55 protein-coding genes (2 of these 55 only partly in view) are annotated in these 56,414 nt (G+C 71.7%); 36 read left to right on the plus strand and 19 right to left on the minus strand.

Annotated features, from left to right (window positions below; genetic code table 11):
• Nucleotides 1–215: the 5' end (the start) of a hypothetical protein gene (locus tag ACWCXB_RS18925; RefSeq protein WP_450724207.1), read on the minus strand. 469 nt of this gene lie to the left of the window's left edge; 215 of the gene's 684 nt are visible here — the first part of the coding sequence; its start codon is at nt 213–215; its stop codon lies beyond the left edge, outside the window.
• 119 nt (nt 216–334) lie between these two features.
• Complete coding sequence (locus ACWCXB_RS18930; protein ID WP_450724209.1) at nt 335–1,675, minus strand: DUF2252 domain-containing protein; 1,341 nt, start codon at nt 1,673–1,675, stop codon at nt 335–337.
• A gap of 219 nt (nt 1,676–1,894) precedes the next feature.
• Here ACWCXB_RS18930 and dnaE point away from each other — a divergent pair, with 219 nt between their 5' ends.
• Nucleotides 1,895–5,434, plus strand: coding sequence for a DNA polymerase III subunit alpha (gene dnaE / locus ACWCXB_RS18935; protein ID WP_450724211.1), 3,540 nt, complete (start codon nt 1,895–1,897; stop codon nt 5,432–5,434).
• A 114-nt stretch (nt 5,435–5,548) separates the two neighbouring features.
• On the opposite strand, the gene ACWCXB_RS18940 is transcribed toward dnaE, so the two are convergent.
• Entirely contained in the window at nt 5,549–5,725 is a 177-nt protein-coding gene (locus tag ACWCXB_RS18940; RefSeq protein ID WP_450724213.1) for a hypothetical protein, read from the minus strand.
• Nucleotides 5,726–5,947: 222 nt separating this feature from the next.
• On the opposite strand from ACWCXB_RS18940, the gene ACWCXB_RS18945 reads away from it, so the two are divergent.
• The 4 genes from ACWCXB_RS18945 to ACWCXB_RS18960 all read left to right on the plus strand — a co-directional run bounded on the left by ACWCXB_RS18945 (nt 5,948) and on the right by ACWCXB_RS18960 (nt 10,021).
• Nucleotides 5,948–7,210 carry an NYN domain-containing protein gene (locus tag ACWCXB_RS18945; RefSeq protein WP_450724215.1) on the plus strand — a complete coding sequence of 421 codons (1,263 nt, stop codon included), beginning with the start codon at nt 5,948–5,950 and terminating at the stop codon, nt 7,208–7,210.
• Between the two features lie 37 nt (nt 7,211–7,247).
• Nucleotides 7,248–8,222, plus strand: coding sequence for an ABC transporter ATP-binding protein (locus tag ACWCXB_RS18950; RefSeq protein WP_450724333.1), 975 nt, complete (start codon nt 7,248–7,250; stop codon nt 8,220–8,222).
• Between the two features lie 283 nt (nt 8,223–8,505).
• Nucleotides 8,506–9,342: an ABC transporter permease gene (locus ACWCXB_RS18955; protein WP_450724217.1), complete on the plus strand. Its 837-nt coding sequence runs from the start codon at nt 8,506–8,508 to the stop codon at nt 9,340–9,342.
• Nucleotides 9,343–9,391: 49 nt separating this feature from the next.
• On the plus strand, nt 9,392–10,021 hold the full coding sequence (locus tag ACWCXB_RS18960) for a DUF2567 domain-containing protein (RefSeq protein WP_450724219.1): 630 nt from the start codon (nt 9,392–9,394) through the stop codon (nt 10,019–10,021).
• A gap of 861 nt (nt 10,022–10,882) precedes the next feature.
• Here the strand turns inward: ACWCXB_RS18960 and ybaK are convergent.
• The 4 genes from ybaK to ACWCXB_RS18980 all read right to left on the minus strand — a co-directional run bounded on the left by ybaK (nt 10,883) and on the right by ACWCXB_RS18980 (nt 15,083).
• Complete coding sequence (gene ybaK / locus ACWCXB_RS18965; protein ID WP_450724221.1) at nt 10,883–11,386, minus strand: Cys-tRNA(Pro) deacylase; 504 nt, start codon at nt 11,384–11,386, stop codon at nt 10,883–10,885.
• Nucleotides 11,387–11,421: 35 nt separating this feature from the next.
• Entirely contained in the window at nt 11,422–12,162 is a 741-nt protein-coding gene (locus ACWCXB_RS18970) for an LON peptidase substrate-binding domain-containing protein (protein WP_450724223.1), read from the minus strand.
• A gap of 5 nt (nt 12,163–12,167) precedes the next feature.
• Nucleotides 12,168–13,292 (minus strand): hypothetical protein, encoded by a 1,125-nt coding sequence (locus ACWCXB_RS18975; RefSeq protein WP_450724225.1) that lies wholly within the window; start codon nt 13,290–13,292, stop codon nt 12,168–12,170.
• 183 nt (nt 13,293–13,475) lie between these two features.
• Nucleotides 13,476–15,083, minus strand: coding sequence for an oxidoreductase (locus ACWCXB_RS18980; protein WP_450724227.1), 1,608 nt, complete (start codon nt 15,081–15,083; stop codon nt 13,476–13,478).
• Nucleotides 15,084–15,243: 160 nt separating this feature from the next.
• Between ACWCXB_RS18980 and hisD the strand changes: the two genes are divergently transcribed.
• The 10 genes from hisD to ACWCXB_RS19030 all read left to right on the plus strand — a co-directional run bounded on the left by hisD (nt 15,244) and on the right by ACWCXB_RS19030 (nt 22,683).
• Entirely contained in the window at nt 15,244–16,611 is a 1,368-nt protein-coding gene (hisD, locus tag ACWCXB_RS18985) for a histidinol dehydrogenase (RefSeq protein ID WP_450724335.1), read from the plus strand.
• Entirely contained in the window at nt 16,608–17,726 is a 1,119-nt protein-coding gene (locus ACWCXB_RS18990) for a histidinol-phosphate transaminase (RefSeq protein ID WP_450724229.1), read from the plus strand. The genes hisD and ACWCXB_RS18990 overlap by 4 nt, the downstream gene beginning before the upstream one ends.
• On the plus strand, nt 17,723–18,316 hold the full coding sequence (hisB, locus tag ACWCXB_RS18995) for an imidazoleglycerol-phosphate dehydratase HisB (protein WP_351570561.1): 594 nt from the start codon (nt 17,723–17,725) through the stop codon (nt 18,314–18,316). Before ACWCXB_RS18990 ends, hisB begins: the two co-directional genes overlap by 4 nt.
• A gap of 2 nt (nt 18,317–18,318) precedes the next feature.
• The gene (locus tag ACWCXB_RS19000; protein ID WP_450724231.1) at nt 18,319–18,483 is read left to right on the plus strand and encodes a hypothetical protein; all 165 of its coding nucleotides are present in this window, start codon (nt 18,319–18,321) and stop codon (nt 18,481–18,483) included.
• The gene (gene hisH / locus ACWCXB_RS19005) at nt 18,480–19,121 is read left to right on the plus strand and encodes an imidazole glycerol phosphate synthase subunit HisH (RefSeq protein WP_450724233.1); all 642 of its coding nucleotides are present in this window, start codon (nt 18,480–18,482) and stop codon (nt 19,119–19,121) included. Before ACWCXB_RS19000 ends, hisH begins: the two co-directional genes overlap by 4 nt.
• Nucleotides 19,122–19,123: 2 nt before the next feature.
• Nucleotides 19,124–19,852 (plus strand): bifunctional 1-(5-phosphoribosyl)-5-((5-phosphoribosylamino)methylideneamino)imidazole-4-carboxamide isomerase/phosphoribosylanthranilate isomerase PriA, encoded by a 729-nt coding sequence (gene priA / locus ACWCXB_RS19010; protein ID WP_450724235.1) that lies wholly within the window; start codon nt 19,124–19,126, stop codon nt 19,850–19,852.
• Entirely contained in the window at nt 19,849–20,247 is a 399-nt protein-coding gene (locus ACWCXB_RS19015) for a Rid family hydrolase (protein WP_450724237.1), read from the plus strand. Before priA ends, ACWCXB_RS19015 begins: the two co-directional genes overlap by 4 nt.
• Nucleotides 20,244–21,014, plus strand: coding sequence for an imidazole glycerol phosphate synthase subunit HisF (gene hisF, locus ACWCXB_RS19020; protein WP_450724239.1), 771 nt, complete (start codon nt 20,244–20,246; stop codon nt 21,012–21,014). The genes ACWCXB_RS19015 and hisF overlap by 4 nt, the downstream gene beginning before the upstream one ends.
• 57 nt (nt 21,015–21,071) lie before the next feature.
• Nucleotides 21,072–21,350: a hypothetical protein gene (locus tag ACWCXB_RS19025; protein WP_450724241.1), complete on the plus strand. Its 279-nt coding sequence runs from the start codon at nt 21,072–21,074 to the stop codon at nt 21,348–21,350.
• 100 nt (nt 21,351–21,450) lie between these two features.
• Nucleotides 21,451–22,683 carry a serine hydrolase domain-containing protein gene (locus tag ACWCXB_RS19030; RefSeq protein WP_450724243.1) on the plus strand — a complete coding sequence of 411 codons (1,233 nt, stop codon included), beginning with the start codon at nt 21,451–21,453 and terminating at the stop codon, nt 22,681–22,683.
• 27 nt (nt 22,684–22,710) lie between these two features.
• On the opposite strand, the gene ACWCXB_RS19035 is transcribed toward ACWCXB_RS19030, so the two are convergent.
• A complete protein-coding gene (locus ACWCXB_RS19035; protein ID WP_450724245.1) occupies nt 22,711–23,343 on the minus strand; it encodes a TIGR03085 family metal-binding protein in 633 nt (210 codons plus the stop codon).
• Between the two features lie 84 nt (nt 23,344–23,427).
• Between ACWCXB_RS19035 and hisI the strand changes: the two genes are divergently transcribed.
• The 11 genes from hisI to lgt all read left to right on the plus strand — a co-directional run bounded on the left by hisI (nt 23,428) and on the right by lgt (nt 32,392).
• Complete coding sequence (hisI, locus tag ACWCXB_RS19040) at nt 23,428–23,805, plus strand: phosphoribosyl-AMP cyclohydrolase (protein ID WP_450724247.1); 378 nt, start codon at nt 23,428–23,430, stop codon at nt 23,803–23,805.
• An 11-nt stretch (nt 23,806–23,816) separates the two neighbouring features.
• Entirely contained in the window at nt 23,817–25,307 is a 1,491-nt protein-coding gene (locus tag ACWCXB_RS19045) for an anthranilate synthase component I (protein ID WP_450724249.1), read from the plus strand.
• A gap of 14 nt (nt 25,308–25,321) precedes the next feature.
• Entirely contained in the window at nt 25,322–25,969 is a 648-nt protein-coding gene (locus ACWCXB_RS19050) for a TIGR02234 family membrane protein (RefSeq protein WP_450724251.1), read from the plus strand.
• A 93-nt stretch (nt 25,970–26,062) separates the two neighbouring features.
• Complete coding sequence (locus ACWCXB_RS19055) at nt 26,063–26,338, plus strand: HGxxPAAW family protein (RefSeq protein WP_450724253.1); 276 nt, start codon at nt 26,063–26,065, stop codon at nt 26,336–26,338.
• A gap of 109 nt (nt 26,339–26,447) precedes the next feature.
• Nucleotides 26,448–26,999: a DUF2752 domain-containing protein gene (locus ACWCXB_RS19060; RefSeq protein ID WP_450724337.1), complete on the plus strand. Its 552-nt coding sequence runs from the start codon at nt 26,448–26,450 to the stop codon at nt 26,997–26,999.
• A 127-nt stretch (nt 27,000–27,126) separates the two neighbouring features.
• A complete protein-coding gene (trpC, locus tag ACWCXB_RS19065; protein WP_450724255.1) occupies nt 27,127–27,936 on the plus strand; it encodes an indole-3-glycerol phosphate synthase TrpC in 810 nt (269 codons plus the stop codon).
• Between the two features lie 10 nt (nt 27,937–27,946).
• Nucleotides 27,947–28,165, plus strand: coding sequence for a tryptophan biosynthesis modulator TrpM (gene trpM / locus ACWCXB_RS19070; protein ID WP_450724257.1), 219 nt, complete (start codon nt 27,947–27,949; stop codon nt 28,163–28,165).
• 66 nt (nt 28,166–28,231) lie between these two features.
• Nucleotides 28,232–29,524: a tryptophan synthase subunit beta gene (gene trpB / locus ACWCXB_RS19075; RefSeq protein ID WP_450724259.1), complete on the plus strand. Its 1,293-nt coding sequence runs from the start codon at nt 28,232–28,234 to the stop codon at nt 29,522–29,524.
• Between the two features lie 14 nt (nt 29,525–29,538).
• The gene (gene trpA / locus ACWCXB_RS19080; RefSeq protein ID WP_450724339.1) at nt 29,539–30,348 is read left to right on the plus strand and encodes a tryptophan synthase subunit alpha; all 810 of its coding nucleotides are present in this window, start codon (nt 29,539–29,541) and stop codon (nt 30,346–30,348) included.
• A gap of 135 nt (nt 30,349–30,483) precedes the next feature.
• On the plus strand, nt 30,484–31,314 hold the full coding sequence (locus ACWCXB_RS19085) for a DsbA family protein (RefSeq protein ID WP_450724261.1): 831 nt from the start codon (nt 30,484–30,486) through the stop codon (nt 31,312–31,314).
• Nucleotides 31,315–31,417: 103 nt separating this feature from the next.
• Nucleotides 31,418–32,392, plus strand: a complete 975-nt coding sequence (lgt, locus tag ACWCXB_RS19090; protein WP_450724263.1) for a prolipoprotein diacylglyceryl transferase — start codon at nt 31,418–31,420, stop codon at nt 32,390–32,392.
• A gap of 107 nt (nt 32,393–32,499) precedes the next feature.
• On the opposite strand, the gene ACWCXB_RS19095 is transcribed toward lgt, so the two are convergent.
• The 7 genes from ACWCXB_RS19095 to ACWCXB_RS19125 form a co-directional block, all read right to left on the minus strand.
• Nucleotides 32,500–33,336 carry an HpcH/HpaI aldolase/citrate lyase family protein gene (locus tag ACWCXB_RS19095; protein WP_450724265.1) on the minus strand — a complete coding sequence of 279 codons (837 nt, stop codon included), beginning with the start codon at nt 33,334–33,336 and terminating at the stop codon, nt 32,500–32,502.
• Nucleotides 33,333–34,583 (minus strand): CaiB/BaiF CoA transferase family protein, encoded by a 1,251-nt coding sequence (locus tag ACWCXB_RS19100; protein WP_450724267.1) that lies wholly within the window; start codon nt 34,581–34,583, stop codon nt 33,333–33,335. The genes ACWCXB_RS19095 and ACWCXB_RS19100 overlap by 4 nt, the downstream gene beginning before the upstream one ends.
• A gap of 39 nt (nt 34,584–34,622) precedes the next feature.
• Entirely contained in the window at nt 34,623–35,537 is a 915-nt protein-coding gene (gene rbsK, locus ACWCXB_RS19105; protein ID WP_450724269.1) for a ribokinase, read from the minus strand.
• Nucleotides 35,534–36,949: an ADP-ribosylglycohydrolase family protein gene (locus ACWCXB_RS19110; RefSeq protein ID WP_450724271.1), complete on the minus strand. Its 1,416-nt coding sequence runs from the start codon at nt 36,947–36,949 to the stop codon at nt 35,534–35,536. Before ACWCXB_RS19110 ends, rbsK begins: the two co-directional genes overlap by 4 nt.
• Nucleotides 36,946–38,139, minus strand: a complete 1,194-nt coding sequence (locus tag ACWCXB_RS19115) for an ADP-ribosylglycohydrolase family protein (RefSeq protein WP_450724273.1) — start codon at nt 38,137–38,139, stop codon at nt 36,946–36,948. The genes ACWCXB_RS19110 and ACWCXB_RS19115 overlap by 4 nt, the downstream gene beginning before the upstream one ends.
• A gap of 73 nt (nt 38,140–38,212) precedes the next feature.
• A complete protein-coding gene (locus ACWCXB_RS19120; RefSeq protein ID WP_450724275.1) occupies nt 38,213–39,595 on the minus strand; it encodes an ADP-ribosylglycohydrolase family protein in 1,383 nt (460 codons plus the stop codon).
• A complete protein-coding gene (locus tag ACWCXB_RS19125; RefSeq protein WP_450724277.1) occupies nt 39,577–40,587 on the minus strand; it encodes an ADP-ribosylglycohydrolase family protein in 1,011 nt (336 codons plus the stop codon). Before ACWCXB_RS19125 ends, ACWCXB_RS19120 begins: the two co-directional genes overlap by 19 nt.
• Nucleotides 40,588–40,807: 220 nt before the next feature.
• On the opposite strand from ACWCXB_RS19125, the gene ACWCXB_RS19130 reads away from it, so the two are divergent.
• From ACWCXB_RS19130 to ACWCXB_RS19140, 3 genes are all read left to right on the plus strand, one after another.
• Complete coding sequence (locus ACWCXB_RS19130) at nt 40,808–41,536, plus strand: VIT1/CCC1 transporter family protein (protein WP_450724279.1); 729 nt, start codon at nt 40,808–40,810, stop codon at nt 41,534–41,536.
• A gap of 404 nt (nt 41,537–41,940) precedes the next feature.
• Nucleotides 41,941–46,500 (plus strand): glutamate synthase large subunit, encoded by a 4,560-nt coding sequence (gene gltB / locus ACWCXB_RS19135; RefSeq protein WP_450724281.1) that lies wholly within the window; start codon nt 41,941–41,943, stop codon nt 46,498–46,500.
• Complete coding sequence (locus tag ACWCXB_RS19140; RefSeq protein WP_450724283.1) at nt 46,493–47,953, plus strand: glutamate synthase subunit beta; 1,461 nt, start codon at nt 46,493–46,495, stop codon at nt 47,951–47,953. The genes gltB and ACWCXB_RS19140 overlap by 8 nt, the downstream gene beginning before the upstream one ends.
• A 111-nt stretch (nt 47,954–48,064) precedes the next feature.
• On the opposite strand, the gene ACWCXB_RS19145 is transcribed toward ACWCXB_RS19140, so the two are convergent.
• A complete protein-coding gene (locus tag ACWCXB_RS19145) occupies nt 48,065–48,979 on the minus strand; it encodes a rhomboid family intramembrane serine protease (RefSeq protein WP_450724285.1) in 915 nt (304 codons plus the stop codon).
• Nucleotides 48,980–49,210: 231 nt separating this feature from the next.
• On the opposite strand from ACWCXB_RS19145, the gene ACWCXB_RS19150 reads away from it, so the two are divergent.
• A complete protein-coding gene (locus tag ACWCXB_RS19150) occupies nt 49,211–49,933 on the plus strand; it encodes a vWA domain-containing protein (RefSeq protein ID WP_450724287.1) in 723 nt (240 codons plus the stop codon).
• 89 nt (nt 49,934–50,022) lie between these two features.
• Here ACWCXB_RS19150 and ACWCXB_RS19155 read toward each other — a convergent pair whose 3' ends face one another.
• A complete protein-coding gene (locus ACWCXB_RS19155) occupies nt 50,023–50,409 on the minus strand; it encodes a VOC family protein (protein ID WP_450724289.1) in 387 nt (128 codons plus the stop codon).
• Nucleotides 50,410–50,473: 64 nt separating this feature from the next.
• Here ACWCXB_RS19155 and ACWCXB_RS19160 point away from each other — a divergent pair, with 64 nt between their 5' ends.
• Entirely contained in the window at nt 50,474–51,010 is a 537-nt protein-coding gene (locus tag ACWCXB_RS19160; protein WP_450724291.1) for a pyridoxamine 5'-phosphate oxidase family protein, read from the plus strand.
• Nucleotide 51,011: 1 nt separating this feature from the next.
• Here the strand turns inward: ACWCXB_RS19160 and ACWCXB_RS19165 are convergent, their stop codons facing one another.
• Nucleotides 51,012–52,022, minus strand: coding sequence for an acyl-CoA dehydrogenase family protein (locus ACWCXB_RS19165; RefSeq protein ID WP_450724293.1), 1,011 nt, complete (start codon nt 52,020–52,022; stop codon nt 51,012–51,014).
• Nucleotides 52,022–53,167, minus strand: coding sequence for an acyl-CoA dehydrogenase family protein (locus ACWCXB_RS19170; protein WP_450724295.1), 1,146 nt, complete (start codon nt 53,165–53,167; stop codon nt 52,022–52,024). The genes ACWCXB_RS19165 and ACWCXB_RS19170 overlap by 1 nt, the downstream gene beginning before the upstream one ends.
• 62 nt (nt 53,168–53,229) lie before the next feature.
• On the opposite strand from ACWCXB_RS19170, the gene ACWCXB_RS19175 reads away from it, so the two are divergent.
• The 5 genes from ACWCXB_RS19175 to ACWCXB_RS19195 all read left to right on the plus strand — a co-directional run.
• On the plus strand, nt 53,230–54,018 hold the full coding sequence (locus tag ACWCXB_RS19175; protein WP_450724297.1) for an SDR family oxidoreductase: 789 nt from the start codon (nt 53,230–53,232) through the stop codon (nt 54,016–54,018).
• A gap of 37 nt (nt 54,019–54,055) precedes the next feature.
• The gene (locus tag ACWCXB_RS19180) at nt 54,056–54,673 is read left to right on the plus strand and encodes a TetR/AcrR family transcriptional regulator (protein WP_450724299.1); all 618 of its coding nucleotides are present in this window, start codon (nt 54,056–54,058) and stop codon (nt 54,671–54,673) included.
• A 16-nt stretch (nt 54,674–54,689) separates the two neighbouring features.
• Complete coding sequence (locus ACWCXB_RS19185) at nt 54,690–55,847, plus strand: acetyl-CoA C-acetyltransferase (protein ID WP_450724301.1); 1,158 nt, start codon at nt 54,690–54,692, stop codon at nt 55,845–55,847.
• A 195-nt stretch (nt 55,848–56,042) separates the two neighbouring features.
• Complete coding sequence (locus ACWCXB_RS19190) at nt 56,043–56,246, plus strand: cold-shock protein (protein WP_020871138.1); 204 nt, start codon at nt 56,043–56,045, stop codon at nt 56,244–56,246.
• 91 nt (nt 56,247–56,337) lie between these two features.
• Nucleotides 56,338–56,414, plus strand: the 5' portion of a protein-coding gene (locus ACWCXB_RS19195; RefSeq protein ID WP_450724303.1) for a DEAD/DEAH box helicase. Its footprint extends 1,537 nt past the window's final position; only the first 77 of its 1,614 coding nucleotides appear in the window; it begins with the start codon at nt 56,338–56,340; its stop codon lies beyond the right edge, outside the window.

The raw sequence follows: 56,414 nt of genomic DNA on the forward strand, positions 1-56,414 counted from the left end.
AGCGGGACGAGCACGGCGGCGATCGGCCCGTAACCGCGCTCGCGGCCCGCCAGGGCGTACGCGATCAGGAACACCCCGGCGGCGACGGCACCGACGGTGATCAAGGGCAGTGACACACGGGAGAGCAGCACGTGGGAAGCCACGGACAGCGTCACGACGAGTGCCGTGAAGATGGCTGCCCGCAGCCCCCTGAGCCGTCTGTCGCCTATGTGCAAAGGGTCCTGCCTGCCGGATGTCTTCTGTTGCCGGTCCGGGGGGCGCCCCCGGAAAACGCAGCGTCGCTGAAGGAGTGTGCCATGGGCCGCTGTAAGCGGCCCCTAAGGATCCGGCGGGCCTACCGCAGGCCGGGGATCCTTCCGTTCCGGAAGAGGTCCACGAAGATCTGGTGGTCGGCCCGCGCCCGTGCGCCGTAGCTGTGGGCGAAGTCCACCAGCAGCTCCCCGAAGCCGTCCTCGTCCGCCGCGATCGCCGCGTCGATGGCCCGCTCCGTGGAGAACGGCACCAGCGAGTGGCCGCTCTCGTCGTCCGCCGCCGCGTGCATCGTGGCCGTCGCCCGGCCGAGGTCCGCCACGGTCGCCGCGATCTCCGCCGGGTCGTCGATGTCCGACCAGTCCAGGTCCACCGCGTACGGCGAGACCTCCGCGACCAGCTGGCCTACCCGGCGTCCGCCCTCTTCGATCTCCGTCCAGCCCAGCCACGGGTCGGCGTGGTCCTGGAGGGCGCGCTGCGAGATCACCGTGCGGTGGCCCTCGTGCTGGAAGTAGCCCCGGACCCGTTCGTCGCTGAGGTGCCGGGAGACCGCCGGGGTCTGGGCCTGCTTCATGTAGATCACGACATCGTTCTCGAGGGCGTCGCTGTTGCCCTCCAGCAGGATGTTGTACGAGGGCAGACCGGCCGACCCGATGCCGACGCCGCGCCGCCCGACGACGTCCTTCACCCGGTACGAGTCGGGGCGCGACAGGCTCGACTCGGGCAGGGTCTCCAGATAGCCGTCGAAGGCGGCCAGCACCTTGTACCGCGTCGCGGCGTCCAGGTCGATCGCGCCGCCCCCCTCCGTGAAGCGACGCTCGTAGTCACGGATCTCCGTCATCGAGTTCAGCAGCCCGACGCGGGTGAGTGCCCGGGCGCTGCGCAGCGCCTCCAGCAGCGGGCCCCCGGCCGTGTCCAGGGTGAAGGGCGGCACCTCGTCGTTCTTGGCACCGGTCGCGAGCGCGTGGATGCGCTCGCGGTAGGCGGCGGCGTAGACCTGTACCAGCTCGGTGATCTGCTCGTCGCTGAGCGCCTTCGTGTAGCCGATCAGGGCCAGTGAGGCGGACAGCCGCTTGACGTCCCAGGTGAAGGGGCCGACGTACGCCTCGTCGAAGTCGTTGACGTTGAAGATCAGCCGGCCGTTCGAGTCCATGTACGTGCCGAAGTTCTCGGCGTGGAGGTCGCCGTGGATCCACACCCGGCTCGTGCGCTCGTCCAGGTACGGGCCGCCGTTCTGCTCGCGCTCCAGGTCGGCGTAGAAGAGGCATGCCGTGCCCCGGTAGAAGGCGAAGGCGGAGGCCGCCATCTTGCGGAACTTCACCCGGAACGCGGCCGGGTCGGCGGCCAGGAGCTCGCCGAAGGCGGTGTCGAAGACGGCGAGGATCTCCTCGCCGCGCTCGCCTGCCGTGGGCTGGTGGACCGACATCGCTGGGTGCCTCCCGGGTACAAGCGGTACATGACAAAAGGGGCAGGTGTTCCGCCCCGCTCAACGCACGACGGTAGTCCTGAGTGCCCGACGATTGTCGGTGCGGAGGCATAGACTTCCACGCTGTCCACCCAGACTGTCCGCAGCCTGTCGCCAGCCCCCAGAGCGGGGGTCCGGGGGTCGTTCCCCCGGAAGATCACAGCCCGGAGGCCTTCCGCCGTGACCAAGCCGCCCTTTACGCACCTCCACGTCCACACCCAGTACTCCCTGCTGGACGGTGCCGCGCGGCTCAAGGACATGTTCAACGCCTGCAACGAGATGGGCATGACGCACATCGCCATGTCCGACCACGGCAACCTCCACGGTGCGTACGACTTCTTCCATTCCGCGAAGAAAGCCGGAATCACCCCGATCATCGGCATCGAGGCGTATGTCGCCCCGGAGTCCCGGCGGAACAAGCGGAAGATCCAGTGGGGCCAGCCGCACCAGAAGAGGGACGACGTCTCCGGTTCGGGTGGTTACACCCACAAGACGATCTGGGCGGCGAACCAGACGGGTCTGCACAACCTCTTCCGGCTCTCCTCGGACGCGTACGCCGAGGGCTGGCTGCAGAAGTGGCCCCGTATGGACAAGGAGACCATCTCCCAGTGGTCCGAGGGCCTGATCGCCTCCACCGGCTGCCCCTCGGGCGAGCTCCAGACCCGGCTGCGCCTCGGCCAGTTCGACGAGGCCCTGAAGTCCGCCGCCGAGTACCAGGACATCTTCGGCAAGGACCGGTACTTCCTGGAGCTGATGGACCACGGCATCGAGATCGAGCGCCGCGTCCGCGACGGCCTCCTCGAGATCGGCAAGAAGCTCGGCATCCCGCCGCTCGTCACCAACGACTCGCACTACACGTACGCCCACGAGGCGGGCGCCCACGACGCGCTGCTCTGCATCCAGACCGGCAAGAACCTCTCGGACCCGGACCGCTTCAAGTTCGACGGCACTGGCTACTACCTGAAGTCGACCGACGAGATGTACGCGATCGACTCGTCCGAAGCCTGGCAGGAAGGCTGCCGCAACACGCTGCTGGTCGCCGAGCAGGTCGACACCACCGGCATGTTCGAGGCGAAGAACCTCATGCCGAAGTTCGACATCCCCGAGGGCTACACCGAGATCACCTGGTTCCAGGAGGAGGTCCGGCGCGGCATGGAGCGCCGCTTCCCCGGCGGCATCCCCGACGACCGCCAGAAGCAGGCCGAGTACGAGATGGACGTCATCATCCAGATGGGGTTCCCGGGGTACTTCCTGGTCGTCGCCGACTTCATCATGTGGGCGAAGAAGAACGGTATCGCCGTCGGCCCCGGCCGTGGCTCCGCGGCCGGCTCGATCGTGGCGTACGCGATGGGCATCACCGACCTCGACCCCATCCCGCACGGTCTGATCTTCGAGCGCTTCCTCAACCCCGAGCGCGTCTCCATGCCCGATGTCGACATCGACTTCGACGAGCGTCGGCGCGTCGAAGTGATCAGGTACGTGACGGAGAAGTACGGCGCCGACAAGGTCGCCATGATCGGTACGTACGGCACCATCAAGGCCAAGAACGCGATCAAGGACTCCGCCCGGGTGCTGGGCTACCCGTACGCGATGGGCGACCGGCTCACGAAGGCGATGCCCGCCGACGTCCTCGGCAAGGGCATTCCGCTCTCCGGCATCCTCGACCCCAGCCACCCGCGCTACAGCGAGGCCGGCGAGATCCGCGGGATGTACGAGAACGAGCCGGACGTGAAGAAGGTCATCGACACCGCGCGCGGCGTCGAGGGCCTGGTCCGGCAGATGGGTGTGCACGCCGCAGGCGTGATCATGTCCAGCGAGACCATCACCGAGCACGTCCCCGTCTGGGTCAGGCACACCGACGGCGTCACCATCACACAGTGGGACTACCCGAGCTGTGAGTCGCTCGGCCTGCTCAAGATGGACTTCCTGGGCCTGCGCAACCTCACGATCATGGACGACGCCGTCAAGATGGTGAAGGCCAACAAGGGGATCGACATCGATCTCCTCAGCCTCCCGCTCGACGACCCGAAGACCTTCGAACTGCTCCAGCGCGGCGACACCCTCGGCGTCTTCCAGTTCGACGGCGGTCCCATGCGGTCCCTGCTGCGGCTGATGAAGCCCGACAACTTCGAGGACATCTCCGCCGTCTCGGCCCTCTACCGGCCGGGCCCGATGGGCATGAACTCGCACACGAACTACGCGCTGCGCAAGAACAAGCAGCAGGAGATCACTCCGATCCACCCGGAGCTCGAAGAGCCGCTGCGCGAGGTCCTGGACGTCACCTACGGCCTGATCGTCTACCAGGAGCAGGTGCAGAAGGCCGCCCAGATCATCGCCGGGTACTCGCTCGGCGAGGCCGACATCCTCCGCCGCGTCATGGGCAAGAAGAAGCCCGACGAGCTGGCGAAGAACTTCGTCCTCTTCCAGGAGGGCGCCCGGAAGAAGGGCTACAGCGACGAGGCCATCCAGGCCCTGTGGGACGTGCTGGTCCCCTTCGCCGGATACGCCTTCAACAAGGCCCACTCCGCTGCGTACGGCCTGGTCTCGTACTGGACGGCGTATCTCAAGGCCAACCACCCCGCCGAGTACATGGCGGGGCTGCTCACCTCGGTCAAGGACGACAAGGACAAGTCCGCGGTCTATCTGAACGAGTGCCGCCGCATGGGCATCAAGGTCCTGCCGCCCAATGTGAACGAGTCCGAGTCGAACTTCGCAGCCCAGGGCGACGATGTCATCCTCTTCGGCCTGACGGCCGTCCGGAACGTCGGACAGAACGTCGTCGAGTCGATCATCAGGTGCCGCAAGTCCAAGGGGAAGTACAGCTCCTTCCCGGACTTCCTCGACAAGGTCGAGGCGGTCGTCTGCAACAAGCGCACGATCGAGTCGCTCATCAAGGCCGGCGCCTTCGACGAGATGGGCCACACCCGCAAGGGCCTGGTCGCCCAGCACGAGCCCATGATCGACAACGTGGTGGCGGTCAAGCGCAAGGAGGCCGAGGGGCAGTTCGACCTCTTCGGCGGCATGGGAGACGAGGAGAGCGACGAGCCGGGTTTCGGCCTCGACGTCGAGTTCTCCGACGTCGAGTGGGAGAAGTCCTATCTGCTCGCGCAGGAGCGCGAGATGCTCGGCCTCTACGTCTCCGACCACCCGCTCTTCGGCATCGAGCACGTCCTGTCCGACAAGACGGACGCGGCGATCTCCCAGCTCACGGGCGGGGAGCACGCGGACGGGGCGGTCGTCACCATCGGCGGCATCATCTCGGGCCTGCAGCGGAAGATGACCAAGCAGGGCAATGCGTGGGCCATCGCGACCGTCGAGGACCTGGCCGGTTCCATCGAGTGCATGTTCTTCCCGGCGACGTACCAGCTGGTGTCCACACAGCTCGTCGAGGACACGGTCGTCTTCGTCAAGGGACGGCTCGACAAACGCGAGGACGTGCCGCGGCTCGTCGCGATGGAGCTGATGGTCCCCGACCTGTCGTCGGCCGGCACCAACGCGCCCGTGGTGATCACCATCCCGACGGTGAAGGTCACCCCGCCCATGGTCAGCCGGCTCGGCGAGATCCTCGGCCACCACAAGGGCAACACGGAGGTGCGGATCAAGCTCCAGGGCGCCCGCAAGACCACCGTGCTCCGCCTCGACCGGCACCGGGTCCAGCCCGACCCCGCGCTCTTCGGCGATCTGAAGGTGCTGCTCGGCCCGTCCTGCCTGGCAGGCTGATCCCGCGACTCGTAGGCATACGGATACGCATCGCGGCACGTGCCGTGGCGCAGCTGAGGGGCGCACCCGCCTTTGGGTGCGCCCCTCACACATACGTCGACGCGGCGCGGAGCCTCAGTTGTGGCCGAAGCGCTTCTGACGACCCTTGTGGGCGGCCGGATCGCCGGTGGCTATCTGTGTCGCCCGTTGTTCGGTCTGGGCCTCCATCGAGGAGCTACGGGCCTGCTGGGCACCGCGCTCCGCGCTCGAACCCGTCTGCGGCTTGCGTTCACGGTTCTTGTTCTTGGCCATGGTCTGCCTCCTGTGTCATCTAGGGGCCAGGGCCGCCATCAGACTCACATAGGCGTTCACACTGCGCATTTCGGATGATTGCGGTGAGTAACGGGCTGCTGTTACGGTGCGGCTTCACAATCGCCACGCCGATGATCGAGTTCCGGCCGTCAACCCTCCGGCTGTCGGGCAGACTCGAAGGAAACCCGAAGCAACTTCCGATCCCGAGGTTCCCGAAAGAGGGTGGAACACGTGGACCGCTGCGTCGTCCTGGTGGACGCCGGTTATCTGCTGGGCGCCGCCGCGAGTCTCCTCGCCGGAGAACCGGCCCGCTCCCGCATCACCGTCGACCACGCCGCCCTCATCCAGGCCCTCCGCGACCGCGCCGAGGCCGATACGGAACGCCCGTTGCTGCGCATCTACTGGTTCGACGGCGCCCCCGACCGCGTACCCCAGCCCGAGCACCGCAGGCTGCGGGTCATGCCCCGCGTCACCGTCCGGCTCGGTGCACTGACCCGCAGCGACGGCCGCTGGGCGCAGAAGGGCGTCGACGCCGCGATGCACGCCGAGCTCACCGAACTGGCCAGAAATCGCGCCTGCTCCGACGTGGTGCTGGTGACCGGCGACGGCGATCTGCTGCCCGGACTGATGTCCGCCAAGGAACACGGGGTCGCCGTCCACCTCTGGGCCGTGCAGGCCGCCGACGGCGACTACAACCAGTCGGAGGACCTGGTGGCCGAGGCCGACGAGCGCCGTGTCCTCGACCGGGCCTGGATCACCCAGGCCGTCCGCGCCAAGGACCTCGGCGGCGTCTGCGCCCCGCCGCCCGCGCCCCGCCCGGAGATCGCGGCGATCCTCTCCGCCCCGCTGCCCGAGTCGGCGCTCGCGGCGGCCGCGGAGCGGGCGGACGAGGCGGCCCGTGCGCAGGTGGGGGAGGTACGGAACGGGACGTCGGCCCCGGCCGCGGCCGCGGGTGCCGAGCCCGCCGGGCCGGGGGGACCCGGGGCGAAGGGCGTGCCGACCCCCAAGGACCTTGCGGGCCTGCGCGGCCCGGCCGCCCCGACCGACCGTCACCCGGCGAGCGCCACGCTGCGCTGGTCCTCCGACAAGGGCTGGATCGAGCGGCCCGGCGGCGCGCTCGGCGAGTCGCCCGAGACCGCGTCGCTGCCCACGCTCGCCCAGCTCACCAGCGCCGAGCAGCGCTGGGCCGACCGCGAGGAGGACATCACCACGGTCGGCGGTGACCCCTACGAGGTCGGGCAGGTCTTCGCGCGCCGCTGGATGGAGCGGCTCCCGGACCCCGCGCACGTACAGAAGCTGTCCACCATGTACCCGCGGATCCCGCACCGCATCGACGGCGAACTGCTGCGGTACGCGGCCCGATTCGGACTTCTCGCCCACAAGGACGACCAGATCGACGAGCACGACCGCTATGCCATCCGGGCCGGATTCTGGCGTGAGATCGACGTCCGGGCGGCCGCCGAGCACGCCCCAGCGGGGGAGTAGCCCCGACGACCCCGTAGGCTCGTCCCTCGTGAGTACGGTGTGCGTGGTGCGGGATCTGGTCAAGACGTACCCCGCCGCGCGTGCCCGGCGGGGGGCTCCCGCGACCCCCGAGGTGCGGGCCAGCGACGGAATCTCGCTGGAGGTGCGCACCGGCGAGATCTTCGGACTGCTCGGCCCCAACGGCGCCGGAAAGTCCACCCTCGTACGCCAGCTCACCGGTCTGATGCGCCCCGACTCCGGCGCGGTCGAGGTCCTCGGCCACGATCTTGTACGCCACCCCGAGCGGGCGGCCCGGCTCATCGGCTACCTCGGCCAGGAGTCCACCGCACTCGACGAGCTGACCGTCGCACTGGCCGCGGAGACGACCGGACGGCTGCGGGGCCTCGGGGTACGGGAGGCACGCGCCGAGCGCGACACCGTACTCGAAGAGCTCGGGCTGACCGCACTGGCCGGGCGGCCCCTGAAGAGGCTGTCCGGCGGGCAGCGGCGGCTGGCGTGCTTCGCGGCCGCACTGGTCGGCGAGCGGCCCGTCCTCGTCCTGGACGAGCCCACCACCGGAATGGACCCGGTCGCGCGGCGCGCGGTCTGGGCCGCGGTGGACCGGCGGCGTGCCGAGCACGGAGCGACGGTGCTCCTCGTCACCCACAACGTCATCGAGGCCGAGACCGTCCTCGACCGCGTCGCCGTGCTCGAACGCGGCAAGGTCATCGCCTGCGACACCCCCGCGGGGCTCAAGGAGCGCGTGGCCGGAGAGGTGCGGGTCGAGCTGGTGTGGCGCGAGCGGGCGCCCCTGGACGTCCCGGAAGTCGCCGCGCTCCGTGCCTCCGCCCAGGAGTCCGGCCGCCGCTGGGTGCTGCGGCTCGCCCCGGACGAGGCGCGTGCGGCGGTCGCCGCGGTGACCGGCGGCGAGGCGTTCGCGGCGCTGGACGACTTCACGCTGGCCACGCCGAGCCTGGAGGACGTGTACCTGGCGCTCGGCGGGCACGCGACGAAGGGCCTGGTGAAGGCATGAGCGGCGGGAGGTCCCCGCGTGCCGGGGGAATCCGGCGCCTGCCGCCGGCCGGGACTCGCGGACCGACGGCGCCGACGTCGGCGCCGCACGTGGCACCGCGCGGTGCCGGACGGGGCGGTCCGTGCCGTGGCGCGGCGGTGCCGTCCGCGTCCGCGTCGCCGCGACGGGGACGCGGCGGCCCGTGCAGCCGCCCGACCGTGTCGGCGTCGGCGCTGTGCGCCGCCGGGCGGGGCCACGGCCGTGGCACAGTGAGCCCGTACGTACGGAACAGGAGCAGCGCCAGGTGAGCATCGTGCCTGCGGAGGCCGTGTCCGCGAATGTGCGCGGGGCGCAGGCCGCCGACCGTGCCGGGTCCGGCGGCGGTCCCGCGCCGCTCGCGCCGCGCGCCCGGCTGCTGCCCGCGCTTGCCGCGGTGTACCGCGCCCAGCTGTCCCGGGCGCGGGTCGCCCGGATCCCCCTCCTCTTCGTGGCGACCTTCCAGTCCGTCGGCATCATGGTGCTGATGCGGGGCGTCGTCGACGGCGGCGCCGAGGCGCGTGCCGTCGTCGCCGGGGCGTCCGTGCTGGTCGTCGCGTTCGTCGCGCTCAATCTGCTTGCCCAGTACTTCGGCCAGCTCAGGGCCGGGGGCGGCCTCGACCACTACGCGACCCTGCCCGTGCCGCCCGCGGCGGTGGTGCTCGGCGCGGCCGGGGCGTACGCCTCGTTCACCGTGCCAGGGACGGTCGTGACCGCGGTCATCGGCTCGGTGCTCTTCGGGCTGCCGCTCACGCATCTGTGGGTGCTGGCCGCCGTGATCCCGCTCTCGGGCGCGGCGCTCGCGGGGCTCGGAGCGGCGCTCGGGCTGCTTGCGCCCCGCCAGGAACTCGCCACACTGCTCGGCCAGTTGGGCATGTCCGCAGCCCTGCTGCTGGGTGTGCTGCCGGCCGGGCGGCTGCCGGAGCCGATCGCGTACGCGCGGGATCTGCTGCCGTCGACGTACGGGGTCGAGGCGCTGGCCCGTACCTTCGACGCGCATCCGCAGTGGCCCGCCGTGGCGCTGGACCTCGCGGTCTGCGCGGTCGTGGGCGTGGCGTCGCTGGGCGCCGCGACATGGGCGTACCGGAGGGCCGCGGTCCGGTGAGGTGCGGTCCGGTGAGGCGGGCCACAGGGACGTTTGGCACGATGTCAGGGTGACCGCACCCCTTACGCCGCCTCACCAGCCTCCGCCGCACGACGCGCCCTGGTACAACCCGTACCCCCTCCCCATGAAGGACGGAGAAGGGCAGGAGATGAAGAGGGAGCTGCGCCTGGCTGCCATCGTCCTGCCGGCGGTGGTGCTGGCCGGCGTCGCGCTCGGCCTGCTGTGGCTGTGGCTCGCGCCGCGCGTGGCGCTGATCTCCACGGGCAAGGCGGTCTTCGTCGTGGACACGGAGGGCGAGGAGGCGGCGGGCGCGGACGGCACGTTCGTGCTGCTGGCACTCGGCTTCGGGGTGCTGTGCGCGGCGGTGGTGTTCCTGATCCACCGGCGCGGCGGAATCCCGCTCGTCCTCGCGCTGGCGCTGGGCGGGCTTGCGGCTTCGATGCTGGGCTGGGGCATCGGCTACTGGTTCGGCCCCGAGCAGGACGTCGTCGCCCACGCGCGTGCGGTGGGCGAGGGCGTCACCTTCGACGCGCCCCTGCAGCTCCGCTCCCGTGCGGCGCTGCTGGCCTGGCCCGTGGCGTCCATGGTGGTCCACCTGGCCCTCACGGCCCTCTTCGCCCCCCGCGACCCGGAACCCGACTGGCCGGCCCCGCCGCTGGGCGGGCCCACAGGCGGCTGACGCGGGGTGCGGCTGAGGGGTGCCGCTGCGGGGTTCTGCTGCGCGGGGCCTCTTCCCCACCCCGCCCCTTCCCGAACTGTGGCTCCGGCCCAGGCTCCGTTCTTCGCGGGCCCCGACGCCCTGCGGGCGTGGGAGCCCAGCGGGGCTGGAGGCGCTGGTTCGGGCTCCGCCCCGGACCCCGTTCCGGGGCTCTGCCCGAGGGGGCTGGAATCTCGGGGCTCCGCCGCGGGCCCGGCGCCTCGCTGGGAGCCCCCCAGCGCGGCAGGCGGGGCTCTGTTCTCGCCCCGTTCTCAGGGCTTTGCCCGCTACGCCCTGCGGGCGTGTGTCTGGATCTTGCGGCTCCGCCGCGGGCCCGGCGCCTCGCTGGGAGCCCCCCAGCGGGCCGGTGGGACTCTGCTCCCGACCCGTTCCGGGAGCTCTGCCCCTTACGCCCCCCGATCGTGGAGGCACCACCGCGGGAGCGGATCTCGGGGCTCCGCCCCCGGCCCGGGCCTGCCCTGGCGGGCGTGGGGGCCTCGCGTCCCAAGCCCCGGGGGCCCGGACGTGTGGGTCCACCCGCAGGTGCCGGGCGCGCATATCGAGCCCGTCCGGCGTTTGAGGACGGACACCCCGGCCCACCCGCCGGTGCCGGGCACGCACATCCCCGGGGTCCGGGGGCGAAGCCCGCAGTTCGGGCCACCCGGGGGCGGTCCGCCGCGAAACGTCAGGCCGGGCGGCGGCCGTGGTTGGCGCGGCGCTTCCTCAGGCGCCATTTGCGTTTGCGTGTGCGCTTCGACATGTGGGCCCCCTCAGATCGGGTGTCCTACGGTCGTAGCGGAGGAAGGCCCCGCCGTCGAGGGTGCGCGCAGGGACGGACAGGAGCTACGCGCGGCCGATCGGGGCCACCACCGCTCCCGTGAGGCCGGCCAGGTCGCCCGGCGCGAGCTCGACCTCAAGGCCCCGGCGGCCGGCCGACACGCAGATCGTCGTGTGCGCGGAGGCCGACGCGTCCAGCACCGTCCGCAGCCGCTTGCGCTGGCCCAGCGGGGAGATGCCGCCCCGCACATAGCCCGTCGTGCGCTCCGCGGCCGCCGGGTCGGCCATCACCGCACGCTTGCCGCCGACCGCCGTGGCGAGGGCCTTCAGGTCGAGCTGGCCCGCCACCGGGACGACGGCCACCGTCAGCTCGCCGTCGACGTCCGCGACGAGCGTCTTGAAGACCCGCTCGGGCGAGACGCCGAGGGCCTCGGCGGCCTCCTCGCCGTACGACGCCGACGCCGGGTCGTGCTCGTACGCGTGGACCGTGAACTCCGTACCCGCGGCCGTCAGCGCCACCGTCGCCGGGGTGCCTCCGCCGCCCTGCTGCTTCTTCGACTTCTTCGCCAAGGTCCTGGTCCTCGTGTCGGTTCGGGCTCGCGGGCTCAGTTCGGGCTCGTCGGCGCCCGCGTCAGCTCGACCGCCGGCAGCGACGGCAGATGCCGGATCACCGCCGTCTCGGAGCGCAGCAGCTTCAGCTCCTCACGCAGCCGCGTCGCCGTGTCCGGCGCCTGCAGCAGCCGCTGCTTCGCCGGGGTGTCCAGCACCGCCGCGGCGGCCACCAGATACGACACGACCGACGGCTCGTCCGGCAGCTCGGCGCCCGTCGACAGCGAACGCTCCCGCGCGCCCGCCAGCCGCTTCTGGTAGCTGCGGAACGCCCGGAGCACACCCTCGGCGAGGGCTCCCGCCCCGTCGCCCGGCTCCTCCGGGATCTCCTCGACCTCGGCGGTCAGAAAGGGACCGCTCGCGTCGACGGAGAGCAGTTTGATCCGGCTCGTGCCGGTGGCCAGCACCTCGAAGCTGCCGTCCGCGCGCTCGCGGATCGTCGCGGCGTCCGCGATGCACCCCACCCGGTGGAACGCCTGGATCGGGTCCGCACCGAAGCCCGCCGCCGGGCCCTTTTCGGGCAGCGCGGTCTGGTCCGGCATGCCGGGCGCGGTCGGCGCGACCTCGCGGCCGTCGCGGATGGCGACCACGGCGAACCTGCGGGGTTCGGACTCGTCGGTCTTCAGCAGCTCGCGCATCATGGCGCGATAACGCTCTTCGAAGACGTTCAGCGGCAGAACGAGTCCTGGGAAGAGCACCGCGTTGAGCGGGAAGAGGGGCAGGCTTGCGGTGGTCACAGCGGCTAAGCGTAATGGCCCCCGGACGGGCTCTGTCCGGCCTGTCTGCGGATCGGACCGATCGCACCCGCGGGGCCGGTCACGTCGGGAACGCCCGGCACCCCTCGCGACCCGGAAGAGCGGGCCGACCGGGCCGACGTCCGCCGGAAGGGCATCGTCGAGGCCACCTCGATCCGTACGCCGTCGCGCGCCTCCAGGAACTGGCCCAGCGGATCGTCCGTCACGCAGTTCCACGGGAACGACGTCGCGTACGGGCCGATCAGCCGGAACTGCTCCAGCGCCTCCGCCCAGCGGCCCCGCGCGATCAGCACGTACACCAGCAGATTGCGGATCTCCGATGGCCACGGGTCGCCGGCCTCGTACTGGCCGGACAGCGCGATCGCCAGATCGGCGGCGGCGTCGATCCGGTCCGCCTGTACGGCGGTGGGCTCCCCTGTCAGCAGCAGCGCGAACGCCGCCCGCACGGGCAGCGCCTGCACCAGCGAACCCGGCAGCGCGTCCTCGGCGGCGCGCTCGGCGAAGTCGAAGCACTCGCGGTGCGAGCCGTACCAGACGGCGGAGAGGTACTGGAGCGCCGCGACATGGCAGCCGTAGTGGTGCGAGGCCCGGCGCACGGCCTGCTCCCACAGCGACTCGAACGCGGTGTGCGTGGCGTGAGTGCCGCGCGCGTGGTCGAGCGCCAGCCGCCAGGGCACCGGATCCTGGGGACCCGCCTCGGCCGCCGCGTGGATCAGCGGCCCGACCTCGCGGAGCCGCTCCCCGCGCGCGGGCGAGCTCCATGCCCTGCGCACCTCCAGTTCGGCCTTCACCAGCAGGGCGTCCGGATCGCGCGGAGTGGTGGCGAGCCAGTGGGCCAGCCAGTCGCCGCGGTGGTACGCGAACGCCGCGAGCCGCATGACATAGCGGTCGCGGTTCTCCCACTCGGCCGCCGCGCGCGTGGCGGCGAGCAGTTCGGCTGCCGGCTCGTGATCGCCGAGCGCGGCGGCCACGAGTGCGGGCCCGAGCCGCCCGTCGGGCGCGTCGAGCAGTACCGCGTCGTCCGGCGTCAGCCCGTCGGCGAGCCGCGGGGTGTGCCGGATCATGCGGGCGGTGCTGATCATGGCGCGGAGCAGAGACATGGTGCGGACCATTGAAAGCCGCAGGTAGGGGCGGCGCCAGGGGGCATCTGTGAAGTTTTGGTAGCAGGTGGAATGGTTGTCCTGCCGAAGGTCAAGAAAGAGCAAAGGAGCGTGCAATCCTGCGCACGCGCCCCTCCCTCGGCCTCGCCTCGGCAGTGCTGCCTGCCTCGGCCCGCCTCAGCGGCGCCCCTTCCCTCAGCCCCGTCTCAGCATCCTCGACGCCCCCGCCGCCACCGTCGTCGCGAGGATCCAGCCGAGCAGCACCAGCGCCGCCGCGGCCCACTGCCAGCGGCCCTCCAGGCGCCAGTAGCCGTCCTGGCCGAGGTTGATCACCGGGAGGAGCAGGTCAAGGGCGTACAGGGACGCGTTCCACTCCGGGTGCTCGTCCGGCTTGATCGCCGCGGGCTCGTAGCGGGAGAACGCCACCGCTCCCGCCGCCCAAAGGATCGCCATCCACAGCGCTGCCCGCCCCGGCCGGTAGCCGTACGCCACCGTCCAGTCCTGCAGATAGCCCCAGAGTTTCGCGGCCAGCGGCAGGGTCTCGCGGCGCCGACGCTGCTTGGCGAGCAGCACCTCGCGCGCGTCCGCGTCCTCGCCGCTGTTGCGCAGCACCGTCGCCAGCCGTTCGTACGGCTCCGGCGCGTACTCGGGGGTGGCCGCGGCCACCCACTCCAGCCGGCGTGCGAGCGGGAAGCGGCTGTACGGGACGAGGTTCTCGTACACGAAACCGCCCATCGCGAGCCCGCCGGGACCGGGCCAGCTCGTCGACAGGTCGATGAGCGTGACGATCTTCGCGCCGTTGAGCACGACGCGGCCCTCCTCGGGCCGCTCGCCGTTGAAGCGCAGCTCGGGAGTGGCGATCCTGCGCAGCGACAGCTCCTCGCGCCGGGCGTCCGACAGGATGAAGCGGGCCTTGTGGAAGTCGACCGCGTCGCCGAAGCGGCCGTCGTCCAGACGCACCCCGCCGTGGCACTCGAAGGGCTGCTCCTGTGCGACGCGTGCCCGGCCGCCGGCCGCGTTCGCGATGCCGAACGGGGGAGTGGCGCCCTGGTCGCCGGCCACGTTGACCCAGGCGTAGGTCATGTACAGCGTGCGCTCCACGGTCAGCTGCGGGGCGTTGAGCGCACGGCGTCCCTCCGCCGCCCTCAGCCGGCTGCCGCGCAGGCTCAGCGACACGCCGACCTTCGCGCCGCGCAGGCTGACTTCGCCGTACGTCTCGATCAGCTCGGCCTGGAGGTCCTGTGCCACGGACAGCCCGTCCGCGGCGATCGCACGGCCCCGCCGGTCCGGCCACACCCGGATCTGGTTGATCAGCAGATCCGTGCCTATCTGCGCGTCCGTGAGCCGTATGCCGCGCTCGACCCGGCAGCGCGGCAGATGCAGATCGCCCTCCGTGTGCAGCCGGGCGGCCTCCAGCCGCGGGATCGCGCAGCCGACCATGCGCAGGGTCGTGAACCGGGCCTCGGGGAGCGTCACTTCGTTCTCGAAGCGGCAGCCGGTCAGCTCGACGTACGGCCCGATCGTCCCGCCCGCGAGCGAGAGCTTCCCGGTGATGAACGCCCCGCGCAGCTTCAGTGCGCACACCCGGCCCGGCCGCGCGGGCGGGCCGCTGAGCAGCAGCATCGCGATCACATCGGCGCGGACGCTGCGCTCCGGGCCCCAGGCCCCGCCCGAGAAGGGATCGTTCAGCAGCGGATTGCGGTCACGCAGGTCGCAGGTTCTGCCGCTCTCGAACGCCGTCCACATGGTGTGTTCCGCCGTGGTCAGATCGTTGGGCATGTCCATGCCCTGCGGCTCGGTCAAGGCCGCCCCCTTGCTTCCCCGGTTTCGTGCATTCGTACAACCGTTCTTCCCGCTGCGTGACGGACTGAACGCTAGTGGTCATGAGCGAGTTGTGGGACACGTATCAGCCAGTGATACGGACGACCGGTCCTCGGAGCACGTCTGCGAGAATTGACCCGTGCTGCGATCAATTTCTCTGGCTCGAATCGATCTGCGTGGCGACGCCCTCCCGGAGGGTGGCGCCCTGCGCGACCTGCTGCCCCGCGCCGAGTTCGACGTGGAGGCCGCCCTGGAGAAGGTGCGGCCCATCTGCGAGGACGTGCATCATCGCGGCACGGCGGCGCTGATCGAGTACGCCGAGAAGTTCGACGGTGTGAAGCTGGAGCGGGTACGGGTGCCCGCGAAGGCGCTCGCCGAGGCGCTCGAGCAGCTCGACCCCGAGGTCAGGGCCGCCCTGGAGGAGTCGATCCGGCGCGCCAGGATCGTCCACCGCGCGCAGCGCCGCGAGACGCACACCACGCAGGTCGTGCCCGGTGGCACGGTGACCGAGAAGTGGATTCCGGTCGAGCGTGTCGGGCTGTACGCACCGGGCGGGCGTTCCGTCTACCCGTCCTCCGTGATCATGAACGCGGTGCCGGCGCAGGAGGCCGGCGTCGAGTCCATCGCGCTTGCGTCCCCGCCGCAGAAGGAGTTCGGCGGCCTGCCGCACCCGACGATCCTCGCCGCCTGCGCGCTGCTCGGTGTGGACGAGGTGTACGCCGCGGGCGGTGCCCAGGCCGTCGCGATGTTCGCGTACGGCACGGAGGAGTGCGCCCCGGCCAACATGGTGACCGGCCCCGGCAATGTCTGGGTCGCCGCCGCCAAGCGCTACTTCACGGGCCGCATCGGCATCGACACCGAGGCCGGCCCGACCGAGATCGCGGTGCTCGCCGACGCCACCGCCGACCCCGCCCACGTCGCCGCCGATCTGATCAGTCAGGCCGAGCACGACCCGCTGGCCGCGGCCGTCCTGGTCACCGACTCGCCCGAGCTCGCGGACGCCGTCGAGCGCGAGCTGGAGCCGCAGATCGCCGCAACGAAGCACGTCGAGGACCGGATCGTCCCGGCGCTGTCCGGCAAGCAGTCCGCGATCGTCCTCGTCGACGGCATCGAGGAGGGCCTGCGCGTCGTCGACGCGTACGGCGCCGAGCACCTGGAGATCCAGACCGCCGACGCCGCGGCCGTCGCCGACCGGGTCCGCAATGCGGGCGCGATCTTCGTCGGCCCCTGGGCTCCGGTCTCCCTCGGTGACTACTGCGCGGGCTCCAACCACGTGCTGCCGACCGGCGGCTGCGCCTGCCACTCCTCCGGACTCTCCGTCCAGTCCTTCCTGCGCGGTGTCCACATCGTGGACTACACGCGCGACGCACTCGCCGAGGTCACCCACCACGTGGTGACGCTGGCGGAGGCGGAGGACCTCCCGGCGCACGGCGCCGCGCTCAAGGCAAGGTTTGGGGGTACCCCCACGCGCGAAGCGCAGTGGGGGAGGAAGGTGCCCGACAGCAAGTGAGCAAGAGCGACATCGGCATCGACGATCTCCCCGTCCGCGACGAGCTGCGCGGCAAGTCCCCGTACGGCGCGCCGCAGCTCGACGTGCCCGTACAGCTGAACACCAACGAGAACCCGTACCCGCTGCCCGAGCCGCTCGTCGAGCGCATCGCCGAGCGGGTCAGGGAAGCCGCGCGCGGCCTCAACCGCTACCCCGACCGGGATGCCGTCGAGCTCCGCACCGAGCTTGCCAAGTACCTCACGCGCACCGGAAAGCACCCGGTCTCCCTCGCCAACGTCTGGGCGGCCAACGGATCCAACGAGGTCATCCAGCAGCTGCTCCAGACCTTCGGCGGCCCGGGCCGCACGGCCATCGGCTTCGAGCCCTCGTACTCGATGCACGGACTGATCGCCCGCGGCACCGGCACCGGCTGGATCTCCGGTCCCCGCAACGACGACTTCACCATCGACGTGGCTGCGGCCTCGCGGGCCGTCGCCGAGCACCGGCCCGACGTCGTCTTCATCACCTCGCCCAACAACCCCACGGGCACCGCCGTCGACGCCGAGACGGTCCTCGCGCTGTACGAGGCCGCCCAGCAGGCCAAGCCGTCGCTCGTGGTCGTCGACGAGGCCTACGTCGAGTTCAGCCACCGCCCCTCGCTGCTGCCGCTGATCCAGGGCCGGCCGAACCTCGTCGTCTCGCGCACCATGTCCAAGGCCTTCGGCGCGGCCGGGCTGCGCCTCGGCTATCTCGCCGCGCACCCGGCCGTGGTCGACGCCGTCCAGCTCGTACGGCTGCCGTACCACCTCTCCGCCGTCACCCAGGCGACGGCACTCGCCGCCCTGGAGCACACGGACACGCTGCTGAAGTACGTCGAGCAGCTCAAGGAGGAGCGGGACCGGCTGGTCACCGAGCTGCTCGCCATCGGTTACGAAGTGACCGAATCCGACGCCAACTTCGTCCAGTTCGGACGCTTCGAGGACACCCACGGCATGTGGCAGAAGATCCTCGACCGGGGCGTCCTCGTCCGTGACAACGGCGTACCGGGCTGGCTGCGGGTCACCGCCGGGACCCCCGAAGAGAACGACGCGTTCCTCGATGCGGTTCGCGCACTGAAGAAGGAGCAGAGCTCATGAGCCGCGTAGGACGGGTCGAGCGCACCACGAAGGAGACGTCCGTCGTCGTCGAGATCAACCTCGACGGCACCGGAAAGGTCGATGTGTCGACCGGGGTCGGGTTCTACGACCACATGCTGGACCAGCTCGGCCGCCACGGTCTGTTCGACCTCACCGTCAAGACCGACGGCGATCTGCACATCGACAGCCACCACACCATCGAGGACACCGCCCTCGCGCTGGGCGCCGCCTTCAAGCAGGCCCTCGGCGACAAGGTGGGGATCTACCGGTTCGGCAACTGCACCGTCCCGCTGGACGAGTCGCTCGCGCAGGTGACCGTCGACCTGTCCGGCCGCCCCTACCTCGTGCACACCGAGCCGGAGAACATGGCGCCGATGATCGGTGCGTACGACACGACGATGACCCGGCACATCCTGGAGTCCTTCGTCGCCCAGGCGCAGATCGCGCTGCACGTCCACGTGCCGTACGGGCGCAATGCCCACCACATCGTGGAGTGCCAGTTCAAGGCGCTCGCCCGCGCCCTGCGCTATGCCTCGGAGCGCGACCCGCGCGCCGCCGGAATCCTTCCCTCCACGAAGGGTGCGCTGTAGCTGTGACCGGTCTCTCCACGGTTCTGATCGTCCTCGGGCTCTTTCTGCTCGGCGGCGTGATCTCCTTCGCCAAGCAGCAGATGCCCAAGGGCCTCATCGTGCTGCTCTCCGTCGGCGCCGCGATGTGTCTGGTCGCCGGCGTCCTGCGCCTGGACGTGTGGTCATGAGCGCGCGCAAGAAGGTCGTCGTCTTCGACTACGGCTTCGGCAACGTCCGGTCGGCCGAGCGGGCCGTCGCCCGCGTCGGCGCGGACGTCGAGATCACCCGTGACTTCGACGCGGCCATGAACGCCGACGGGCTCCTGGTCCCCGGCGTCGGCGCCTTCTCCGCCTGCATGACCGGGCTGAAGGAGGCCCGCGGGCACTGGATCGTCGACCGCCGGCTCTCCGGCGGCCGCCCGGTCATGGGCATCTGCGTCGGCATGCAGATCCTCTTCGAGCGCGGCATCGAGCACGGCGTCGAGACCGAGGGCCTGGACGAGTGGCCCGGCGTGGTCGCGCCGCTGAAGGCCCCGGTCGTCCCCCACATGGGCTGGAACACCGTCAAGGCGCCCGAGGACAGTGAGCTGTTCGCCGGCCTCGACCCGGACGCCCGCTTCTACTTCGTCCACTCGTACGCCGTGCACGAATGGTCCCTCGAGATCACCAACCCGGCGATGCGCGCCCCCAAGGTCACCTGGGCGACCCACGGCGAGCCGTTCGTCGCGGCCGTCGAGAACGGGGCCCTGTGGGCGACCCAGTTCCACCCCGAGAAGTCCGGCGACGCCGGAGCCCAGCTCCTCACCAACTGGATCGAGACCCTCTGATCATGGCTCAGAAGCTTGAACTCCTCCCCGCCGTCGACGTCCGCGACGGCCAGGCCGTCCGCCTCGTCCACGGAGAGTCCGGTACGGAGACGTCGTACGGGTCCCCGCTGGAGGCCGCCCTCACCTGGCAGCGCGCGGGCGCCGAATGGCTCCACCTGGTCGACCTGGACGCCGCCTTCGGCACCGGCGACAACCGTGAGCTCATCGCCGAGGTCGCCGGGGCCATGGACATCAAGGTCGAGCTGTCCGGCGGCATCCGCGACGACGACACCCTCGCCGCGGCCCTCGCCACCGGCTGCACCCGCGTCAACCTCGGCACCGCGGCCCTGGAGACCCCCGAGTGGGTCGCCAAGGTCATCGCCGAGCACGGCGACAAGATCGCGGTCGGTCTCGACGTGCGCGGCACGACCCTGCGCGGCCGCGGCTGGACCCGCGACGGCGGCGACCTCTACGAGACGCTGGCCCGGCTCGACTCCGAGGGCTGCGCCCGCTACGTCGTCACCGACATCGCCAAGGACGGCACCCTCCAGGGCCCCAACCTGGAGCTGCTGCGCAACGTCTGCGCCGCCACCGACAAGCCCGTCGTCGCCTCCGGCGGCGTCTCCTCGCTCGACGACCTGCGCGCGCTCGCCTCGCTGGTCCCGGAGGGCGTCGAGGGCGCCATCGTCGGCAAGGCGCTCTACGCCGAGGCGTTCACCCTGGAAGAGGCCCTGGAGGCAGTCTCCCCATGACAGACGTACGCCGCATCACCTCCGGCGGAGCGTGGGAAGAGGCCTACGCCTACTCGCGCGCCGTGGAGCTGCCGAACGGTCTCGTGCTCGTCTCCGGCTGTACGTCGATGATCGACGGCGCCTTCGCCGACGGCGGCCCGTACGACCAGGCGGTCAACTCCTTCAACGTCGCCATCGGCGCGCTGAAGGAGCTCGGCCTCGGCACCGAGCACGTGGTGCGCACCCGGATGTACATCACGCACGCCCGGGACGTCGAGGAGGTCGGCCGCGCCCACAAGGAGCTGTTCGACGCCGTCCGCCCCGCCTCGACGCTGGTCATCGTCGCCGGCCTCGCCGACCCGCGGCTGGTCGTGGAGGTCGAGGTCGAGGCATACCGAGGAGGTTCGCAGTCATGACCCTCGCGGTCCGAGTCATCCCGTGCCTGGACGTCGACAACGGCCGGGTGGTCAAGGGAGTCAACTTCCGGAATCTCCGGGACGCGGGCGACCCGGTCGAGATGGCCAAGCTGTACGACGCCGAGGGCGCCGACGAGCTGACCTTCCTCGACATCACGGCGTCGTCCGGCGACCGCGAGACGACGTACGACGTGGTGCGCCGCACCGCGGAGCAGGTCTTCATCCCGCTCACGGTGGGCGGCGGCGTCCGCTCGGCGGACGACGTCGACAAGCTGCTGCGGGCCGGCGCCGACAAGGTCGGCGTCAACACGGCGGCCATCGCCCGCCCGGAGCTGATCCGCGAGATCGCCGAGCGCTTCGGCCGCCAGGTGCTGGTCCTGTCGGTGGACGCCCGCCGCACCCCGGAAGGCACCACGACGCCGTCCGGCTACGAGGTGACCACCCACGGCGGCCGCCGGGGCACCGGCATCGACGCCATCGAATGGGCGCACCGGGCCGCCGAGCTGGGCGCGGGCGAGATCCTGCTCAACTCGATGGACGCCGACGGCACCAAGGACGGCTACGACACGGAGATGATCGCGGCCGTCCGCAAGCACGTCACGGTCCCGGTCATCGCCTCCGGCGGCGCGGGCAGGCTCGCCGACTTCGCCCCGGCCATCGCGGCGGGCGCGGACGCGGTGCTCGCGGCATCCGTCTTCCACTTCGGCGATCTGCGGATCGGGCAGGTGAAGGAGACGCTGCGCGAGGCGGGGCATCCCGTTCGGTAGTCGATCGAGGTCTCGCCGGGGAACACTCCGATCCGTGACTGGGGCGCCTTGCAGTGCATGGCCGAGCGACACCGGTACGAGCGCGTCGCGGGGGAGCCGTACTACGAGGAAGCGGCCACGCGCGCGGCCACGTTCCTGCACACGGCGTTGCGGCTCCGTCCGTTCACGGACTACAACGCGTCGATCGGTATCGGCTGTGTTCGTGCCTACATGGAGGAGTCCGGCGTGCCTGTCGCGCCGACGCACGGCGATTGGGCGAAGCTCGTCGGCGACGTCCGCAGTGACGAGGCGGACCTGACCGAGGTTGCCCGTCTTCTGCGCGACTGGGCCGCCTGACGGCCTCCGGGCGGGCCGCAGCCCTCCCCAAGGGTGATCCCCGTGGCCGCCCGGGTGTTCCCCAGTACTTCACGGCACTCGCTCGCCCATAGTGCAGGGCATGAGACGAAACCGGCGGGCCGCGCTCCTCTGTGTCGCGGTGTTCATCGCCGCGATCCTCCAGGTCACCGCTCTCGCCCCCGCACCCTCGGCGCCGGGGAAGGACCGCCCCTGCGTCAGCTCCCCGCCACCCCGCGGCGGTCCCGCCCGCGAGGTGCTGGACATCGCCCAGCGGGCCAGGACCGAGCTGGGCCTCAACTCGGTGGTGCTGCGCGTCACGAGGGACGGCGAGGAGGTTCTGACGACCGCCCTGGGTGAGTCCATGACCGGCGTACCCGCGACGCCCGACATGCACTTCCGGGCCGGGTCGGTCGCCATCGTCTACATGGGCATGACCCTGCTGCAGCTGGTGGACGAGAAGAAGGCGCGGCTCGACGACCCCGTGTCCCGCTGGCTGCCGGACGCCCCGCACGCCGACGAGATCACACTGCGCATGCTCGGCGACTCCACCTCGGGGCTCCACGACTACGTCACCGACCCGAAGTTCCTCGCCGAACTGGAGGCGGCCCCGTTCCGCCACTGGACGCCCGAGGAGCTGGTGGCATTCCCGGCCGCCCACCCCCTCTGGTACGAGCCGGGCACCAGATTCAGCTACTCGCACGCCAACTTCGTGCTGCTCGGCGCAGCCCTGGAGAAGATCAGCCGCACGCCGCTCGACAAACTGCTGCAGCAGCGCGTCATGGGCCCTCTCGGGCTCGACGGCACCCGCAACAGCTTCACCGCCGAGATCCCGCAGCCGGTCCTGCACGCCTTCACCAAGGAGCGCGGCCCCTACGAGGAGTCCACCTTCTGGAACCCCTCCTGGACCACAGCACCAGGAGCGGTCCTCACCGCCCACATCTGCGACCTGGCCCGCTCGGCGGAGGCGGTAGGCACGGGCGAACTGCTGTCGCCCGCGGCGTACCGCACCCAGCTCGATCCCGGCACCGTCGGGCTCGGCGGCGCTACGAAGACCTGCCCCGCCACGGTGTGCCTGAAGAACACCGCAGCCAAGCACTTCGGCCTCGGTGTGCTCGTGCTGGACGGCTGGATCGTGACGAACCCGTCGTTCTCCGGATACGCCGCCGTCCAGGCCTATCTGCCACCCGAAGGGCTGGCCATCGCGGTCACGACGACCAAGGGCCCGAAAACCCCGGACGGCAACACGGCGGAGACCGTCGCGAGCCGGATCGCCAAGGCCCTCGCCCCCGGCCACCCGCTCCCGGCAGCCACGCCGGCCTCCCCGAGCCGCTAGGTCCTGGCCCCGACCGGAAGGCGGGCCCTAGCTCATCCCCAGCTCGGCCTCACGCACCTTGGCGACCGCGTCCTCGTCGCCCTCCAGCTCCACCGAGGACTGCTTCTGCCGGCCGAAGGCGAACATCGTGAGCTCACCCGGATCCCCGGTCACCGTCACCACCGGGGTGCCGCGGTGCGCGACCGCCGTCTGACCGTTCGGGCGGCGCAGCACCAGCCCCACCGGCGACTTCCGGCCCAGGAACCTGGCCCCCCGCTCCAGCCGCGACCACAGGGTGTCCGCGAAGACCGGGTCAAGCTCCCGCGCCGCCCAGTCGGGCTGCGCGCGGCGTACGTCCTCCGCGTGCACATAGAACTCGACCGTGTTCGCCCCTTCGTCGAACGGCTTGATCGCGAACGGCGACATCCGCGGCGGACCCGTGCGGATGAGCTGGATCAGCTCCTCGTACGGCTTTGCGGCGAATTCCGCCTGCACCCGCTCCAGCCGGCTCCTCAGGAGGCCCAGGACGATCCCCGCGGCCTCCGGGCGGCGCTCGCGCACCACCACATGCGCCGCCAGATCGCGGGTGTTCCACCCCTCGCACAGGGTCGGGGCATCGGGCCCTGCGGACTCCAACAGATCGGCGAGCAGAAGCCGTTCACGCTTGGCATGGGTCGACATGCACGTCAGCCTACGGCGGGCGACGCGCGTCCGCCCAGTGGACGCACCGCCTGAGGGAGAGCGCCGAAGCGGCACAATGACCCCATGACAGGCACGCCCAGCACGCGCAGCAACTCCAGCGCACTCGACCCCGCCATCGCAGGCCGCCTCAAGCGCAGCGTCGACGGCCTGGTCCCGGCCATCGCCCAGCAGTACGACACCGGCGAGGTGCTCATGCTGGGCTGGATGGACGACGAGGCCCTGCACCGCACCCTCACCACCGGCCGCGCCACCTACTGGTCCCGCAGCCGCCGGGAGTACTGGGTCAAGGGGGACACATCCGGCCACTTCCAGCACGTCAAGTCGGTCGCACTCGACTGCGACGCCGACACCGTCCTCGTCAAGGTGGACCAGATCGGCGCCGCCTGCCACACCGGCGCCCGTACCTGTTTCGACGCCGACGTGCTGCCGCTGGGCCAGTAGGGTCGTTCGCCATGGATCTCGAGACCTTCCGAAAGCTGGCGGCCGACCGCCGCGTCATCCCCGTCAGCCGCCGCCTCCTCGCCGACGGCGATACGCCGGTCGGCCTCTACCGCAAGCTCGCGGCGGAGCGGCCGGGCACCTTCCTCCTCGAATCCGCGGAGAACGGGCGCTCCTGGTCCCGCTACTCCTTCGTCGGCGTACGGTCCGCCGCCACCCTCACCACTCGTGACGGCCAGGCCCACTGGCTCGGCACGCCGCCCGTCGGCGTCCCCGTCGACGGTGATCCGCTGCAGGCGCTGCGTGCCACCGTCGACGCCCTGCACACGCCGCGCGACCTGGCCTCCGGAATGCCGCCCTTCACCGGCGGCATGGTCGGCTACCTGGGCTACGACATCGTCCGCAGGCTGGAGAAGATCGGCGAGCACGGCAGGGACGACCTGCAGCTGCCCGAGCTGACCATGCTGCTCACCTCGGACCTCGCCGTCCTGGACCACTGGGCCGGCACGGTCCTGCTGATCGCCAACGCGATCAACCACAACGACCTCGACACGGGTGTCGACGAGGCGTACGCGGACGCCGTGGCCCGCCTCGACGCCATGGAGGCCGACCTCTCCCGCCCCGTCACGTACGAGCCGCACGCCCTGCCGCCGTCCGAGCTGCCCCCGTACACGGCGCCGCTGTGGGGCGGCGAGCAGTTCCAGGAAGCCGTCGAGGACATCAAGGAGCGCATCCGCGCGGGCGAGGCATTCCAGGTCGTCCCCTCACAGCGCTTCGAGACGCCGTGCGAGGCGAGCGCCCTGGACGTCTACCGGGTGCTGCGGGCCACCAACCCGAGCCCGTACATGTACCTGCTCCGCTTCGAGGGCTTCGACGTCGTCGGCTCCAGCCCGGAGGCCCTGGTCAAGGTCGAGGACGGGCGCGCCATGGTGCACCCGATCGCCGGCACCCGCCCCCGCGGCGCCACCCCGCAGGAGGACCACGACCTCGCCGAGGAACTGCTCGCCGACCCCAAGGAGCGCGCCGAGCACCTCATGCTCGTCGACCTCGGCCGCAACGACCTCGGCCGGGTCTGCGAGCCGGGCTCGGTCGAGGTCGTCGACTTCATGTCCATCGAGCGGTACTCGCACGTCATGCACATCGTCTCGACCGTGACCGGCACCGTCGCCTCAGGCCGTACCGCCTTCGACGTCCTGACCGCCTGCTTCCCTGCCGGCACGCTCTCCGGCGCGCCGAAGCCCCGCGCGATGCAGATCATCGAGGAGCTGGAGCCCTCGCGGCGCGGACTGTACGGCGGCTGTGTCGGCTACCTCGACTTCGCGGGCGACTCCGACACCGCCATCGCCATCCGTACGGCCCTGCTGCGTGACGGCACCGCGTACGTACAGGCAGGCGCGGGGATCGTCGCCGACTCGGACCCGGTCGCCGAGGACACCGAATGCCGCAACAAGGCGGCCGCGGTGCTGCGGGCCGTGCACACGGCGAACCGGCTGAACGGCAACTGAACCGGTAGGGGATAGTGGGGTACGTGAGTGCTGCATCCGTACCCCAGCCCCGTACCGAGAGCGCCGCGGCCGCCACAGGCAGCCGGCGCAGCCTCGCCGCCGCCCTGCTGCTCGGCGCCGTCGGCGCCGCCGTGGTGCTGCTCGCCTCCGGCCAGACCTGGGCCGAGGGCACGGTCGACGCGATCGGCGGCAGTGTGCCCCTGGAAGCCGGCGGCCGGGACGTCACCGGTGTTCCGGCCGCGCTCGCCGTCGTCGGTCTGGCCGCGCTCGTCGCCCTCTTCGCCGTGCGCCGGGCCGGGAGGCTGCTCGTCTCCGTCCTGCTCACCCTCAGCGGTGCGGGTGCGGCGGTCGCCGCGTACAGCAGCGTCTCCGGGACCGCGGCCCTCGACGAGCAGGCGCGGCGGACCACCGGGGACAGCGCGGCCGTGGTCGACTCGCTCACGCACACCGCCTGGCCGTTCGTCACGGCCGCCGCCGGACTGCTGATCCTGGCCGCCGGTGTGCTCGCCCTGCGGTACGGCGCCGCCTGGCCCGCGATGTCCGGCCGCTACGAACGCGAGGGCGCCGGTCCGCGCAAGGCGGCCGCTGCGACCGATCCGGACCGGCCGGAGGACCTGTGGAAGGCCCTCGACCGCGGCGAGGACCCCACGCGCGATCAGTGACGACCCCCACGTCCTGACACCCCTGCGAGTACGGGACAATAGGGTACGAGCGTCCGACTCACCCCACAGCGCAAGACGAACGAGGAGCAACACATGGCGGGCAGCAGCCACGGACACACCCCGGCCGCCTGGACCGGCGTCACCATCAGCTTCATCGGCTTCTGCATCGCCGGAGTCTTCATGGTGGCGGCCAATCCGCTCGGCTTCTGGGCAGGAATCGCCGTGACGCTGCTCGGCGGTGTCGTGGGCGGTGCGATGAAGGCCGCGGGTCTCGGCATGCCCAAGCAGCAGCCCATCCGTGTCCAGGCCCCCGCCCAGGCCGCGAAGGCCGCGCAGCCCGCGCCGGCCGGGGCCACGGTGGCCTCCTGACGCCACGAGCATCCCTCAGGAACCCCTGAGCGCTCCGAGCGAGGCGCAGTCCGGTGAGCCCGGGCTGCGCCTCTTCGTATGCCCGGGGGACAATCACGGGGTGGATGTCATCCCTGCCGCCGCCTCCGGCCCTGGCGAGCCCCCCGTGCCGGGGCCCGCGCCGCACCAAGCGCCCGCTTCCGCGCACGCCACCCCCGCCTCTGCGCACGGCCCGGTGCCGGTGCCGGTGCCGTTGTCGATGTCGGGGCCCACGGCCGGCCGCACACCGCTCGTACGGCGGCTCGCCTCGCCGCTGGCAACCATGGCCGGGGTCGCCGCGGCCTTCGCGTACGTCGGCACGGTGGACCCCAACGAGCCCGGGCACTATCCGGTCTGCCCCCTGCTGCGGCTGACCGGGATCTACTGCCCCGGCTGCGGGGGCCTGCGCAGCGCCCACGCCTTCATCACCGGCGATCTCGGTGCCGCCCTCGGCTCCAACGCCGTCGCCACCGTCGGTTACGGAGTCTTCGCCGTCCTGTGGACCGTCTGGCTCGTCCGTGCTGTCCGGAACCGGCCGCTGCGCATCGGCCTCCGGCCCGCCTGGTGGTGGGGTCTCGGCGGGATTCTGCTGGTCTTCACCGTCGTACGGAATCTTCCGTTCGGGGCGTTCCTCGCGCCATGACCGGCAGTAAGCGGTTCCAGGTAGTGGGACGCCCGTCAACCGGATGCGGGGCCTTCGCCCTCCTACGGATACCATCGAGATTGCTGACAGTGATCCACCATCAACCTCCCGGAAGGGGGCCGCTCGCGTGAGTGTGCTCGACGAGATCATCGAAGGCGTGCGCGCCGACCTCGCAGAGCGGCAGGCGCGGGTCAGCCTCGACGAGCTCAAGGAGCGTGCCGCCAAGGCGCCCCGGGCCAAGGACGGCGTCGCCGCGCTGCGCGGCGACGGGGTCAAGGTCATCTGCGAGGTGAAGCGCTCCAGCCCTTCCAAGGGTGCGCTCGCCGCCATCGCGGACCCTGCCGGACTCGCCGCCGACTACGAGGCGGGCGGCGCGGCCGTCATTTCCGTCCTCACCGAACAGCGCCGCTTCGGCGGCTCGCTCGCGGACCTGGAAGCCGTGCGGGCCCGGGTGGACATCCCGCTGCTCCGCAAGGACTTCATCGTCACGTCGTACCAGCTGTGGGAGGCCCGTGCCTACGGTGCCGACCTGGTCCTGCTGATCGTCGCGGCACTCGACCAGGAGGCGCTCGTCTCCCTGATCGAGCGTGCCGAGTCGATCGGCCTCACCCCGCTCGTCGAGGTCCATGACGAGGACGAGGTCGAGCGCGCCGTGGACGCCGGAGCCAAGATCATCGGCGTCAACGCACGCGACCTCAGGACCCTCAAGGTCGACCGTTCCACCTTCGAACGGGTCGCCCCCGAGATCCCCGCGGGCATCGTCAAGATCGCCGAGTCCGGCATCCGCGGCCCGCACGACCTGATCGCGTACGCCAACGCCGGCGCCGATGCCGTCCTCGTCGGCGAGTCCCTGGTCACCGGCCGCGACCCCAAGGCCGCCGTGGCCGATCTGGTCGCCGCGGGCGCCCACCCGGCGCTGCGGCACGGGAGGGGCTGACCTCCCGCTCATGACCACCGCCGTCCGCCGCGTACCGCCGCCCCGGCCGAGCCTTCGCCGCCCGGCCGGCGCGGCCGCGTCCGCGCGCGTGCCGCACGCGCCGCTGGCGCGCGGCTGCCGCCCGCGCGGCTGCCGGGCCCCGGCCCGCCGGGTGCACGGACGGCGCGTCCGGTACGTGATCGGGGACGAGCCCGGCCAGGTCAACGGCATGCGATGGCGCCGCCGCTGAGCCCCCGCTCAGCGACCCGACGTCACTTCATTTCTCTTCAGCTGATCGCTCTTGAGGAGTTCTGGCATGCCCAGCGATTACTTCATTCCCGACCCCGAGGGTCTGGTGCCCAACGCCGAGGGCTACTTCGGCGCCTTCGGCGGCAAGTTCATCCCCGAGGCCCTCGTCGCCGCGGTCGACGAGGTGGCCGTCGAGTACGACAAGGCCAAGGCCGACCCCGCCTTCGCCGCCGAGCTCGACGACCTGCTCGTCCACTACACCGGCCGGCCCAGCGCCCTGACCGAGGTGCCCCGCTTCGCCGAACACGCGGGTGGCGCGCGGGTCTTCCTCAAGCGTGAGGACCTCAACCACACCGGCTCGCACAAGATCAACAACGTGCTCGGCCAGGCGCTGCTCACCAAGCGCATGGGCAAGACCCGCGTCATCGCCGAGACCGGCGCCGGCCAGCACGGCGTCGCCACCGCGACCGCCTGTGCGCTCTTCGGCCTCGACTGCACCATCTACATGGGCGAGATCGACACCCGGCGCCAGGCGCTGAACGTCGCCAGGATGCGCATGCTCGGCGCCCAGGTCGTCCCGGTGAAGTCCGGCAGCCGCACCCTCAAGGACGCGATCAACGAGGCGTTCCGCGACTGGGTCGCCAATGTCGACCACACCCACTACCTCTTCGGTACGGTCGCGGGCCCGCACCCCTTCCCCGCGATGGTCCGCGACTTCCACCGGGTCATCGGCGTCGAGGCCCGCCGCCAGATCCTGGAGCGCGCCGGCCGCCTCCCGGACGCCGCCGTGGCCTGTGTCGGCGGCGGCTCCAACGCCATCGGCCTCTTCCACGCCTTCATCCCGGACACGGACGTACGGCTGGTGGGCTGCGAGCCCGCGGGCCACGGCGTCGAGACCGGCGAGCACGCGGCCACGCTGACCGCGGGCGAGCCCGGCATCCTGCACGGCTCGCGCAGTTACGTCCTCCAGGACGACGAGGGCCAGATCACCGAGCCGTACTCGATCTCGGCGGGGCTCGACTACCCGGGCATCGGCCCGGAGCACTCGTACCTCAAGGACAGCGGACGAGGCGAGTACCGGGCCGTCACCGACGACGCCGCGATGCAGGCGCTGCGGCTCCTGTCCCGTACGGAAGGCATCATCCCGGCGATCGAGTCCGCGCACGCGCTCGCCGGAGCCCTGGAGCTCGGCAAGGAGCTCGGCAAGGACGGACTGATCCTGGTCAATCTGTCCGGTCGCGGCGACAAGGACATGGACACCGCCGCCCGCTACTTCGGGCTGTACGACGAGAACGCCGCGACTTCCGTGGCGGCGGACGCGGCCGGAGAGGTCGCCGAGATCGAGGGGGACGCCAAGTGAGCGGGGCTGCATCCATCAGCGGGAAGACGCTGCTGAGCGACACCCTGGCGCAGGCCAAGGCCGAGAACCGGGCCGCGCTCATCGCGTACCTCCCGGCCGGCTTCCCGACCGTGGACGGCGGCATCGAGGCGATCAAGGCGGTCTTCGACGGCGGTGCGGACGTCGTCGAGGTCGGCCTGCCGCACAGCGACCCGGTGCTCGACGGCCCCGTCATCCAGACCGCCGACGACATCGCCCTGCGGGGCGGCGTCAGGATCGCCGACGTCATGCGCACGGTCCGCGAGGCCCACCAGGCCACCGGCAAGCCGGTGCTCGTGATGACGTACTGGAACCCGATCGACCGCTACGGCATCGAGCGCTTCACCGCCGAACTGGCCGAGGCGGGCGGCGCGGGCTGCATCCTGCCCGACCTGCCGGTCCAGGAGTCCGCGGTGTGGCGCGAGCACGCCGAGAAGCACGGGCTCGCCACGGTCTTCGTGGTCGCCCCGAGCAGCAAGGACGAGCGGCTCGCCCAGATCACGGCGGCGGGCTCCGGCTTCGTCTACGCCGCCTCGCTGATGGGTGTCACCGGCACCCGCGAGTCGGTCGGCGCCCAGGCCCAGGACCTGGTCCGGCGCACCCGTGCCACCAGCGAGCTCCCGGTCTGTGTCGGCCTCGGCGTCTCCAACGCGGAGCAGGCGGCCGAGGTTGCGGGCTTCGCCGACGGCGTGATCGTGGGCTCGGCCTTCGTCAAGCGGCTGCTCGACGCGGACGACCATGCGGCGGGCATCGCTGCGGTGCGCATGTTCGCGGGCGAGCTGGCGAAGGGCGTCCGCAAGCGCTGACGGCGCCCGCGCGGGGCGGGCTCGGTCCGCGCAGGTTCTGATTCGCGCAGGGATCTGATCGGACCGGCTCACCCGTCCGGGTGGACCTCGGGCCGGGGAGGCGCATAGGTGCCTCCCCGGTTCGTTGCTGTGGGCGTGAGCGAGAAGAACCGTGACGGAAGGCGGGCCGCGCGAGAGCGGCTCCTGCAAGAGCGTGAGCTGGACAAGGCGCGCGAGAAGCGAAGGCGTCTGTTGATCGTGTCCGCGGCTGTGGTCGGTGTCCTCGGACTGGCCGCGGTCATCGGTGTGATCGCGGCCAACAGCGGAGGCAAGGACGACAGCTCGGAGGCCGGGCCGGTCGTCGCGCCCAGCGGCGCCGAGGGCGAGGAGCAGCTCGCCCTCCCGGTCGGCGCGAGCGACGCGCCGTCCACGCTCACGATCTGGGAGGACTTCCGCTGCCCGGCCTGCGCCCAGTTCGAGAACGGGTTCCGGGACACGATCCATCAGCTGACGGACTCCGGTCAGCTCAGGGTCGAGTACCACCTTGCGACGATCATCGACGGGAACATGGGCGGCACCGGCTCCCTGCGCGCGGCGAACGCGGCGGCGTGCGCCCAGGACGCCGGAAAGTTCGTGCAGTACCACGACGTGCTGTACCAGAACCAGCCCCCGGAGACCGAGGACGGCTTCGCCGACACCGACCGCCTCCTCGAGCTGGCCGGGAAGGTCGAAGGGCTGGACACGCCCGCGTTCCGCCGCTGTGTGGAGGAGGGCAGGCACAACAGCTGGGTGAACAAGTCGGCACAGGCCTTCCGCGAGGGAAGCTTCCGCGGCACGCCGACCGTGCTGCTGAACGGGAAGGCGGTGTTCCCCCAGAGGAAGGGCGAGCAGATCTCCCCGGCCAACCTGAAGAAGTGGGTCGCCGAGGCGAACGCGGCCAAGACCAAGAAGCCGGGGACGGCGCAGCCGAGCCCGGCGGGTTCCTGAGGGCGCGGCCTCCCGAGGGCTCTGTCATTCGGCTGCTCGTTATGCAGACGTTGCCGGGTGGGTTGCGACGCCTCCCGCCCGGCAGGGTAGCGTCGGACCTGCCATGGACCTTGCCTACATTCCCAGCCCGTCGACCGGTGTGCTCAACCTCGGACCGGTTCCGCTGCGCGGCTATGCCTTCTGCATCATCATCGGCGTCTTCGTTGCCGTCTGGTACGGCAACAAGCGCTGGATCGCCCGCGGCGGCAAAGCCGGCACGGTGGCCGACATCGCCGTCTGGGCGGTGCCGTTCGGCCTCGTCGGCGGCCGCCTGTACCACGTGATCACCGACTACCAGCTGTACTTCAGCGAGGGTGAGAACTGGGTCGACGCGTTCAAGATCTGGCAGGGCGGCCTCGGCATCTGGGGCGCGATCGCCCTGGGTGCGGTCGGCGCCTGGATCGGCTGCCGCCGGCGGGGCATCCCGCTGCCCGCGTACGCCGACGCCATCGCGCCCGGTATCGCCTTCGCGCAGGCGATCGGCCGCTGGGGCAACTGGTTCAACCAGGAGCTGTACGGCAGGCCGACGGATCTGCCCTGGGCCCTCAAGATCAGCGAGGGCGTGAACCGCGAGGCGGGCCTGTACCACCCGACGTTCCTGTACGAGTCGCTCTGGTGCGTCGGCGTCGCGCTCCTGGTCATCTGGGCCGACCGCCGCTTCAAGCTCGGCCACGGTCGTGCCTTCGCGCTGTACGTCGCCGCGTACTGCGCCGGCCGCGGCTGGATCGAGTACATGCGCGTCGACGAGGCCCACCACGTCCTGGGCCTGCGTCTGAACGTGTGGACCGCGATCGTGGTCGGCGTCCTGGCCGTGGCGTACATCGTGATCTCGGCGCGGCTGCGCCCGGGCCGCGAGGAGATCGTCGAGCCCGCGAGTCCCGCCGCCGCACCTTCGGATGCGGCGTCCACGGAGTCCGAGCCGGAGTCCGAGCCGGAGTCCGGGCCGGAGTCCGAGCCCGCGGTCGACGCCGTCCCGCTGGACCTGGACAAGGCCCCCGACGGCAACCCGGCGGACCCCGAATCCGCCCACAAGAGCTGACCGCTCCGCTCACGCTCTCCCAGGCCGCCCGACCGCGATGGTCGGGCGGCCTTGTGCGTCCCCGCCGTATGCGTCTCCGCCGCCGTGGAACCCGGACGGGCCACGGGTCACTCGCCGCGGCGCGCCAGGGAGAGGGTGCGGTGGGCCGTGGCGACCACCGCCGCGTCGACGAAGCGGCCGTCGGGGAGGGCCAGCGCGCCCGCGTCCGTCTCCGCCGCCGTGACGATCTCCTCGGCCGCTTCGACCTCCTCCGGGCTCGGGAGGTACGCCCGCTCGATGACCGGCAGCTGGCGGGGGTGGATCGCCGCCCGGCCGAAGAAGCCGACGGCGCGGCCGTGGGCACAGGATTCCGCGAGACCGTCCAGATCGCGGATGTCGGGGAACACCGACTGCGGCGGCGGCGCGAGCCCCGCCGCGCGGGCCGCGACCACGACGCGGCTGCGCGGCCAGTCGAGGCCACGGTCGTCCCGTACCCCCAGGTCGGCGCGGAGGTCGGCCTCGCCGAGGGCGATCCCGCGGACCGCGGGGTGGGCGGTGGCGATGGCGTACGCGTGCTCGACACCGGACGCCGACTCCAGCAGCGCGTACAGCTCCGTCCCGGGGGCGAGCGACGCCGGACCCCGGATGTCAGTGGCGTGTGTCACCTTGGGGATGCGCAGTGCGGACAGGCCGGGAAGTCCGGCCAGCGCAGCGATGTCCTGATCTGCGTGGATCCGGACATGGACGGGCACCGGCTGGGGGGAGGTGAGCAGTTCGGCGGTCGCCGCGAGGGCGTACTCCTTGCGGTCGGGTGCGACCGCATCCTCGAGATCGACGATCACGATGTCGGCTCCGCAGGAGAGCGCCTTGTGCACGACGTCGGGATGGTCGCCGGGGGCGTACAGCCAGGTGAGCGGGGTGGTTTCGGGAGTGCCGGCAAGAGGGGTGTCCGATGGGGCGGTCATAGCACGCCTTCGCTGCGCAGCGCGGCGATCCGGGCCGGCGAGAGCCCGAGTTCGCCCAGCACGGCATCGGTGTCCGCACCGTGCGGCCTGCCCGCCCAGCGAATCCCCCCAGGAGTCTCGGAAAGGCGGAAGAGGATGTTCTGCATACGGATCGGCCCGAGTTCCGGGTCGGGGATCTCGGTGACGCTGTCCAGCGCGCGGTACTGGGGATCGGCCATGACATCGCGGATGTCGTAGACGGGCGCGATCGCCGCCTCCGCCTTCTCGAACGCGTCGAGGACCTCGTCGCGGGTGTGCCGGGCGATCCACGCGCCCACCGCCTCGTCGAGTTCGTCGGCGTGCTCGGCCCGCCCGCTGCCCGTGGCGAACCACGGCTCGCCCGTCAGCTCCGGGCGGCCGACGAGCCTCATGACACGTTCGGCGACGGACTGGGCGGAGGTGGAGACGGCGAGCCAGGTCCCGTCGGCCGCGCGGTAGGTGTTGCGCGGGGCGTTGTTGCGGGAGCGGTTGCCGCTGCGCGGCTGGACGTAGCCGAGCTGGTCGTACCAGATGGGCTGCGGGCCGAGGACGGTGAGGATCGGTTCGATGATGGCCATGTCCACGACCTGGCCGTGGCCGGACGCGGCCCGGGCGGTCAGCGCGGTCATCACGGCGTAGGAGGTCGCGAGTGCGGCGATGGAGTCGGCGAGACCGAAGGGAGGGAGTGTGGGCGGACCGTCGGGTTCGCCGGTGATGGCGGCGAAGCCGCTCATCGCCTCGGCGAGCGTGCCGAAGCCGGGCCGGTGGCAGTACGGGCCGAACTGACCGAAGCCGGTGACCCGGGCGAGGACGAGGCGGGGGTTGGCGGCGCTCAGCTCCTCCCAGCCGAGCCGCCACTTCTCCAGGGTGCCGGGGCGGAAGTTCTCGATGAGGACATCGGCGGTGGCGGCGAGACGGAGGAGGGTCTCGCGGCCACCGGGCATGGACAGGTCGAGCGTGATGGTGCGTTTGTTGCGGCCGAGCAGCTTCCACCAGAGGCCGACCCCGTCCTTCGATGGGCCGTGCCCGCGTGACGGGTCGGGTTTTCGGGGGTGTTCGACCTTGATGACGTCGGCGCCGAAGTCGCCGAGCATCGTCGCGGCGAGCGGCCCGGCGAACAGCGTGGCGAGATCGAGGACGCGCAGCCCGGCGAGCGGACCGTCTGCGGCGGCACCGGCGCTTGTGGTGGGGTGAGGGGCGGCGACACCGTCGGCGTCGGGGTCGTGCATGGGGGCTCCAAGCTCCTTGCGAGGCTCCGGCGGGGGTACTCAGTGGTTGACCGGGCTGTGGGCGGCGTCCGCCGCCTCGTCGATCTCCGGGCGGTACGGCATGGAGGACGAGGCGCCGGGGCGCTGGACGGAGAGCGCGGCGGCGGCCGAGGCCCAGGCCATCGCGGCGGGCATCGGCCTGCCCTCGACCACGGCCACGGCGAGGGCGCCCACGAAGGTGTCGCCCGCGGCGGTCGTGTCGACGGCGCGGACACGGGGGGCGGGCACGGTGACGGGTTCGGCGCCGCGGGCCGCGTAGAGGCTGCCCGCCGCGCCGAGGGTGATCACCACCTCCGGCACCTGGCGGAGCAGCGCCTCGGCGGCGGCGTACGGGTCGGCGATTCCGGCGAGGGCCGCGGCCTCGTGCTCGTTCGGCACCAGCAGATCGATGGCGGCCAGCAGTTCGGGCGGCAGGGGCTGCACGGGCGCCGGGGTGAGGACGGTGCGAACACCGTGGCGCCGGGCGGCCTGGGCGCCGGCGATCACGCCGTTCAGGGGGAGTTCGAGCTGAAGGAGGAGAGCGTCGGCGGTGGCGATGAGGGCCTCGTCGCCGGGGATGAGGTGATCGACGGTGCCGTTGGCGCCGGGGACGACGACGATCGCGTTGCCGCCCTCGTCGTCGACGACGATGTGCGCGGTGCCGGACGGGCCCTCGGCCGTGCGCAGCAGGTCGGTGTCGACGCCGGAGCCGTCGAGCGTGGCCCGCAGGCGTACGCCGAAGTCGTCCGTGCCGACGGCGCCGATCATCGACACGGCGCCGCCGGCGCGGGCGGCGGCGACGGCCTGGTTGGCGCCCTTGCCGCCGGGGACCGTACGGAACTCGCGTCCCGTGACGGTCTCTCCGCGCCGCGGGGCCTTCGCGACGTAGGCGACGAGGTCCATGTTGGTGCTGCCGAGCACCACGATGCCGGTCATGGGCGGAGAACCTCCTGGAAGGTCAGATGGGCGAGGGAGTCGAAGCCGATGCCGTCGAAGCCGGCGACGGTGGTGGCGAGCCGGTTCTTGAGCGGCGCGGTCCACCGCTCGGGCAGCCGGTCGGGGTGCCCGGCGAGCAGCCCGGCGAGGGAGCCGGCGGTGGCTCCGGTGGAGTCGGTGTCCCAGCCGCCGGACACGGCACGGCAGATGGAGCCGGTGAAGTCGCCGTCGGCGTGGGTGAGGGCGGCGGAGAGGAGCGCGGTGTTGGGGATGACGTGAACCCAGTGGTATCCGCCGTAGGCGGCGTGCAGACGGTCCACGACATCGTCGAAGTCGCTGTGGGCGGTGGCCGTTCCGATGCCGAAGCGGACGGCTTGGGCGAGGCGCGAACGGGCCGGGACGACGCGGAGGCCGGTGCGCAGGCACCGGTGGACGTCCGCCATGCCGGTCGCCGCGTCGGCGAGGGCGGCGGCGACGAACATCGCGCCGAACACCCCGTTGGCGGTGTGCGTGAGCGTTGCGTCCCGGTGCGCCTGCACGGCGGCCGCGGCCGGATCGCCGGGATGCGTCCACCCGTGTACGTCGGCACGGATCGCGGCGCCGATCCACTCGCGGAACGGGTTGTGGCGGACGGCGGTGAACGGCGGCTCGAGACCGGCGAGCAGGTTGCGGAAGGTCACGCGCTCGGCGGTGAAGGTGCGGCCGGCCGGAAGTTCGTCGAGCCAGATCCGGGCGACGTCGGTCGTGCGGAAGTCGTGTCCGTACCGCTGGAGGAGGAGCAGGTTGAGGAGGGGGTAGTTGAGGTCGTCGTCCTCGGGCATGCCGTCGATGTTCTCGGCCAGGGAGGTGGTGCCGGAGCGGCGGTTCCAGGGGTGGGCGGCGAGCAGCTCAGCGGGGACGCCCTTGGCGGTGAACCATGTGGTGAGCGGCCAGTTGCCGGTGGCGCGGGCGAGGGCGCGGATGGCGTGGAGGGGGAGTTTCTCGACGGGCTTGCCGAGCAGACATCCGGCGGCGCGCCCGAGCCAGGCGGCGTGGAGGCGGTCGAGGAGGCCGGCACCCGGCCCGGGGGAGGCGGGCGCTTCGCGCGCGGGGCGGGGCCGGCCCGGTGAGTGTCCTGCCGCCGCGTCCGGCCAGTCGGGGCAAGCGGCCTTGATGGCCGGCAGGTCCGTCGGCTCGTACGGCGCCAAGGGGCTGGGGAATTCCCCGAGTTCGTCCAGCAGGCGGATGGCGAGGGCGCGGAGGTGAGGGGGCGCGGGGGTGGGCGAGGCACCCGCTGAGGGCGGGGCGGAGGAGCCCCCCGCCGCCTGCCAGCAGCGGGCGATCGGCGATGCGTCACGGCCGTCCTCCGCAGCCTGGCGCAGTTCGTGGCCGACGAGGTCCTCGGGCTGGACCCACGTGAGGCGGAGGTTCATCGGGAGTCCGTCAGGGTGTCCGTCAGGGTTTCGGTCAACCGGGCGAAGGCCGATTCGTGGGAGCGGCGGCGTTCGGTGTCGCGGGTGAAGACCTCGTACGTGACCTCCGTCAGCGTCCGTGCCGGGGTGTGCAGGTCGAGGCGGCTGGCCTCGGCCACGGTCTTGACCCAGTCGGGCGGGATCGGCTCCTCGCCGTACAGCGCGCCCGCGATCGCGCCGGACATCGTGGCGATCGAGTCGCAGTCACGGCCGTAGTTGACGGAGCCGAGAACCGTACGGCGGTAGTCCCCGTCGCCGACGAGCAGCATGCCCAGGGCGATCGGGAGCTCCTCGATGGCGTGCAGCCGGGACGGGCGGCGGGCCGCGAGGGACGGCGCGCGGTAGTCGGGGCCGACCGTGTCGAAGGGAGCGACCGCCGCGCGCAGCGGCGCGAGGGCCGACTCGAAGTCGCCGTGGCGGGCGGCGACTTCGGCCACCGCCTCGATCGCCGAGCGGGTGCCGTCCTTGGCGTGGGCGAGACAGGCGTCGACGACGGTGGCAGGCGTCGCGCCGGGAGTGCAGGCCGCGGCGACCGCCGCCGCGAACACACCCGCCGCCTCGCGGCCGTACGAGGACTGGTGGGCGCCCGCCACGTCCACGGCCTCGGCGTACGCGGCGGCCGGGTTCGCGGCGTTGACCAGCCCGACGGGCGTCATGTACATCGCGGCACCGCAGTTGACGATGTTTCCGGTACCGGCCTCGCGAGGGTCGACATGACCGTAGTGAAGGCGGGCGACGAGCCACTTCTCGGCGAGGAAGATCCGCTGTAGGGGAAGGGCCTCGGCCTCCAGCTCCGGGATCCAGCGGGGGTTGGAGACGAGGTCGGGAACGAGGTGGTCGGCGATCGCATAGGCGTCGAGGTGGTCGCGCACGGCCGCGTACACGCGGACGAGGGCGTGCGTCATCAGGGTGTCGTCGGTGACGTGCCCGTCGCCCTTGTGGTACGGCGCGATGGGGCGGGCGGTGCGCCAGTCGTCACCGTGCCACGGGCCGACGATGCCGCGGACGCGGCCGCCGTGGCGTTCCACGATCTGCTCCGGCGTGTAGCCCTCGACCGGGCCGCCGAGTGCGTCGCCGACCGCCGCGCCGACGAGGGAGCCCGTGATCCGGTCGTCGAGTGCCGTGACCGTCGGGAGCGCTGAGAGTGTCATGCCGGAATTGTCCACCCGGGGTGGTCGCGGGCTGGGAATGCTGAGTCGGGGATTCGTCACCGACGGGGGCGAGTTACGCGGGCGGTGCCCCGGGTGGGCGCAGCGTGTCGGCGAGGAGCCCGGCGAGTTCCACGAGATCGGTGCCGGCGAGGCGGGGGAGGGCACAGCCGGCGAGGGTGCGGCAGGCGTCCCGCCACGCGGCGGGCACGGCCGCGCCACCGCCGAGCGCGCCGGTCAGCGCCCCGGCGAGGGCGGGCGCGGAGTCGGCGACGCGGGACAGACAGGCGGCGGCGGGGATCGCGCCGGTGACCTCGCCGCGGGCGGCGATGGCGAGGGCGAGAGCGACGGGGACGGTCTCGGCCGCGGCGATGCCGTAGCTGTAGACGTGGTCGACGATCTGGTGCTCCAGGAGGGGGACGAGGGAGAACGCGTCGTCGGCGTCGCGGGCGAGCTTGACGGCGTGCCGGGCGTTGCGGCCGATCTCGGTGGCGTCGGGGAGCTGGGCGAGGGCGGCGTCGACGGCGATGCCGACGTCTGCGCCGCCGAGGGCTGCGGCGACGGCCGCCGCCATGGCACGGGCGCCGTGGACGCCGTCGCCGTCCTGGGTGTAGCGGGCGTCGAACTCGGCGAGTTCGGCGGCGGCCTGCGGGTTGCCCGGATGGACGACGGCGAGGACCGTGGCGCGGATGCATGCGGCGTCGTCGAAGTAGTGCGGGTTGTCGTGGCCGGTGGCGGGCGGGCGCAGACCGGTGGCGAGGTTGCCGAGTCCGGCGCGTACGGAGATACGGGCGCGGAGGGGGAGTACGGCGGACTCGACCTCGGGGGCGCGGGCGGCGGCCGCGGCGACCTTGCCGGCGAGGGCGTTCCAGGCGAGGTCCACCGCGGCGCGCATACGTCGGCCGAGGTCGAGGCCGTGGAAGTGCTCACCCGCGGCGGTGAGCACGGTCTCGGCGGCGAACGCGGCCCATTCGGCGTCGTCGGACGGGCCGAGGCGGAGGGGCTCGGGGGGCTGGTTGAGAGCGATGGGTACGGGGAGGGTGGTCGTGGCGTTCTGCTCGGCGAAGGTGTCGAGCTCGCGGGTCAGGCGCCGGGTCCATTCCGGCATCCGGCTGGCCCGGTGCCGGGCGGCGGGCCAGCCGGCGGCGTCCCCGGCAGCGAGCCCGAGGAGCAGGCCTTCGATACGGGTGCCGGTGCCCGAGCTGCTCGTGCCGGTGCGGTCGCGGTGGGGGCGCGGCGCCCCGGGCGCGACGGCCGCAGCCTCCTCGCGGGGGCCGTCGTCGTCCGGGGCGGGGACCGTATCGGGTGTGTCGGTCCTGTCGGTCCTGTCGGTCCTGTCGGTCCTGTCGGTCTGGTCGGTCGGATCGGTCGGATCGGTCGGGTCCGGGGCGAGGTCCGGAGGGGAGTCCGGGGGGCCCGGGGTGGGCTCCTGGGTGGGGTCTAGCGGGCCGGGGGGCATGGGAGGGCCTCGGTGTCGTCGTCGGGGGTGAGGAGGTCGGCGATGTCCAGGACGTGGTAGCCGCGCATGGCGGGGAGGCAGCTGCCGCGGACCGGGCCGATGGCCGCGGCCCACTCCGCGGGGATGGCGGAGGCGCCGGACATGGCACCGGCGAGGGCGCCCGCGACCGCCGCCGTGGTGTCGGCGTCGCGGCCCATGTTGACCGCGGTCAGGACGGACGTACGGAAGTCGCCGCGGGCCGCCGCGAAGGCGCCGAAGGCCAGGCCGACGGCCTCGGGGGCCAGGTCCGTCCACGGGTAGCCGCCGATGACCACGGCGGACCGGACCGTACGTTCGCGGGCGAGGGGCTCGGGCTCGGCCCGCTCCGCCGCCACGACCGCACGCCGCATGGAGCGCGAGGTCCAGGAGTCCATCGGCACGACCGACAGGGCCGCGCCGATGATCCCGGCCGGGCCCTCGCCCGCCACGGCCGCCGCGACCCCCGCCGCCACCGCCTGGCCGCCGTAGATGCCCTCGCCGTCGTGGCTGACGCAGCCGTCGATGGCGACCAGCCGCGCGGCCTCGGCGGGGTCGCCCGCCGCGAAGACGCCGAAGGGCGCCGCGCGCATCGCGAGACCGTCGCTCCAGGCGTGCCGGTGCTGGGCCGTGATCGGGGCCGCCAGGCCGCGGCGGAGGTTCTCCAGCGTGCCCCGCTCGCTGAAGCCCGCGCCCCGGAAGGGCCCCTCGTCGAGGTCCGCGATCCAGTGGTGCCAGGCCTTCTCGACATGTGAGACGGTCAGCGCCGAGCCGTGCCGGGCGAGCAGCAGGCCGGAGAAGATCGCGTACTCCGTGTCGTCCGTGCCCGCGGGGTTGTCCGTCACGAAGCCTTCGATCCGGCCCCACCGGCGCCGGATCTCGGACGGCCGCATGTTCTCCGCGGGCGCCCCGAGCGCATCGCCGACGGCCAGTCCGAGCAGCGCGCCGCGAGCCCGATCGCATGCAATCCACTCCAACGCGTCACCCCTTCGTGCGCACCGAGCCTGTCCTGGATCTCTGCCACGCGGGGTGCGCCGCGCGCTGCCGCAGAGCCGCGTGTCACTCGGCTGACCGCAGGTAAGTAAAGCCTGCCTTGCTGGCGCGCCCCTTACATCGCGCGTACTTTCGAGGTGTTGAGAGGGCGCGGGACGTACGGACGGACCCGCCCCGGGGGCAACCGGTCACAAGGGGAGAGCTGTGTCCATCATCGAAACCGAAGCGACACTCCACGAGGCGCACCGCGACAACCACACGCACCGCGATGTGAACGGCGGCTGGCTGCGTCCCGCGGTGTTCGGCGCGATGGACGGACTCGTCTCCAACCTCGCCCTGATGACCGGTGTCGCGGGCGGCGCCGTGTCCCAGCAGACCATCGTCATCACCGGGCTCGCGGGGCTCGCGGCCGGTGCCTTCTCGATGGCCGCCGGCGAGTACACCTCCGTGGCCTCGCAGCGCGAGCTCGTCCAGGCGGAACTGGACGTCGAGCGGCAGCAGTTGCTGGGGCACCCGATCGACGAGATGGAAGAGCTCGCCGCGCTCTACGTGGCCCGTGGTGTCCAGCCCGCGCTCGCCCGCGAGGTCGCCATGCAGCTGTCCCGCGACCCCGAGCAGGCGCTGGAGATCCACGCCCGCGAGGAACTCGGCATCGACCCGGACGACCTGCCGTCGCCGGTCGTCGCCGCCGTCTCGTCCTTCGCCGCTTTCGCGCTGGGTGCCCTGCTGCCCGTACTGCCGTATCTCCTCGGTGCCACCACCCTGTGGCCCGCCGTCCTTCTCGCACTCGCCGGGCTCTTCGGCTGCGGCGCGCTGGTCGCCAAGGTCACCGCCCGCAGCTGGTGGTTCAGCGGTCTGCGGCAGCTTGCGCTGGGCGGGACCGCGGCCGCGGTGACGTACGGGTTCGGGGTCCTCGTCGGGGCGGCCGTCTGACCCGCCCCGGGCCCGCACGGACCTTCGGCCCTGACGCTCCGGCCCGGCCCCCAGTACCCTGTGATGTACATCCCGGTGCCGAAACCCGGCACCCGGTGCGACACTGTGCATGGCTCCACACGAGTAGCCGTTACCTGGCGGTTTCGAGTCCTTAACGACCGGGCATGAGCCGTAAGCGCTGTGGGCAATGAAGCCTGCTCTGCATCCGGGATCGCGGACGCCGATCTGTCCGTACCCGTCCCCACCTGCGCCGTTACCAGACCCCAGATCGCGGTGTCCGCATGTTGGAATGGGCTATCCGCTTCCCGAGAAACACTCCATCATGTAACCTGCACGAAATTTCAGCGGAGGGCCAACGTCGTCCCTCGGCACTACCACATGCCACGACGACGACGGGAGAGCCGATGCGTTCGTACGCCTGGTCGCCCATGGACGGTCGCCCCGCCCCCCAGGGGATGTACGACCCCCGTAACGAGCACGACGCCTGCGGCGTCGGGTTCGTGGCCACCCTCACCGGTGTAGCCAGCCATGAGCTGGTCGAGCAGGCGTTGACCGTTCTGCGCAACCTGGAGCACCGCGGCGCCACCGGCTCGGAGCCCGACTCGGGCGACGGTGCCGGAATCCTCCTCCAGGTCCCGGACGCGTTTCTGCGCGAGGTCACCGCATTCGAGCTTCCCGAGGCCGGTTCGTACGCCGTCGGCATCGCCTTCCTGCCCGTGGACACCCAGGACGAGGGCGTCTCACGGATCGAGACGATCGCCGCCGAGGAGGGCCTGACCGTTCTCGGCTGGCGCGAGGTCCCCGTCGCCCCCGACCTGCTCGGCGCCACCGCCCGCTCGACGATGCCGGCCTTCCGCCAGCTCTTCGTCGCGGACGGCGAGAGCACGGGCATCGCCCTCGACCGCAAGGCGTTCGTGCTGCGCAAGCGCGCCGAGCGCGAGGCCGGGGTGTACTTCCCGTCGCTCTCCGCGCGCACCATCGTCTACAAGGGCATGCTGACCACCGGCCAGCTGGAGCCCTTCTTCCCGGACCTGTCCGACCGCCGCTTCGCCACCGCCGTCGCGCTCGTGCACTCCCGGTTCTCCACGAACACCTTCCCGAGCTGGCCGCTCGCCCACCCGTACCGCTTCGTCGCGCACAACGGCGAGATCAACACGGTCAAGGGCAACCGCAACTGGATGCGCGCCCGCGAGTCGCAGCTGGCCTCCGACCTCTTCGGGGCGGACAAGCTCGAGCGGATCTTCCCCGTCTGCACGCCGGATGCCTCCGACTCCGCCTCCTTCGACGAGGTGCTGGAGCTGCTCCACCTCGGCGGCCGCTCGCTGCCGCACAGCGTCCTGATGATGGTTCCCGAGGCGTGGGAGAACCACGACTCCATGGACCCGGCACGGCGCGCCTTCTACCAGTACCACTCCACGATGATGGAGCCCTGGGACGGCCCGGCCTGTGTCACCTTCACCGACGGCACCCAGGTCGGCGCCGTCCTCGACCGCAACGGTCTGCGTCCCGGCCGCTACTGGGTCACCGACGAGGGCCTCGTCGTCCTCTCCTCCGAGGTCGGCGTCCTCGACATCGACCCGGCCAAGGTCGTCCGCAAGGGCCGCCTCCAGCCCGGCAAGATGTTCCTCGTCGACACCGCCGAGCACCGCATCATCGAGGACGACGAGATCAAGGCCGCCCTGGCCGCCGAGCACCCGTACCAGGACTGGCTGGAGACAGGGATCATCGAGCTCGAGGACCTCCCCGAGCGCGAGCACATCGTCCACACCCACGCCTCGGTCACCCGCCGCCAGCAGACCTTCGGCTACACCGAGGAGGAGCTGCGCGTCCTGCTCGCCCCGATGGCCCGCGCCGGCGCCGAGCCGATCGGCTCCATGGGCACGGACTCGCCGATCGCGGCCCTGTCCGAGCGCCCCCGGCTGCTCTTCGACTACTTCACCCAGCTGTTCGCGCAGGTCACCAACCCGCCGCTGGACGCCATCCGCGAGGAGCTCGTCACCTCGCTGCACTCCTCGCTCGGTCCCGAGGGCAATCTGCTGGAGCCGACCGCCGCGTCGTGCCGCAGCGTCACCCTGCCCTTCCCGGTGATCGACAACGACGAGCTGGCCAAGCTCATCCACATCAACGCCGACGGCGACATGCCCGGCATGACGGCCGTGACGCTGTCCGGTCTCTACCGGGTCTCCGGCGGCGGCGACGCGCTGGCCGCCCGCATCGACGAGATCTGCGCCGAGGCCGACGCCGCGATCGAGAGCGGCGCCCGGCTGATCGTGCTCTCCGACCGGCACTCCGACGCCGAGCATGCCCCGATCCCGTCGCTGCTGCTCACCGCCGCCGTGCACCACCACCTCATCCGCACCAAGCAGCGCACCCACGTGGGCCTGCTGGTCGAGGCCGGTGACGTCCGCGAGGTGCACCACGTCGCGCTGCTCATCGGCTACGGCGCCGCCGCCGTCAACCCGTACCTGGCGATGGAGTCCGTCGAGGACCTCCTGCGCGCCGGTACGTTCATCGAGGGCATCGAGCCCGAGCAGGCCATCCGCAACCTGATTTACGCCCTCGGCAAGGGCGTGCTGAAGGTCATGTCCAAGATGGGCATCTCCACCGTCGCCTCCTACCGCGGCGCCCAGGTCTTCGAGGCCGTCGGTCTCGACGAGGCCTTCGTCGACAAGTACTTCGACGGCACGGCCACGAAGATCGGCGGTGCCGGCCTCGACGTCGTCGCCAAGGAGGTCGCCGCCCGGCACGCCAAGGCGTACCCGGCCAGCGGCATCGCCCCGGCGCACCGCGCGCTGGACATCGGCGGCGAGTACCAGTGGCGCCGCGAGGGCGAGCCGCACCTCTTCGACCCGGAGACGGTCTTCCGGCTGCAGCACGCCACGCGCTCCAAGCGGTACGACATCTTCAAGAAGTACACGGAGCGCGTGAACGAGCAGTCCGAGCGGCTCATGACGCTGCGCGGCATGTTCGGCTTCAAGAGCGACCGCGAGCCGATCTCCATCGACGAGGTCGAGCCCGTCTCCGAGATCGTCAAGCGCTTCTCCACGGGCGCCATGTCGTACGGCTCCATCTCCAAGGAGGCGCACGAGACCCTCGCCATCGCCATGAACCAGCTGGGCGGCAAGTCCAACACCGGTGAGGGCGGCGAGGACCCGGAGCGCCTGTACGACCCGGCGCGGCGTTCGTCGATCAAGCAGGTGGCCTCCGGCCGCTTCGGCGTCACGTCCGAGTACCTGGTCAACGCGGACGACATCCAGATCAAGATGGCCCAGGGCGCCAAGCCCGGCGAGGGCGGCCAGCTGCCCGGCCACAAGGTCTACCCCTGGGTCGCCAAGACCCGGCACAGCACGCCCGGTGTCGGTCTGATCTCCCCGCCGCCGCACCACGACATCTACTCGATCGAGGACCTGGCCCAGCTGATCCACGACCTCAAGAACGCCAACCCGGCCGCCCGCATCCACGTGAAGCTGGTGTCCGAGGTCGGTGTCGGCACGGTCGCCGCGGGTGTCTCCAAGGCGCACGCCGACGTGGTCCTCATCTCCGGCCACGACGGCGGTACGGGCGCGTCCCCGCTCACGTCGCTGAAGCACGCGGGCGGCCCCTGGGAGCTCGGCCTCGCCGAGACCCAGCAGACGCTGCTGCTCAACGGCCTGCGCGACCGGATCGTCGTGCAGACCGACGGCCAGCTGAAGACCGGCCGTGACGTTGTCATCGCCGCGCTGCTCGGCGCCGAGGAGTTCGGTTTCGCGACCGCGCCGCTCGTCGTCTCCGGCTGCGTGATGATGCGCGTCTGCCACCTGGACACCTGCCCGGTCGGTATCGCCACCCAGAACCCGGTCCTGCGGGAACGGTTCGCCGGCAAGGCCGAGTTCGTCGTGAACTTCTTCCGGTTCATCGCCGAAGAGGTCCGCGAGCTCCTCGCCGAGCTCGGCTTCCGCACCCTGGAGGAGGCCGTCGGCCACGCCGAACTGCTCGACACCACCCGGGCCCTGAACCACTGGAAGGCGCAGGGCCTCGACCTCGAGCCTCTCTTCCACGTCCCCGAGCTGCCCGACGGCGCCGTGCGCCACCAGGTCGTCGAGCAGGACCACGGACTGGCGAAGGCCCTGGACAACGAGCTGATCGAGCTGGCCGCCGACGCGCTGGCCGCGCCCTCCGCCGAGGAGGCCCAGCCGGTCCGCGCCCAGGTCGCGATCCGCAACATCAACCGGACCGTGGGCACGATGCTCGGCCACGAGGTGACCAAGAAGTTCGGCGGTGCGGGCCTGCCCGACGACACCATCGACATCACCTTCACCGGCTCGGCCGGCCAGTCCTTCGGCGCTTTCCTGCCGCGCGGTGTGACGCTGCGCCTGGAGGGCGACGCCAACGACTACGTCGGCAAGGGCCTCTCCGGCGGCCGCGTCATCGTCCGCCCGGACCGCGCCGCCGACCACCTGGCCGAATACTCCACCATCGCGGGCAACACCATCGCCTACGGCGCCACCGGCGGCGAACTGTTCCTGCGCGGCCGCACCGGCGAGCGCTTCTGCGTCCGCAACTCCGGTGCGCTGGTGGTCTCCGAGGGCGTGGGCGACCACGGCTGCGAGTACATGACCGGCGGCCACGCCGTCGTGCTCGGCGAGACGGGACGCAACTTCGCGGCCGGTATGTCCGGCGGTGTCGCGTACGTCATCGACCTCGACCGGGACAACGTGAACGCCGGCAACGTGAACGCCGTCGAGGCCCTGAGCGACACGGACAAGCAGTGGCTGCACGACGTGGTGCGCCGCCACCAGGAGGAGACGGGCTCCACCGTCGCCGAGAAGCTCCTCGCGGACTGGGCCACCGCCGTGGACCGCTTCAGCAAGATCATCCCGACCACGTACAAGGCAGTGCTCGCCGCCAAGGACGCCGCTGAGCTCGCCGGTCTCTCCGAGCAGGAGACCACCGAGAAGATGATGGAGGCGGCGACCAATGGCTGACCCCAAGGGCTTCCTGACCACCGGGCGCGAGGTCGCCAAGACCCGCCCGGTGGGCGAACGAGTCAAGGACTGGAACGAGGTCTACGTCCCCGGCTCCCTGCTGCCGATCATCAGCAAGCAGGCCGGACGCTGCATGGACTGCGGCATCCCGTTCTGCCACAACGGCTGTCCGCTGGGGAACCTGATCCCCGAGTGGAACGACTACGCCTACCGCGAGGACTGGCAGGCCGCGAGCGAGCGGCTGCACGCCACGAACAACTTCCCGGAGTTCACGGGCCGGCTCTGCCCCGCCCCGTGCGAGGCGGCGTGCGTGCTCGGCATCAACCAGCCCGCCGTCACCATCAAGAACGTCGAAGTCTCCATCATCGACAAGGCGTGGGACGCCAACGACGTCAAGCCGCAGCCGCCGGAGCGGCTGTCCGGCAAGACCGTCGCGGTCATCGGCTCGGGCCCCGCGGGTCTCGCCGCCGCACAGCAGCTGACCCGGGCGGGCCACACGGTCGCCGTGTACGAGCGCGCCGACCGCGTCGGTGGACTGCTGCGCTACGGCATCCCCGAGTTCAAGATGGAGAAGCGGCACATCAACCGCCGTATCGAGCAGATGCGCGCGGAGGGCACCAAGTTCCGCACCGGCGTGGAGGTCGGCCGCGACATCGACGCGGCGAAGCTGCGCCGCCGGTACGACGCCGTCGTCATCGCGGCCGGCGCCACGACCGCCCGCGATCTGCCGGTGCCGGGCCGTGAGCTGAACGGCGTCCACCAGGCGATGGAGTACCTGCCGCTCGCCAACAAGGTCGTCGAGGGCGACTTCGTGGCCCCGCCCATCACCGCCGAGGGCAAGCACGTCGTGGTCATCGGCGGCGGCGACACCGGCGCGGACTGCGTCGGCACCGCTCACCGCCAGGGCGCGGCCTCCGTCACCCAGCTGGAGATCATGCCCCGGCCGACGGACGACCGCCCGGGTCACCAGCCCTGGCCGACGTTCCCGATGCTCTACAAGGTGACGTCCGCGCACGAGGAGGGCGGCGAGCGGGTCTACTCCGTCTCCACCACCCACTTCGAGGGCGACGAGGACGGCAACGTCCAGTTCCTGCACCTCATCGAGGTCGAGTTCGTCGACGGCAAGCTGCAGCAGAAGCCGGGCACGGAGCGGAAGATCCCCGCCCAGCTGGTCACCCTCGCCATGGGCTTCACCGGCACGGACGTCCAGAACGGCCTCGTCTCCCAGTTCGGCCTCGAGCTGGACGAGCGCGGCAACGTCGCCCGGGACGCGGACTTCGCGACGAACGTCGACGGCGTCTTCGTCGCAGGCGACGCGGGCCGCGGCCAGTCGCTCATCGTCTGGGCCATCGCCGAGGGCCGCTCGGCGGCACGCGGCGTGGACCGCTACCTCACGGGTGCGAGCGAACTGCCCGCCCCGATCCGCCCGACGGACCGTGCGCTGACGGTCTGAGTCCCACCCCACACACGTCCCGTACAACGGCGTACGGAACGCGCGCGGCGCCTGCCCCTCGTCCCCGACCGGACCGTAAGGGCAGGCGCCGCGGCGCGTGCGGGGAACGCGTCAAACCGCGCCGCCGCCCGTGAGCGACGAGGTCTGCAGCACCACCAGCGTGACCAGCAGTGCCAGCATCGCGACACACGCGGCGACATGGAGGAGGGCCCGGCGCTCGCGCGGGGCGTAGGCGAAGGCCGCGGTGACCGCGCCGCCTGCGAGCAGGCCGCCCAGGTGGCCCTCCCAGGAGGTGAACCCGGCGGAGACCACCATCCAGAGGAGGAAGCCGGCCATGAAGCGGTTGACGGCCTGCATGTCGCGGTTCAGCCGGCGGCTGATGACGTAGAAGGAGCCGGCCAGTCCGAAGATCGCGCCCGACGCGCCCACGGCGATGTCGCCGGGGGAGATGAGGTAGACGAGGACGGAGCCGCCGAGCGCGGAGAGCAGATAGAGGGCGAGGAAGCGGGCCCGGCCGAGCTGGCTCTCCACGACCGGGCCCAGGTTCTTGAGCGCGACCATGTTGAGGACGACATGGATGATGCCGAACGTCGTCTGCGTCGCGTTCAGATGCAGGAACGCGGCAGTGATCAGCCGGTACCACTCGCCGGCCACGACGCCCACGGTGTCGTATCCGGGCACAGTGCCGGGCTCGTAGACGTAGTACTCCCCGGTGGAATCCACCAGCCGTGCGCCCAGCATCCCCAACTGGTCGGTCAGTTCGGGACGCACCAACTCGCCCAGATACAGAACCAGGTTGAGGGCGATCAGCGCGTACGTCACCGTCGTGGACGCGCCGACCCTGCCGCCGAAGGCCGTGCGTGCCTGGCGGATGCTCCTGTGTCCCTCCTTCACGCACTCCACGCACTGGTGGCCGACCGCCGCCTCGCGCATGCAGTCGGGGCAGATGTAGCGGTCGCAGCGGGTGCAGCGGACATGGCTCTCCACCTTCGGGTGGCGGTAGCAGGTGGTGACGGCGGCTTCCACGGCCGGCTCCTCGGGCTTCGTCGCAGATGTACGGAACAGTCAGCCGGTGGGGACGGCGGCGAACAAAATAGCGAACCCGGTCCGTTGCCGTGGGGCCGGGTACGGGTCAGCCGGTGATCACGGCGACCTCGCCGTCCAGTGAGATCACCGGTCCACCCCTTGGGCCGTCTGCCCGAACTCCCGTAGATTCCTGCGCGTTGGCACACCAGGTGAGCGAAACGGAGACGCGCAATGGCGGCGATCAGCCTCCGCAAGATAGAGGAGTCCGCCCCGGCCCTCGTCAGCCTCTACAAGAGCGCAGGCGCGTCACTGCAGAAGCACGGGCTGAGCGGGCAGCGCGTCGCGGTCTACCTGGTGGTCGACTACTCGGGCTCGATGAAGCCGTACTACCAGGACGGCAGCGTCCAGGCCCTGGCCGACCGGGTGCTGGGGCTGTCGGCGCACCTCGACGACGACGGACGTGTGCCGGTCGTCTTCTTCTCCACCGACGTCGACGCGGAGACCGAGATCGCGCTCGCGGACCACAAGGGCCGGATCGACCGGATCGTCGCCGGGCTCGGCCACATGGGCAGGACCAGCTACCACCTGGCGATGGACGCGGTCATCGACCACTACCTGGACAGCGGGTCGACGGCCCCTGCGCTCGTCGTCTTCCAGACCGACGGCGGGCCCATCAACAAGCTCGCCGCGGAGCGCTATCTGTGCAAGGCGGCGAAGCTGCCGCTGTTCTGGCAGTTCATCGGCTTCGGCGACCCGGGCAGCCGGCAGTTCGAGTTCCTGCGCAAGCTGGACGAACTGGCCGTGCCGTCGAAGCGCCCCATCGACAACGCGGGCTTCTTCCACGCGGGCGAGGACCCGCGGCGGGTGTCGGACGCCGAGCTGTACGACCGGCTCGTGTCCGAGTTCCCGACGTGGCTGGCGAACGCCCGGGCGATGGGCATCGTGCGCGCGTGACCCTGGGCCGTGTTTCAGAACTCCCGCCTGGCCCTAAGGGCGGACGGCGCTACTTCTGAAACGCGGCCCCGTGTCAACAACGCTGCAGGTCAATACACCTGGTGGCGCACCAGGCAGAACGGATGACCCGCCGGGTCCGCGTACACGCTCCAGCAGCGATCGGCGTCCCCGGTGTCGAGAGGCGTGGCGCCGAGGGCCAGTACCTCACGGCCCGCCTGCTCGAGGTCGGACACGGCGAGGTCCAGATGGAACTGCTGGGGACGGGACGGGTCCGGCCACCGCGGCGGGCGGTGGTCCGCCACCCGCTGGAAGGCCAGTACCTGGCCCGAGGGCGTGTGCAGGGTCGCCCACCCGTCGCCGGTGGCCCAGCGGCGGTCCGCGCGGTTGACGTCGCCGCCGAGGACCGCCGCGTAGAAGCGGGCCAGGGCCGAAGGGTCGGAGCAGTCCAGGACGGTGCACTGGAGTTCGGCGATCATGACGTGGACGATACTCGCGGCAATCACGACAGAAGATGTCGGGTATCCGCGTTTCCATGGGGCCATGACCAACAGCTGGGCAGACTTTCAGGCAGCGGAGCCGGACTTCTCCGGGACCGTGCAGCAGCGCTTCGAGAAGTACACGCACCACGTCCTCGCGACACTCCGCAGGGACGGCTCGCCGCGCGTGTCCGGTCTCGAGGTGAACTTCAGGTTCGGTGAGCTGTGGCTCGGCATGATGCCGAACTCCCGCAAGGCGCAGGATCTGCGGCGTGACCCGCGGTTCGCGATCCACGCGAACCCAGGGCCCGACGCGTCCATGGACGACGGGGACGTCCGGGTCGGCGGGCGGGCGGTCGAGGTGACCGACCCGGAGGTGACGGCGCGGTTCCAGGAGGCGGTCGGCGAGCCCCAGCCGTTCCATCTGTTCCGGGTCGAGCTGACCGAGGTCGTACGGACCGGGGTCGAGGGCGACGAGCTCGTCGTGCAGAGCTGGCGGCCGGGGCAGGCGCGGCGGACCGTCCGGCGCGGCAACGACGACAGCCCGCCGCGCGACGACACTCCGCGCATCGACCGTCCGCCGCGTGGGGACGACGCATGAGTCAGCCGGAGAGCACCGCCGCCCGGCACTGCGCCGGCGTCCCCCAGGCATCCCGCAGCGGGCGTGCCTTGCGCAGCCAGAGGGAGAGGTCCAGCTCCTCGGTGTAGCCGACGGCGCCGTGCAGCTGGAGGGCGGTGCGGGCGGCGGCGTACGCGGCCTCGCCCGCGGCCACCTTCGCCGCGGCCACCTCGGCGGGGGCGAGGGAGAGCGCCGCCCCGTGGAGAAGCGGCCGGGCGAACTCGAGCGCGATCAGCGTGTCCGCCAGCCGGTGCTTGACCGTCTGGAACGACCCGATCGCGGCACCGAACTGCGTGCGCTGCTTGGCGTAGGCGACCGTGCGTTCCAGCAGCGCGAGCCCGGTGCCGAGCGACTGCGCGGCCGTGGCGAGCCGCGCCCAGTCCGCGGCGCGCCGCGCCGCCGCGGTGACGTCTGCCCCGGCGGCGAGGACCTCCCCGCCCGCGCTGGGCACGGCGAGCCGCCGCGCCGGATCGGCCGACGCGCGGACCGGCCCGTGCCCGGGCGCGATACGCAGCCGCGCGGGGCGCACGCCGGTGCCGTCCTCCGGTTCGCCGTCCTCCGGCTCCACCACCAGGACGCAGGTCGCCGCATCCGCGTCGAGTACGTACGGTCCCGCCCCCGGAAGCCGCAGCGTCGCCGTCACCTCGCCCGCCGCGATGCCCGGAAGGAGGCGCTTCGCCGGGGCCGGCTCGCCCAGCTCCGCGAGGAGCGCGGCAGCGGCGACCGTCTCCGCCAGCGGGCCCGGCACCGCATGGCGGCCGAGCTCCACAAAGGCGACGGTGAGCTCGACGGGGAGCGGGCCCACGCCCTCGTACGCCTCGGGGACGGCCAGGGCGAAGACCCCCGCGCCGGCCAGGCGGGACCACAGCGCGCGGCCGGGCGCGGAGTCACCGGCCGCCCAGGCCCGCGCCACCGCCGCCGTGTCCGCGGCCGACAGCATCGCGTCCAGGGAGCGGCCGAAGGCCTGCTGTTCGTCGGTGAGCAGGAAACGCATCAGCGGCGGCCTTTCGGGAGGCCGAGGAGGCGCTCGGCGATGATGTCGCGCTGGATCTCGTTCGTACCGGCGTAGATGGGGCCCGCGAGCGAGAAGACGTACCCCTCCGCCCACTCTCCGTCGCTGAACTCCCCGTCCGTGCCCAGCAGGTCGAGCGCGGTCTCGTGCAGGGCGATGTCGTACTCGGACCAGAAGACCTTGTTCAGGCTGGACTCGGCGCCGACGGCCGAACCCGCGGCGAAGCGCGAGGCGTTGGCGTACGTGAAGAGCTGGTACGCCCGCGCGCCGATCACCGCGTCCGCGACACGGTCGCGCAGGGCGGTGTCGGAGGGGTCCGCGGCGGACCGCCACAGCCGTACGAGCCGGTCGGCCGCGGCCAGGAAACGGCCGGGGGAGCGGAGCATGAGGCCGCGCTCGTTGCCCGTTGTCGACATGGCGATACGCCAGCCCTGCCCTGGCTCGCCGATCACGTCCGCGTCCGGCACGAAGACGTCGTCCAGGAACAGCTCGGCGAAGGCGGGCCTGCCGTCGAGCCGGGCGATCGGACGGACCGTGACACCCGGCGCACGCAGGTCGAACATCAGGTAGGTCAGGCCCCGGTGGGACCTGCCGGCGTCGGGGTCGGTCCGGAAGATGCCGAACGCCCGGTCCGCGAAGGCCGCCCGTGACGACCACGTCTTCTGCCCGGACAGCAGCCAGCCGCCGTCCGTCCGTACCGCCCGGGACGTCAGCGAGGCGAGGTCGGAACCGGACTCCGGCTCCGACCAGGCCTGCGCCCAGATCACCTCACCGCTCGCCATGGGCGGCAGGATCCGGGCCCGCTGCTCCTCCGTGCCGTGGTCGAAGAGGGTCGGGGCGAGGAGGTTGATGCCGTTCTGGGAGACCCGGCCGGGCGCGCCCGCCGCGTAGTACTCCTCCTCGAAGACCAGCCAGTGGAAGATGTCGACGCCGCGTCCCCCGTACCGCTCCGGCCAGGACACCACCGACCAGCGGTCGGCGTACAGCTCCGCCTCCCACTCCCGGTGCGCGGCGAAGCCCTCCTCCGTCTCCAGCGACGGCAGCGGTCCGGCCGGGACACGCGCGCGCAGCCATGCGCGGGCCTCCGCGCGGAACGCGTCCTCGTCCGCCGTGTGCGTCAGGTCCATGAAGCGCCCGCTCCCCTCCCGGAACCTTCCCTAACAAGTGTTTGGTAGGTTAACGTGCCCGTGTGACGGACAACAAGCCTCAGTACGTACCGGGGCATGCGCTGCTCGACGGCCGTACCGCCGTCATCACCGCGGCCGCCGGGGCGGGGATCGGCGGGGCCACCGCCCGCCGCTTCCTGGAGGAAGGCGCGCGGGTCCTCATCAGCGACGCGCACGCCCGCCGGCTCAAGGAGACCGAGGACGCGCTCGCCGCGGAGTTCGGGGCGGCGGCCGTCGACGCGCAGGTCTGCGACGTCACCGACGAGGCCCAGGTGCAGGCCCTCTTCGACGAGACGGTACGGATCCACGGGGGCCTCGACCTCGTCGTCAACAACGCGGGTCTCGGCGGCACGGCCGAACTCATCGACATGAGCGACGAACAGTGGTCCCGCGTCCTCGATGTCACCCTCGGCGGCACCTTCCGCTGCACGCGCGCCGCCCTGCGGCACATGAAGGACGCGGGCCGCGGCGGAGTCATCGTCAACAACGCCTCCGTCGTCGGCTGGCGCGCCCAGGCCGGCCAGGCCCACTACGCCGCCGCGAAAGCCGGCGTCATGGCGCTCACCCGGTGCGCCGCGGTCGAGGCGGCGGCCTACGGGGTCCGCGTCAACGCGGTGTCGCCGAGCCTCGCCATGCACCCGCACCTGGTGAAGGTCACCTCGGCCGAACTGCTGGAGGAGCTCACCGCCCGCGAGGCCTTCGGGCGGTACGCCGAACCGTGGGAGGTCGCCAACGTCATCGTCTTCCTCGCCAGCGGCTACTCCTCGTACATGACCGGCGAGACCGTGTCCGTCAGCTCCCAGCATCCGTAGCTCCGGGCCCGACCAGAGGCAGGACCAGAATGGGCACGTGCCTACGACCAAGAAGAAGACCCAGGTGACCGCCTCGTCGCCCGAGCGGCGCCGCGAGCTGCTCGGCATCGCGGCCGAGGTGTTCGCCGCCCAGGGCTACAACGCCACCACCGTCCGCAAGATCGCGGACGCGGCGGGGATGCTCGCCGGCAGCCTCTACTACCACTTCGATTCCAAGGAATCGATGCTCGACGAGATCCTCTCCACCTTCCTCGACGAACTGTGGGCCGGGTACGACACCGTCCTCGCGGCCGGGCTCGGGCCGAGGGAGACGATCGAGGCGCTCGTCACCGAGTCGTTCCGGGAGATCGACCGGCACCGTGCCGCCGTCGCGATCTACCAGAAGGAGTCCAGGCACCTCTCCGCACAGCCCCGCTTCCACTATCTCGCCGACTCGCAGCAGAAGTTCGAGAAGGCGTGGCTGGGGACGCTGGAGCGCGGCGTCGCCGCCCGGGTCTTCCGCGACGACCTCGACGTCCGGCTCACGTACCGGTTCGTCCGCGACACGGTGTGGGTCGCGGCGTCCTGGTACCGGCCGGGCGGACAGCACAGCCCCGACGAGATCGCCCGCCAGTACCTGTCGATGGTGCTCGACGGCATTTCCGTACGACACTGACCCTCGAGGAGCAGTCATGGCCGAGGCCTACATAGTCGAAGCGGTACGCACCCCGGTGGGCCGGCGCAAGGGGGGCCTGGCCGGTGTCCACCCCGCCGATCTGGGCGCCCACGTCCTCAAGGCCCTTGTCGCCCGGTCCGGGATCGAGCCGGCCGCCGTGGAGGACGTCGTCTTCGGCTGCCTGGACGCCGTGGGCCCGCAGGCCGGCGACATCGCCCGCACATGCTGGCTGGCGGCCGGACTGCCCGAGGAGGTGCCCGGCGTCACCATCGACCGCCAGTGCGGCTCCTCCCAGCAGGCGGTGCACTTCGCGGCCCAGGGCGTGATGTCCGGCACCCAGGACCTCGTCGTCGCGGGCGGCGTGCAGAACATGACGCAGATCCCGATCGCCTTCGCCTCCCGGCAGGCCGCGGAGCCGCTCGGGCTGACCGATGGCCCCTTCCACGGTTCGCAGGGCTGGCGCGCCCGGTACGGCGACGCGCCCGTCAACCAGTTCCACGGCGCCGAGCTGATCGCGAAGAAGTGGGGCATCTCCCGGCTCGACATGGAGGAGTTCGCCCTCCGGTCCCACCAGCGGGCGATCCGCGCGATCGACGAGGGCCGCTTCGCACGCGAGACCGTCGCGTACGGCGACGTCACCGTGGACGAGGGCCCGCGCCGCGACACGACCCTCGAGAAGATGGCGGGCCTGAACCCGGTCCTGGAGGGGGGCACCATCACCGCGGCCTGCTCCTCCCAGGTCTCGGACGGCGCGGCGGCGATGCTCCTCGCGAGCGAGCGGGCGGTACGCGAACACGGACTCACCCCGCGCGCCCGCGTCCACCACCTCTCGGTCCGCGGCGAGGACCCCATCCGGATGCTCTCCGCCCCCATCCCGGCGACTGCGTACGCGCTGAAGAAGACCGGCATGTCCATCGACGACATCGACCTGGTCGAGATCAACGAGGCCTTCGCCCCCGTGGTGCTGGCCTGGCTCAAGGAGACCGGCGCGGATCCCGCGCGGGTGAACGTGAACGGCGGCGCGATCGCCCTGGGCCACCCGCTGGGAGCGACGGGCGTCAAGCTGATGACGACGCTGCTGCACGAACTGGAGCGCACGGGTGGGCGGTTCGGGCTCCAGACGATGTGCGAGGGCGGCGGCCAGGCGAACGTGACGATCATCGAGCGTCTGTAGCCGTGAGTCCCGCGGTCCCGTGGTGGTCCGCTGTGCCGTGATCCAGCACCGCAGATTCGGCGTGCTACAGTTGGCGGCGTTGCAGTTTTGGTACCCATGAACTTTATGTGCGCCTGACGGGAAATGATCCGACGGGCGCATTATTGTTTTTCCGGCTTTCTCCGGATGGGGCCTCTTACCTATCAGGAGAATGACATGGCTACTGGAACCGTGAAGTGGTTCAACGCGGAAAAGGGCTTCGGCTTCATCGAGCAGGACGGCGGCGGCGCCGACGTCTTCGCCCACTACTCCAACATCGCCACCTCGGGCTTCCGTGAGCTCCAGGAAGGCCAGAAGGTCACCTTCGACGTCACGCAGGGCCAGAAGGGCCCGCAGGCGGAGAACATCGTCCCGGCCTGACATCCGGACGCGTACCACGCAGCCGGGGCCCGCACCTTCGCGGTGCGGGCCCCGGCTTGTGCTGTCCTCAGGCCCAGGAAGGCATTCCCGAATGACTCGCTCCGAACGTCCCGCACGCCGGCGACCGGCGACGCGCCCCGTCAAGCGCACCGCGAACGAGCCCGCGAA

It is taken from the genome of Streptomyces sp. NPDC001514 (assembly GCF_053597075.1).

Coding starts and splice junctions, on each gene's coding strand:
- gltB (WP_450724281.1), top strand. CDS start 41,941: ATGCGTTCGTACGCCTGGTCGCCCATGGACGGTCGCCCCGCCCCCCAG.
- trpB (WP_450724259.1), top strand. CDS start 28,232: ATGCCCAGCGATTACTTCATTCCCGACCCCGAGGGTCTGGTGCCCAAC.
- ACWCXB_RS19140 (WP_450724283.1), top strand. CDS start 46,493: ATGGCTGACCCCAAGGGCTTCCTGACCACCGGGCGCGAGGTCGCCAAG.
- hisF (WP_450724239.1), top strand. CDS start 20,244: ATGACCCTCGCGGTCCGAGTCATCCCGTGCCTGGACGTCGACAACGGC.
- ACWCXB_RS18975 (WP_450724225.1), bottom strand. CDS start 13,292: ATGGTCCGCACCATGTCTCTGCTCCGCGCCATGATCAGCACCGCCCGC.
- ACWCXB_RS19095 (WP_450724265.1), bottom strand. CDS start 33,336: ATGACCGCCCCATCGGACACCCCTCTTGCCGGCACTCCCGAAACCACC.
- ACWCXB_RS19115 (WP_450724273.1), bottom strand. CDS start 38,139: ATGACACTCTCAGCGCTCCCGACGGTCACGGCACTCGACGACCGGATC.
- ACWCXB_RS19045 (WP_450724249.1), top strand. CDS start 23,817: ATGGATCTCGAGACCTTCCGAAAGCTGGCGGCCGACCGCCGCGTCATC.
- ACWCXB_RS19185 (WP_450724301.1), top strand. CDS start 54,690: ATGGCCGAGGCCTACATAGTCGAAGCGGTACGCACCCCGGTGGGCCGG.
- ACWCXB_RS18930 (WP_450724209.1), bottom strand. CDS start 1,675: ATGTCGGTCCACCAGCCCACGGCAGGCGAGCGCGGCGAGGAGATCCTC.
- lgt (WP_450724263.1), top strand. CDS start 31,418: ATGGACCTTGCCTACATTCCCAGCCCGTCGACCGGTGTGCTCAACCTC.
- ACWCXB_RS19165 (WP_450724293.1), bottom strand. CDS start 52,022: ATGCGTTTCCTGCTCACCGACGAACAGCAGGCCTTCGGCCGCTCCCTG.
- ACWCXB_RS19170 (WP_450724295.1), bottom strand. CDS start 53,167: ATGGACCTGACGCACACGGCGGACGAGGACGCGTTCCGCGCGGAGGCC.
- ACWCXB_RS19030 (WP_450724243.1), top strand. CDS start 21,451: ATGAGACGAAACCGGCGGGCCGCGCTCCTCTGTGTCGCGGTGTTCATC.
- ACWCXB_RS19190 (WP_020871138.1), top strand. CDS start 56,043: ATGGCTACTGGAACCGTGAAGTGGTTCAACGCGGAAAAGGGCTTCGGC.
- ACWCXB_RS19160 (WP_450724291.1), top strand. CDS start 50,474: ATGACCAACAGCTGGGCAGACTTTCAGGCAGCGGAGCCGGACTTCTCC.
- ACWCXB_RS19015 (WP_450724237.1), top strand. CDS start 19,849: ATGACAGACGTACGCCGCATCACCTCCGGCGGAGCGTGGGAAGAGGCC.
- trpM (WP_450724257.1), top strand. CDS start 27,947: ATGACCACCGCCGTCCGCCGCGTACCGCCGCCCCGGCCGAGCCTTCGC.
- hisI (WP_450724247.1), top strand. CDS start 23,428: ATGACAGGCACGCCCAGCACGCGCAGCAACTCCAGCGCACTCGACCCC.
- hisB (WP_351570561.1), top strand. CDS start 17,723: ATGAGCCGCGTAGGACGGGTCGAGCGCACCACGAAGGAGACGTCCGTC.
- ACWCXB_RS19055 (WP_450724253.1), top strand. CDS start 26,063: ATGGCGGGCAGCAGCCACGGACACACCCCGGCCGCCTGGACCGGCGTC.
- ACWCXB_RS19110 (WP_450724271.1), bottom strand. CDS start 36,949: ATGAACCTCCGCCTCACGTGGGTCCAGCCCGAGGACCTCGTCGGCCAC.
- ACWCXB_RS19120 (WP_450724275.1), bottom strand. CDS start 39,595: ATGCCCCCCGGCCCGCTAGACCCCACCCAGGAGCCCACCCCGGGCCCC.
- ACWCXB_RS19035 (WP_450724245.1), bottom strand. CDS start 23,343: ATGTCGACCCATGCCAAGCGTGAACGGCTTCTGCTCGCCGATCTGTTG.
- ACWCXB_RS19100 (WP_450724267.1), bottom strand. CDS start 34,583: ATGCACGACCCCGACGCCGACGGTGTCGCCGCCCCTCACCCCACCACA.
- priA (WP_450724235.1), top strand. CDS start 19,124: ATGGCTCAGAAGCTTGAACTCCTCCCCGCCGTCGACGTCCGCGACGGC.
- ACWCXB_RS19025 (WP_450724241.1), top strand. CDS start 21,072: ATGGCCGAGCGACACCGGTACGAGCGCGTCGCGGGGGAGCCGTACTAC.
- ACWCXB_RS19150 (WP_450724287.1), top strand. CDS start 49,211: ATGGCGGCGATCAGCCTCCGCAAGATAGAGGAGTCCGCCCCGGCCCTC.
- rbsK (WP_450724269.1), bottom strand. CDS start 35,537: ATGACCGGCATCGTGGTGCTCGGCAGCACCAACATGGACCTCGTCGCC.
- ACWCXB_RS18940 (WP_450724213.1), bottom strand. CDS start 5,725: ATGGCCAAGAACAAGAACCGTGAACGCAAGCCGCAGACGGGTTCGAGC.
- ACWCXB_RS19155 (WP_450724289.1), bottom strand. CDS start 50,409: ATGATCGCCGAACTCCAGTGCACCGTCCTGGACTGCTCCGACCCTTCG.
- hisH (WP_450724233.1), top strand. CDS start 18,480: ATGAGCGCGCGCAAGAAGGTCGTCGTCTTCGACTACGGCTTCGGCAAC.